The sequence below is a fragment of the Pseudonocardia acidicola genome (genome assembly GCF_012911935.1).
Taxonomy (GTDB): domain Bacteria; phylum Actinomycetota; class Actinomycetes; order Mycobacteriales; family Pseudonocardiaceae; genus Pseudonocardia; species Pseudonocardia acidicola.
On the sequence record NZ_JAAXLA010000040.1, the window covers coordinates 1 to 57671 of the forward strand.

General features: G+C 72.2%; 53 protein-coding genes (1 of these 53 running past the window's edge). 28 read left to right on the forward strand and 25 right to left on the reverse strand.

Going from position 1 to position 57671, the window contains the following annotated elements:
- Positions 1-152: 152 nt before the first annotated feature.
- The 4 genes from HF526_RS20385 to HF526_RS20400 are packed head-to-tail and all read left to right on the forward strand — an operon-like array spanning position 153 to position 3593.
- Entirely contained in the window at positions 153-1031 is an 879-nt protein-coding gene (locus tag HF526_RS20385; RefSeq protein WP_169383140.1) for an FAD binding domain-containing protein, read from the forward strand.
- A complete protein-coding gene (locus HF526_RS20390; RefSeq protein WP_169383141.1) occupies positions 1028-1537 on the forward strand; it encodes a (2Fe-2S)-binding protein in 510 nt (169 codons plus the stop codon). The genes HF526_RS20385 and HF526_RS20390 overlap by 4 nt, the downstream gene beginning before the upstream one ends.
- Before the next feature lie 3 nt (positions 1538-1540).
- The gene (locus HF526_RS20395; protein WP_169383142.1) at positions 1541-2503 is read left to right on the forward strand and encodes an alpha/beta fold hydrolase; all 963 of its coding nucleotides are present in this window, start codon (positions 1541-1543) and stop codon (positions 2501-2503) included.
- A 10-nt stretch (positions 2504-2513) separates the two neighbouring features.
- Positions 2514-3593, forward strand: coding sequence for an LLM class flavin-dependent oxidoreductase (locus HF526_RS20400; protein WP_169383143.1), 1080 nt, complete (start codon positions 2514-2516; stop codon positions 3591-3593).
- A 160-nt stretch (positions 3594-3753) separates the two neighbouring features.
- On the opposite strand, the gene HF526_RS20405 is transcribed toward HF526_RS20400, so the two are convergent.
- From HF526_RS20405 to HF526_RS20445, 9 genes are read right to left on the reverse strand one after another with little or no spacing between them, the layout of a single operon-like run.
- Positions 3754-5301, reverse strand: a complete 1548-nt coding sequence (locus tag HF526_RS20405; RefSeq protein WP_169383144.1) for a long-chain-fatty-acid--CoA ligase — start codon at positions 5299-5301, stop codon at positions 3754-3756.
- Between the two features lie 3 nt (positions 5302-5304).
- Entirely contained in the window at positions 5305-6327 is a 1023-nt protein-coding gene (locus HF526_RS20410) for an NAD(P)H-dependent flavin oxidoreductase (RefSeq protein ID WP_211177539.1), read from the reverse strand.
- 47 nt (positions 6328-6374) lie between these two features.
- Positions 6375-7226: an SDR family oxidoreductase gene (locus HF526_RS20415; RefSeq protein WP_211177540.1), complete on the reverse strand. Its 852-nt coding sequence runs from the start codon at positions 7224-7226 to the stop codon at positions 6375-6377.
- Positions 7223-7786: a 3-phenylpropionate/cinnamic acid dioxygenase subunit beta gene (locus HF526_RS20420; protein ID WP_211177541.1), complete on the reverse strand. Its 564-nt coding sequence runs from the start codon at positions 7784-7786 to the stop codon at positions 7223-7225. Before HF526_RS20420 ends, HF526_RS20415 begins: the two co-directional genes overlap by 4 nt.
- Positions 7783-9075, reverse strand: a complete 1293-nt coding sequence (locus HF526_RS20425) for an aromatic ring-hydroxylating oxygenase subunit alpha (protein ID WP_169383146.1) — start codon at positions 9073-9075, stop codon at positions 7783-7785. Before HF526_RS20425 ends, HF526_RS20420 begins: the two co-directional genes overlap by 4 nt.
- Positions 9072-9446, reverse strand: a complete 375-nt coding sequence (locus HF526_RS20430; RefSeq protein WP_169383147.1) for a bifunctional 3-phenylpropionate/cinnamic acid dioxygenase ferredoxin subunit — start codon at positions 9444-9446, stop codon at positions 9072-9074. Before HF526_RS20430 ends, HF526_RS20425 begins: the two co-directional genes overlap by 4 nt.
- 44 nt (positions 9447-9490) lie before the next feature.
- The gene (locus tag HF526_RS20435) at positions 9491-10318 is read right to left on the reverse strand and encodes a DODA-type extradiol aromatic ring-opening family dioxygenase (protein ID WP_169383148.1); all 828 of its coding nucleotides are present in this window, start codon (positions 10316-10318) and stop codon (positions 9491-9493) included.
- A gap of 2 nt (positions 10319-10320) precedes the next feature.
- On the reverse strand, positions 10321-10593 hold the full coding sequence (locus tag HF526_RS20440; protein WP_169383149.1) for an extradiol ring-cleavage dioxygenase: 273 nt from the start codon (positions 10591-10593) through the stop codon (positions 10321-10323).
- The gene (locus HF526_RS20445; protein WP_169383150.1) at positions 10590-11435 is read right to left on the reverse strand and encodes an alpha/beta fold hydrolase; all 846 of its coding nucleotides are present in this window, start codon (positions 11433-11435) and stop codon (positions 10590-10592) included. Before HF526_RS20445 ends, HF526_RS20440 begins: the two co-directional genes overlap by 4 nt.
- Before the next feature lie 124 nt (positions 11436-11559).
- Between HF526_RS20445 and HF526_RS20450 the strand changes: the two genes are divergently transcribed.
- Entirely contained in the window at positions 11560-12300 is a 741-nt protein-coding gene (locus tag HF526_RS20450) for a TetR/AcrR family transcriptional regulator (RefSeq protein WP_169383151.1), read from the forward strand.
- A gap of 111 nt (positions 12301-12411) precedes the next feature.
- Here the strand turns inward: HF526_RS20450 and HF526_RS20455 are convergent, their stop codons facing one another.
- From HF526_RS20455 to HF526_RS20480, 6 genes are all read right to left on the reverse strand, one after another.
- Entirely contained in the window at positions 12412-12804 is a 393-nt protein-coding gene (locus tag HF526_RS20455; protein ID WP_169383152.1) for a winged helix-turn-helix domain-containing protein, read from the reverse strand.
- Positions 12804-13580 carry a phosphate ABC transporter ATP-binding protein PstB gene (pstB, locus tag HF526_RS20460; RefSeq protein ID WP_169383153.1) on the reverse strand — a complete coding sequence of 259 codons (777 nt, stop codon included), beginning with the start codon at positions 13578-13580 and terminating at the stop codon, positions 12804-12806. Before pstB ends, HF526_RS20455 begins: the two co-directional genes overlap by 1 nt.
- Before the next feature lie 14 nt (positions 13581-13594).
- On the reverse strand, positions 13595-14647 hold the full coding sequence (gene pstA / locus HF526_RS20465; protein WP_338051623.1) for a phosphate ABC transporter permease PstA: 1053 nt from the start codon (positions 14645-14647) through the stop codon (positions 13595-13597).
- Positions 14644-15690, reverse strand: a complete 1047-nt coding sequence (gene pstC / locus HF526_RS20470) for a phosphate ABC transporter permease subunit PstC (protein WP_169383154.1) — start codon at positions 15688-15690, stop codon at positions 14644-14646. Before pstC ends, pstA begins: the two co-directional genes overlap by 4 nt.
- 37 nt (positions 15691-15727) lie before the next feature.
- Positions 15728-16828, reverse strand: a complete 1101-nt coding sequence (gene pstS / locus HF526_RS20475) for a phosphate ABC transporter substrate-binding protein PstS (RefSeq protein WP_169383155.1) — start codon at positions 16826-16828, stop codon at positions 15728-15730.
- Between the two features lie 96 nt (positions 16829-16924).
- Entirely contained in the window at positions 16925-17401 is a 477-nt protein-coding gene (locus HF526_RS20480; RefSeq protein ID WP_169383156.1) for a cytochrome P450 family protein, read from the reverse strand.
- A gap of 447 nt (positions 17402-17848) precedes the next feature.
- Here HF526_RS20480 and HF526_RS20485 point away from each other — a divergent pair, with 447 nt between their 5' ends.
- Entirely contained in the window at positions 17849-18112 is a 264-nt protein-coding gene (locus tag HF526_RS20485; protein ID WP_169383157.1) for a hypothetical protein, read from the forward strand.
- Between the two features lie 341 nt (positions 18113-18453).
- On the opposite strand, the gene HF526_RS20490 is transcribed toward HF526_RS20485, so the two are convergent.
- Positions 18454-19194, reverse strand: a complete 741-nt coding sequence (locus HF526_RS20490) for a TetR family transcriptional regulator (RefSeq protein WP_169383158.1) — start codon at positions 19192-19194, stop codon at positions 18454-18456.
- An 898-nt stretch (positions 19195-20092) separates the two neighbouring features.
- Between HF526_RS20490 and HF526_RS20495 the strand changes: the two genes are divergently transcribed.
- The 4 genes from HF526_RS20495 to HF526_RS20510 all read left to right on the forward strand — a co-directional run bounded on the left by HF526_RS20495 (position 20093) and on the right by HF526_RS20510 (position 24613).
- Positions 20093-20782, forward strand: a complete 690-nt coding sequence (locus HF526_RS20495; protein ID WP_169383159.1) for a PIG-L deacetylase family protein — start codon at positions 20093-20095, stop codon at positions 20780-20782.
- A gap of 68 nt (positions 20783-20850) precedes the next feature.
- On the forward strand, positions 20851-21756 hold the full coding sequence (locus HF526_RS20500; protein ID WP_338051624.1) for an NAD(P)-dependent oxidoreductase: 906 nt from the start codon (positions 20851-20853) through the stop codon (positions 21754-21756).
- Between the two features lie 48 nt (positions 21757-21804).
- Positions 21805-24147: a transglycosylase domain-containing protein gene (locus tag HF526_RS20505; RefSeq protein WP_338051625.1), complete on the forward strand. Its 2343-nt coding sequence runs from the start codon at positions 21805-21807 to the stop codon at positions 24145-24147.
- 130 nt (positions 24148-24277) lie between these two features.
- Positions 24278-24613, forward strand: coding sequence for a lipopolysaccharide assembly protein LapA domain-containing protein (locus HF526_RS20510; RefSeq protein WP_169383160.1), 336 nt, complete (start codon positions 24278-24280; stop codon positions 24611-24613).
- An 81-nt stretch (positions 24614-24694) separates the two neighbouring features.
- Here the strand turns inward: HF526_RS20510 and HF526_RS20515 are convergent, their stop codons facing one another.
- Entirely contained in the window at positions 24695-25879 is a 1185-nt protein-coding gene (locus tag HF526_RS20515) for an acetyl-CoA C-acetyltransferase (RefSeq protein ID WP_169383182.1), read from the reverse strand.
- Between the two features lie 166 nt (positions 25880-26045).
- Positions 26046-26903, reverse strand: coding sequence for an NAD(+)/NADH kinase (locus HF526_RS20520; RefSeq protein WP_211177545.1), 858 nt, complete (start codon positions 26901-26903; stop codon positions 26046-26048).
- Positions 26904-27140: 237 nt separating this feature from the next.
- Here HF526_RS20520 and mdo point away from each other — a divergent pair, with 237 nt between their 5' ends.
- Entirely contained in the window at positions 27141-28433 is a 1293-nt protein-coding gene (mdo, locus tag HF526_RS20525) for an NDMA-dependent methanol dehydrogenase (protein WP_169383184.1), read from the forward strand.
- Positions 28434-28512: 79 nt separating this feature from the next.
- Here the strand turns inward: mdo and HF526_RS20530 are convergent, their stop codons facing one another.
- The 6 genes from HF526_RS20530 to HF526_RS20555 form a co-directional block, all read right to left on the reverse strand.
- Complete coding sequence (locus HF526_RS20530) at positions 28513-29040, reverse strand: inorganic diphosphatase (protein WP_169383185.1); 528 nt, start codon at positions 29038-29040, stop codon at positions 28513-28515.
- A 207-nt stretch (positions 29041-29247) separates the two neighbouring features.
- Complete coding sequence (idi, locus tag HF526_RS20535; protein ID WP_169383161.1) at positions 29248-29835, reverse strand: isopentenyl-diphosphate Delta-isomerase; 588 nt, start codon at positions 29833-29835, stop codon at positions 29248-29250.
- Between the two features lie 39 nt (positions 29836-29874).
- Positions 29875-31104 (reverse strand): 3,4-dihydroxy-2-butanone-4-phosphate synthase, encoded by a 1230-nt coding sequence (ribB, locus tag HF526_RS20540; protein ID WP_338051626.1) that lies wholly within the window; start codon positions 31102-31104, stop codon positions 29875-29877.
- A 171-nt stretch (positions 31105-31275) separates the two neighbouring features.
- Positions 31276-31527 (reverse strand): non-oxidative hydroxyarylic acid decarboxylases subunit D, encoded by a 252-nt coding sequence (locus HF526_RS20545; protein WP_211177546.1) that lies wholly within the window; start codon positions 31525-31527, stop codon positions 31276-31278.
- The gene (locus HF526_RS20550) at positions 31524-32939 is read right to left on the reverse strand and encodes a non-oxidative hydroxyarylic acid decarboxylases subunit C (protein WP_169383162.1); all 1416 of its coding nucleotides are present in this window, start codon (positions 32937-32939) and stop codon (positions 31524-31526) included. The genes HF526_RS20545 and HF526_RS20550 overlap by 4 nt, the downstream gene beginning before the upstream one ends.
- A gap of 44 nt (positions 32940-32983) precedes the next feature.
- Positions 32984-33574, reverse strand: a complete 591-nt coding sequence (locus HF526_RS20555) for a UbiX family flavin prenyltransferase (RefSeq protein WP_338051627.1) — start codon at positions 33572-33574, stop codon at positions 32984-32986.
- 110 nt (positions 33575-33684) lie between these two features.
- Between HF526_RS20555 and HF526_RS36480 the strand changes: the two genes are divergently transcribed.
- Entirely contained in the window at positions 33685-34206 is a 522-nt protein-coding gene (locus HF526_RS36480) for a MarR family winged helix-turn-helix transcriptional regulator (RefSeq protein WP_211177547.1), read from the forward strand.
- On the forward strand, positions 34193-34465 hold the full coding sequence (locus tag HF526_RS20565) for a hypothetical protein (protein ID WP_169383164.1): 273 nt from the start codon (positions 34193-34195) through the stop codon (positions 34463-34465). The genes HF526_RS36480 and HF526_RS20565 overlap by 14 nt, the downstream gene beginning before the upstream one ends.
- 39 nt (positions 34466-34504) lie before the next feature.
- Here the strand turns inward: HF526_RS20565 and HF526_RS20570 are convergent, their stop codons facing one another.
- Positions 34505-36064: a purple acid phosphatase family protein gene (locus HF526_RS20570; protein ID WP_169383189.1), complete on the reverse strand. Its 1560-nt coding sequence runs from the start codon at positions 36062-36064 to the stop codon at positions 34505-34507.
- Between the two features lie 225 nt (positions 36065-36289).
- On the opposite strand from HF526_RS20570, the gene HF526_RS20575 reads away from it, so the two are divergent.
- The 15 genes from HF526_RS20575 to HF526_RS20645 all read left to right on the forward strand — a co-directional run.
- Positions 36290-36922 carry a LuxR C-terminal-related transcriptional regulator gene (locus HF526_RS20575; protein ID WP_169383165.1) on the forward strand — a complete coding sequence of 211 codons (633 nt, stop codon included), beginning with the start codon at positions 36290-36292 and terminating at the stop codon, positions 36920-36922.
- Between the two features lie 77 nt (positions 36923-36999).
- Entirely contained in the window at positions 37000-38823 is a 1824-nt protein-coding gene (locus HF526_RS20580) for a BTAD domain-containing putative transcriptional regulator (protein ID WP_169383166.1), read from the forward strand.
- 147 nt (positions 38824-38970) lie between these two features.
- Positions 38971-39180, forward strand: a complete 210-nt coding sequence (locus HF526_RS20585) for a hypothetical protein (RefSeq protein ID WP_169383167.1) — start codon at positions 38971-38973, stop codon at positions 39178-39180.
- Between the two features lie 154 nt (positions 39181-39334).
- Entirely contained in the window at positions 39335-43357 is a 4023-nt protein-coding gene (eccCa, locus tag HF526_RS20590) for a type VII secretion protein EccCa (protein WP_169383168.1), read from the forward strand.
- The gene (gene eccD, locus HF526_RS20595) at positions 43354-44823 is read left to right on the forward strand and encodes a type VII secretion integral membrane protein EccD (protein ID WP_169383169.1); all 1470 of its coding nucleotides are present in this window, start codon (positions 43354-43356) and stop codon (positions 44821-44823) included. The genes eccCa and eccD overlap by 4 nt, the downstream gene beginning before the upstream one ends.
- Before the next feature lie 5 nt (positions 44824-44828).
- Complete coding sequence (eccB, locus tag HF526_RS20600) at positions 44829-46172, forward strand: type VII secretion protein EccB (protein ID WP_169383170.1); 1344 nt, start codon at positions 44829-44831, stop codon at positions 46170-46172.
- 1 nt (position 46173) lies between these two features.
- Entirely contained in the window at positions 46174-48738 is a 2565-nt protein-coding gene (locus HF526_RS20605; protein ID WP_169383171.1) for a hypothetical protein, read from the forward strand.
- Complete coding sequence (locus HF526_RS20610; RefSeq protein WP_211177548.1) at positions 48735-51893, forward strand: right-handed parallel beta-helix repeat-containing protein; 3159 nt, start codon at positions 48735-48737, stop codon at positions 51891-51893. The genes HF526_RS20605 and HF526_RS20610 overlap by 4 nt, the downstream gene beginning before the upstream one ends.
- Positions 51894-52077: 184 nt before the next feature.
- On the forward strand, positions 52078-52422 hold the full coding sequence (locus HF526_RS20615; RefSeq protein WP_169383190.1) for a WXG100 family type VII secretion target: 345 nt from the start codon (positions 52078-52080) through the stop codon (positions 52420-52422).
- A gap of 32 nt (positions 52423-52454) precedes the next feature.
- Positions 52455-52745 carry a WXG100 family type VII secretion target gene (locus HF526_RS20620; RefSeq protein WP_169383172.1) on the forward strand — a complete coding sequence of 97 codons (291 nt, stop codon included), beginning with the start codon at positions 52455-52457 and terminating at the stop codon, positions 52743-52745.
- 24 nt (positions 52746-52769) lie between these two features.
- Complete coding sequence (locus HF526_RS20625) at positions 52770-53309, forward strand: hypothetical protein (protein WP_169383173.1); 540 nt, start codon at positions 52770-52772, stop codon at positions 53307-53309.
- Positions 53310-53372: 63 nt separating this feature from the next.
- On the forward strand, positions 53373-56357 hold the full coding sequence (locus HF526_RS20630) for a WXG100 family type VII secretion target (protein ID WP_169383174.1): 2985 nt from the start codon (positions 53373-53375) through the stop codon (positions 56355-56357).
- A 111-nt stretch (positions 56358-56468) separates the two neighbouring features.
- Positions 56469-56906, forward strand: a complete 438-nt coding sequence (locus HF526_RS20635) for a YbaB/EbfC family nucleoid-associated protein (RefSeq protein WP_169383175.1) — start codon at positions 56469-56471, stop codon at positions 56904-56906.
- A gap of 14 nt (positions 56907-56920) precedes the next feature.
- Positions 56921-57523, forward strand: coding sequence for a WXG100 family type VII secretion target (locus tag HF526_RS20640; RefSeq protein WP_169383176.1), 603 nt, complete (start codon positions 56921-56923; stop codon positions 57521-57523).
- Positions 57520-57671 carry part of the coding region annotated (locus HF526_RS20645; RefSeq protein ID WP_211177549.1) for a WXG100-like domain-containing protein on the forward strand (this coding region is incomplete at its 3' end). The annotated region continues 3397 nt past the right edge of the window, so 152 of the 3549 annotated nt are shown. The genes HF526_RS20640 and HF526_RS20645, both read left to right, overlap by 4 nt.

Sequence of the window (57671 nt, forward strand, 5' to 3'; positions counted from 1 at the left end):
GGGGAGGCGGGCGTGGGCGGCGCCATCGCCGCGGTCGCCGGTGCCGTCAACGACGCGCTGCGCCCCCACGGTGCGCGCGTCACCGCCATGCCGATCACCCCGGAGGCCGTCCTGGAGGCGCTGGCCGGCGGAGTCCGGGAAGGGACGCAGCAGTGATCCCGACGACGTTCGACTACGCCACCCCGGGCGGTCTCGACGAGCTCACCGCGCTGCTCGCCGACGACCCGGCGGGGTCGGTCGTGCTCAGCGGCGGAACCTGGGTCGTCCCGAGCCTGAACCGGGGTGAGCTCGCGCCGCGGCGCCTGGTGGACCTGCGCCGGGCCGGTCTCTCGTCGATCGAGCGGTCGGGTGAGGTGATCCGGGTCGGCTCGACCGTCACCTACGCCGACCTGCTGGCCTCCCCGCTGATCGACGCCGAGCTGCCGCTGCTGGGCCTGATGGCCCGGGAGGTGACCGGCGGCCCGCAGATCCACCACCAGGGGACGCTCGGCGGGTCGCTGTGTGCCGCGCGTCCCGGCTCGGACGCGGCGGCGGCCGTCGTCGCGCTGGGCGGCGTCGCGGTCGTCGCCGGGCTCGATGCGGTCCGCCGGGTCCCGCTGGGGGAGTTCCTCCGCGACGCGTTCATCACCTGCCTCGCGCCGGGGGAGGCGCTGATCGCCGTCGAGTTCCCGGTGCAGCCGCCGTACGGCAGCGGTTACTACAAGCTCAAGCGGGGTGGCAGCAGCTGGCCCATCGCCACCGCCGCGGCGCTGGTCCGGCTCGGGGCGGACGGCGTCTGCGAGCGGGCGGTGCTCACCCTCGGGGCGGTCGCGGCGGTACCGGTCCCGGTGTCGGTCGGGCAGATCCTGCACGGCAGGCGACCCGAGCCCGGCCTGCTCGCGGAGGCGGCCCGGCTCGCGGCCGGCCAGGTCCGCGAACCCTGGGACGACGAGCTCGCCTCCGGCCGCTACCGCGCCGCAGTCAGCGGCGTCGTCGCCCGGCGCGCGCTGCAGCGCGCCCTCTCCGACACCCTCCAGGAGACCGTCCGATGACACCGCCGCCGACCACGCCGCCTTTCCAGCTCTCGGTGGTGCTCAACGGCGAACCGCGCTCGATGGCCGTCGATCCCCGGATGCTGCTGGTCGAGGCCCTTCGCGAGGGCTTCGGCCTGGCCGGGCCCAAGATCGGTTGCGCGACCGGGGACTGCGGCGCCTGCACCGTCCGGCTCGACGGCCGGATCGTGAAGTCCTGTCTGGAACTGGTGCAGGCCGCCGCCGGCAGCGAGATCACGACCATCGAGGGGATGGCCGACGGCGACCGGCTCAGCGCCGTGCAGCAGGCGTTCTGCGACCGCTACGGCTTCCAGTGCGGGTTCTGCCTGTCCGGGATGCTCTTCGCCGCCGAGGACCTGCTGGGCGCGAACCCCTGCCCCTCCGACGAGGAGATCCGCGACGCCATCCGCGGCAACCTCTGCCGCTGCACCGGTTACCAGAACGTCGTCGAGGCGATCCGCGAGGCCGGCGCCGGCCGTCGCGCCGCCGCCAGCAGCGAGGACTGACCGATGTCCGCCACCGAACACGTCACGAACGGAGAACGAGCCGTGCCTGCCGAACCCAGCCCGGCCGCGGAGGTCGCCGTGGAAGCCCTGAGGGACACACCGGTCTGGGTGGCCCTGGGGGCCGTGCCGTACTCGATCGAGTACCTCGACGTCGGCCCGTGGCGGACCCGGGTCCTGCAGGCGGGCGGCGGTGAGCCGCTGGTCCTGCTGGCCGGGACCGGAGGCCACCTGGAGGCCTACGCGCACAACATCGCCGCGCTCGCCGAGCGCTACCGGGTGATCGCCTACGACTACCCGGGCCACGGTTACACCACCCACGCCACCGCCGCCCTCGAACTGCCCGTCTACGTCGAGCATCTGCTCGGGCTGCTCGACACGCTCGGCATAGAGCGGGCGCACCTGAGCGGGGAGTCCCTCGGCGGCTGGGTGGCGGTCAAGTTCGCCGCCGCGCACCCCGGGCGGACCGGCCGGCTCGTGCTCAACACCCCCGGCGGAACCATGGCCCGGCCCGAGGTCATGGAGCGGATCCGCGGCCTGTCCCAGGCAGCTGCCGACGACCCGTCGGAGGAACGGATCCGCGCCCGGCTGGAGTGGCTGATGGCCGACCCGAAGACGGTGACCGACGAGCTCGTGGCCATCCGTCGCACGATCTACGCCCGCCCCGGGTTCGCCGAGTCGATGCGCCACATCCTCTGCCTGCAGGACCCGGAGGTCCGGCGCCGCAACCTCATCACGGACGAGGAGCTGGCGGCCGTCCCGAACGGTGCGATGGTCGTGTGGACCTCCGACGACCCGTCCGGTCCGGCTGCCGCCGGGACGGAGATGGCCGAGAAGATCCCCGGCGGTCGCTTCGAGTACATCGCGGGTGCGGGCCACTGGCCCCAGTGGGAGCAACGCGAGACGTTCAACCGGCTGGCGCTGGAGTTTCTCGGGAAGGCGTCGCCGTCGTCGAGTCCCCGGACCTGAGGAGCCATCCGTGGAATTCATCGTGGGCAATCTCGCGCACATCGCCGAGCTGGGGCAGGTCAAGCTCGCCGAGGACGTCGGGTTCACGCACTACGGCGCGGGGCAGGGGCCGCTGCACTCCAGCGACCCGTTCCAGTTCCTGGCCCTCGCGGCTCGCGAGACCGGCAGCATCCGGCTGGGCCCGTACGTGATGGATCCGCTCACCCGCGTCGCCCCGTCGGTGGCCAACTCCCTGGCGACGCTGCACCTGGTGTCGGAGGGCCGGGGGTTCCTCGGGATCGGGACCGCGAACTCGGCCCTGCACGCCATGGGCCGCAGAAGCGCCAGACCCGAGGAGCTGGCCGACGCCGTCGAGGTGGTCTCGGCGCTGGTCAAGGGTGGACGTATCGACCACACCTGGCGGGGCGAGACCAAGGCCGCGCAGCTGCTCGGTCCACCTGACGCCGGCTTCTTCCGCACAGACCCGGAGTTCCCGATCTACATCGCCGCCGGCGGACCCAAGGGCGTCGCGAACGCCGCGAGGTACGCCGACGCGTTGCTCTACTGCGCGGGCCCCAACCCCGAGTTCATCACGCTCATCCGCCGTGAGCTGGAGAAGGAGGTGGCCGCGGCGGGCCGGGCGCCCGGCAGCGTGAAACTGATCGGGGTCACCTTCTTCTACCGGCTGCGCAACGGGGAGACCTGGGAGGACGCGCTGACCAAGGGCTTCGGCACGACCGCCCCGATGGGCTCGGCGATCAGCGACATGGGGTACCTGAAGAAGTTCCGGGAGGAGATCGGTGCCGACATCGTGGACCGGTCGCTCACCGCGGTGTCCGCGGTGATGGGGGCGCCGGAGAACGTCGGCGCGGAAAGCCACCTGGACCAGTGGGACACCTACGCGAAGGGCTTCGACCCACGGCACATGCCGTTCATGTCGCAGGAGTTGCTCGACTTCTGGACGCTGTACGGGTCGCCGGGCGATCTCCTGGAGAAGGCCCAGTTGATGCTCGAGAGCGGGCTGGACGGGCTGAGCGTGTTCCTCTACAACCCGGCCACGGCGCGGCGCGACATCGCCGACATCGGCTCGACCATCCTCGCGCACATCTGATTCCGATCAATGCGGGAGCCGGGCCGGTCCCACCCCGGACCGCGGTTCGACCGGTTCAGCTCTCGGCCGGCCTGTCATGAGCCAGGCCGGCCGAGGACGGACTCGCCGCGGCGCGGTGGGCGAGCCCACCGCTGACCACGGGCGGGGGAGCGGCCGGTCGTCAGGAGGCGTCGACCGCCACCCCGGCGAACCTGCTGCGCAACGCCGCCTTGTCGATCTTCCCGACCGGCGTCTTCGGGACCGTGTCGACGAACGCGACCTGCCGCGGCTTCTTGTAGTCGGCCAGCCGCTCGGCGCAGAAGCCGACGAGTTCGGCCTCGGTCGCCATCTTCTGCGCGTGCAGCGAGATCACCGCCAGGACGGTCTCGCCCCATGTCTGGTCCGGGACGCCGATGACCGCCGCCTCCGCGACGGCGGGATGGGAGTACAGGACGTCCTCCACCTCCCGCGGGTACACGTTGGCACCACCGGTGATGATCATGTCGTGCTTGCGGTCGACGATGTAGAGGTAGCCCTCGGCATCCCGGATTCCGATGTCGCCGGTGTGCAGCCAGCCACCCTTCAACGCCTGCGCGGTCGCTTCCGGAAGGCCCCAGTAGCCGGCCATCACGTTCGCCCCCCGCAGGAGCAGCTCCCCGCGTTCCCCGGCCGGGCACTCCTCCTCCACGGATCCGACGCGCACCTCCACGTGCGTGATCTCCCGTCCGCACGACGCCAGCCGGCGCTGGTCTCCGTCGAGTCGGTGGTCCTCCTTGCGCAGGACGGTGCTGATGGTGGCGCTCTCGCTGAGCCCGTACATCTGGACGAAGATCGGTCCGAAGCGCTCCAGCGCGACGCCGAGCACCGGTACCGGGATCGGCGCCGCGGCGTAGAAGATCGTCTGCAGGCTGCTGAGATCGTGTGCGTCGAGCAGGTCGGGGCGCTGCAGCAGCAGCGCGATCATCGTCGGGACCAGGAACGCGTCGGTGACCCGGTATCGCTCGATGAGATCCACGACGGTCTCGAGGTCGAACGGCACGGCGATGACGGTCATGCCGCGCATGAGCGCGGCCATGTGCGGGATGCACGCCGCGTGGTAGTAGGGAACGCAGGCCAGGTAGACGCCCTCGGCGTTGTGGAACCCCTCGACCAAGAAGTTCGTCGCGCTGTGGATGAGGTTGGCGTGCGTGAGCTGGACACCCTTCGGGCGCCCCGTGGTGCCGCTGGTGTAGATCAGCATCGCGGTTGAGTTCTCCGCCGTGTCCACCCGGGGTGGGTTCGGCGACGCGCCGGCCACCATGGCCTCGAAATCCACCGTGCCCGGTACGGCGCCGTCCACCGTGATCACCTGGCGCAGCTGCGGCAGACGCGCCCCGACCGCCGCGACGGTGCCGAGCAGGTCCGTCGAGGTGACCACGACCGACGCGCCGGAGTCGGCCAGGATGAATCCGACCTCGTCGTGCTTGAGCCGCTCGTTGACGTTGACGGTCACCGCACCGAGGAGACCGACGGCGAAGGGGAGTTCGGCGCAGACCGCGGAGTTGCCGAGCAGCATGGCGACCCGGTCCCCGCTGCGGACACCGAGCGACGCCAGTCCGTTCGCGATCCGCACCGATCGTTGCGCCACCTCCGCGAACGAGTACCGACGGTCCCGACGCGGGTCGATCAACGCGATGCGGTCGGGCAGGGCCCGTCCCTGCTTGGCGAGGACGTCACCGAGAACTCTCATCATTCACCCTTCTCCGGCCCCGACCTGGATCGCACTGCACTGTTGATCGCACTGCACTGTTGATCGCACTGCACTGTCGTAGGTGTTCGCGCCGGTGGCGGCCCGATCGGCGAGCCGTCGAAGGCTCGCGGCGCGGTCCGCGGCCAGCTCGTCGACGATCGCCTGCGCCGTGGTCACCGAACGGACGCTGCCGACGCCGTGACCGGCCGACCACAGGCTCTTCCACGGCTTGGCCCCCTGCAGATCTCCCGAGAAATCGGCCGGCCCCACGCCGTCGATGTCGTAACCGGCGCGTTCGAGGCTGGGCCGCAACCAGTTGGCGGTCACGCCGGTGACGGCCCTGCTCGTCACGACGTCCGCCATCTCCGCGGCGAGCAGCATGTCGCGGTATCCGTCGCCGGCGAGGCTTTCGGTCGCCGCGATGAAGCGCGTTCCGATGTAGGCACCGTCCGCGCCGAGGGCCTCGACGGCGGCCACACCACCGCCGTCACCGATGCCGCCGGCGACGAGCAGCGGGCCGTCGTGGAAGTCGCGGACCGCGGGGACGAAGGCCAGCGGGCTGAAGGTCCCGGTGTGGCCGCCACCGCCCGCGCAGACGAGGACGAGTCCGTCGACGCCTGCAGCCAATGCCCGCTTCGCCTGGGCGAGTGTGGCGACGTCGGCGAAGACCTCACCCCCGTAGCCGTGGACGGTGTCCACGACGCGGTTCGGGGCGCCGAGGGAGGTGATCACGAGGTCGGGCCGGTACCGGCGGAGGATGTCGACCTCGGCGTCCAGACGCCGGTAGGTCCGGTGGGCGAACAGGTTCACCGCCCAGGTACCGCTGCCCGCAGCGCCGGCGGCGGCATCCGCGGCCACGCCGTCCCTGATCGTCCGGCACCAGCTGTCGAAGTCGGTGAGCTCGCGGGCGTTGGGCGCCGGGAAGGCTCCGACGATCCCGGCGCGGTGGGCGGCCAGTACCAGCTCGGGGCCGGACACCAGGAACATCGGGGCGGCGACGACGGGTATCCGCAGTCGAGCCAGCACCGGTGCCGGCGTCGCCGCTGTACCGCAGCCATCGTGAGCCGTGGCGGTCATGCGCGCCCCGCCGCGGGGTCGCCGGAGATCCGCTGCCCGCGGTGGTGGCGCCCGGATCGACGCACGTCGAGGCCGCCGTCGCTGGGTAGTACCGCGCCCGTCACGAAGGGGGCCTCGGTGGCGCTGGCGAGCAGGACGTACAGCGCTGCGTGATCTGCGGGTTCTGCGACGAAGCCCAGCGGCACCGTCTCCGCGACCCGGTCCATCAGCCCGGGCCGGTCGTCGAGTCGTCCCCGGCCGACGCCGGACTCCGACAGCCCGCTCAACCCCGTGGCGGTCGCACCCGGAGCGATGGCGTTGACCCGCACCTCGGGAGCGAGCTCGTGGGCGAGCTGGCGCACCAGCCCGACCACGGCGTGCTTGGCCGCGACGTACAGCGCCCCGCCGCCGCCGGCGTAGCGGCTGCTGCTGGAGGCGGTGAAGATCATGCTCCCCCGGGTCGTGCGTAGCGTGTCCGCCACCGTCCGCGCTCCCAGCAGGTAACCGAGGACGTCGACGGCGAACAGCTCGTGGAACGCGGCGGGTAGCTGATCGACCGGGATGTCCTCGAGCCGCGTCCACATGTCGTGCACGCCGGCATTGGCCACATAGGCGTCGACCGGCCCGAAACTCTGCGAGGTCGCATCGAGGACCGCCTCGTGGGCGGCGGCGTCGCGCACATCACCGCCCACGACGACCAGCCGGTCGGACCACTCGGCCCGCAGGTCGTGCAGCGCGTCGGGTCGCCGGTCGAGCACACCCACGCGCGCACCCTCGGCCAGGAACCGCTCCACCACGGCGCGTCCGATGCCGCTCGCACCGCCCGAGACGAGGGCGACCTGTCCGCGCAACCGCTCCGACCCGCTCACAGGAACGTGTTGATGTTCTGCGAGAGCAGCACGGACTGGCCCATCACGACGGTTCGCCGGGCGATCCGCAGCCCGTCGTCGGTCCTGCGGAGGACATCGGTGCGGCGGGCGCTGAGCACGTCCTCCTCGTCGTGGTTGCGGTTGCGGTAGCTCACCAGCACCGAGCGGACGAGCAGTTCGCCGGCCGCAGCAGGCTCCTCCCCGTCTCGGAGAGGGTCGGCACCGGGCTCCGCTGCGACCGCGTCGACCTCGATGTTCGTGACGAGATGGACGTGGCGGGTCGCCGGGTCCTCCGCCCAGGCGGTGGGGGCCTGGAAGCGAGCGACCCGCCGCGACAGGTCGGTGAAGTTGTCGTCGAAGTAGGCCATGTGCGACCGGATGACACTGCCCAACGGGTCGCGGCGCATCCGGTTCTCCACCCCCGGTACCCAGTAGCGGACGTCGGGGGTGAACAGTGCCAGCCAGTCGTCGTAGCGTTCCTCGTCCAGCAGCCGGGCCTCCCGGTAGAGGAATCGACTCACCTCGAAATGCAGCGCCATCTCGTCGATGAGATCGCTCACGAGGACACCTCCGACCAGCTTCGCGCGTCCATGAGCTGTGCCCACCGCTGCAGGAAGGCGCGTTGGTTCGCGTCGTTGACCTGGCCCCGGTGGACGTTTCCGGGCAGTTCGGGATGGTCGATGCCGGTCCCGAGACCCAGGCCGTAGTAGAGGCGCTGGCGGCGGGTGACGACGCCGTCGTTCGCCCGGGTCGCGTACTGCCAGTTGTCGCCGTCGTCCATCTCGAACACCCCGGCCGGCGAGAAGGTCATCATCACGCCCTTGCGGTAGGCCTCCTTGATCTCCTCGGGAGCGTTGCGGTTCACCAGCACCCAGGTCTGCAGCTCCGTCCGCTGCGGCCCGCGCGGCTGCCACACCCGGAACGTGCTCTGCCCGGGCAGGAAGGAGAAGTTGGGGAACACGTTCACCGAGGACATCGAGCCCACCATGCGCGCCCGGATCGGCCCCAACCGGTCCGCCATCTGCGCTTCCCGTGAACGCAGCCAGCTGATGACCGTGCGGTCGCCGAACGTGGCGGCGTTCCCGACCAGATCGAGGTTGAACTCCCAGCAGTGGCCGTTGACGTTGGCCTGGTAGCTGTTCTCGTAGGAGATCTTGCCGACCCCGTGGCCCAGCATCGCCTGTGCCCCGGAGTCGTGCGTCCAGCCGGCGTGCAGGGCGTCGCCGGCGAAGTTCTCGGCGGCGACCTTCCAGTTGCAGGGAAGCATCGAGCGGATGCAGCCGGGCAGGAACTCGGTGCCGCCCTCGTCGTTGTCCAGCATCACGTCGAGGTAGTAGGTGAACTCCCCGAAGTAGTCGGCGAGCGAGGGAGCCTCCGGGTCGAACGTCGCGAAGACGAGGCCCTTGTATGTGCCGATCTTCGCGACCGGGGTCAGCCCCAGCTTGCCCCGGTCGAAGCCGGGCGTGCGCTCGAAGGCCTCGCCCTCGTGCATCCCCACGAGGCTGCCGTCCAGGCCGAAGGACCAGCCGTGGTAGTTGCACACGAACCCTCGCGCTGTGCCCGCCTCGGCGTGGCAGACGACGTTGCCCCGGTGCGGGCAGCTGTTGAGGTACGCCCCGATCGTGCCGTCACGGCCACGCACGACGATCACCCGGTCCTGGCCCATCCACGTCGTGATGAAGTCGCCGGGCCGGGGGAGCTGCGACTCGTGCGCCAGGAACAGCCAGGCCCGCGCGAAGATCCGCTCCAGTTCGAGGGCGTAGATGTCGGGGTCCCAGTAGATCGAACGGTCCACCCAGCCCTCGTCGGCGTCGATCAGGTGCCCGATCTCGGTCATCGCCCGGCTCATGCCGCACTGCCCGAGGACGGGTCGGCGGCGTTCGGGTCGGCGGGTTCTGCGTCGAGCAGGACGCTCACCATGCCGTCGGTGACCTCGACCCGGTAGGTCCTCAGGTCCTCGGTCGCGGGGAAGCAGAGGGCGGCACCGGTGCGCACGTCGAACCGGGCCCAGTGCACAGGGCAGCTGACCTCGGCGCCTTCGAGGTCGCCCTCGGCGAGGCTGGCGAGCGCGTGGGTGCACGTGTCCGCCGTCGCGTGAAACTCGCCGTCCACGTTGTACACCGTGATCGCCTCGGTGCCCGGCGCCTCGACGCGGCGCATCGCCCCCGGGGGTAGCTCGGCCACCGGGCACACACTCGTCCGCCGCTCGGCTCGCTGCATGACAGCCGTCCTCGCCTCTCGTCGTCCGTCGGAACATGACCTGGTCACGCGGCGTGCACCTCGACGAAGCCGAGGCCGGTGATCCACTGCGGCACGGGCTGGTATGCGATCAGCTCGCCACGGCGGTTCGGGACGGCGGACAGCGCCGCGGCGAAGTTCCTGATCTCCAGCGCCCCGTTGCCGCCGTCGCGCACCACGTCGTCGTCGCTCATCGCGCACAGGCCCTCGACGTCGCCTGTGGTGACGAGCTCGAGGATCATCTGGTCGAACTCGGTGTTGACCCGTCCCATGTCGGCCTCGCCGACGGAGTGGCTGATCCCGCCGCTGCCGATGACCGCGACGCGCTCGTCGCCCGGCCACGCCTCGACGGCGCTGCGCACCAGCCGGCCCAGGAGCGCGGCGCGCCGCATCGGGATCACCGGGTCGACGCCGCAGGCCAGGTAGAAGGGGATGACGGGGAGGTCACCCGCCGGGGCGACGACGAGTTGCTGGGGAATGGCGACGCTGTGGTCGACCGTGAGGACCTTGGCGCACGCGAGGTCGAAGTCCCCGGCCAGCACGTGACGCAGGACGTGGTCGGCCAGTTCGGGGTGGTGCGGGACGACCCGGCGGTCGAGGCCCGGCATCCGGTCGATCGGACCGTCGAGCTCGCCGATCCCGATGACCGCCTGCGGCAGGCAGCCGGGACCGAAGAGGATGTAGTGATCGGTGCCGAAGACGACGACGACGTCCGCGCGCAGCTCGGCGAGGCGCCGGGATGCCTCGGCATAGGCGTCGAACACGGCGCCGGACACCTCGGCCGGTACCGCGCCGGGTGCGGCGAAGATCAGCGGGTCGTGCGGGACGAGGAAACCTCCGACGATCTGTCCCATGACTACGCCTTCCCCTCGGTGTCCCGCGGCCCCGCGATACGCCGCAGATAGCTCGCCATGTCCTGGCGGGCGAGCTGCCAGTAGCCCATGAGCAGCATCGGATTGACCCCTCGTTCCCGGAGCGCGTGCAGGTCGAAGGCGCAGATCAGCTCGATCTCCTCGGTGGTGAGGCGGTAGGTCGCGAGAAGCGCCCGTGGGTCGTCCCGGAAGGCCTTCCTGGCCGTCCGGTCGACGCTGAGGTCGTAGAGGACCTTCTCGAGCATGGTCTGGCTCATCCGAGCCCCTCGGCGAACAAGCTGACCTGCTCTGCGAAGGCGACCGGCCGCTCCAGCTGGACCCAGTGCCCGCAGCGGCCGAACACGTGCAGGTCGGCCGCCGGGATGTGCCTGCTCGCGAACAGCCCCGCCTCGAGCGGCACGACCCGGTCCTGCTGACCGTGCAGGATCAGCGCGGGTGCGGTGACCTTGGCCAGGAACCCCGCACCGGCCCCGCGCACCGTGCCGCCGTCGGTGCCCGCCGGTTCCGGGACGAGCCGGCGGAACGCCTCCTGCGCGCCGGGCCGCGCCGAGAGCGCGTACCGCGCAGCGACCATCTCGTCGGTCACGATGTCCGGGTCGAAGGGGAACTCCTGCAGGATCGCCCGCATGTTGTCCGGGCTCGGTTCGTAGTACCAGCCCGAGCGCAGCCCCGCGGTCATCGGGAACTCCCCGGCCGGGGTGCCGAGCAGCACCAGGCCGGTGACCCGCTCCGGGGCGAACACCGCCGTCGCGATCGCGAGCGCACCGCCGAAGCTGTTGCCGACGAGGACCGCGCGGTCGACCTCCAGCGCGTCCAGAAACGCCAGCAGGTGGGCGACCCACAGCTTGATGTCGTACCGGCCGTCTTCCCTGAATTCGGTCAGCCCGTATCCGGCGATGTCCGGGGCGATTGTGCGGAAATTTCCGGCAAGCAGCGGTGTCACGCCGTTCCAGTTGCTGTACGCACTCACGCCTGGTCCGGACCCGTGGAGCAGGACGAGAGGCGCGCCGTCACCGTTGTCGTAGTAATTCGTCCGGTGTCCGGCGGCCTGCACCGTCAAGCCCGCCGGAACTTCCCGAGAATGCTCGGTGACTGTCATGACGCTCCGTTTTGATAGGGCTATCAATGGCCGACAGTCTGCGCTCGTGCGCACGCACGAGTCAAGAGGCCGCGCGACCACCGTCGGCTCGGGCGGGCGGGCGCGGCGCGGCTAGGCTGCTCCGATGGCACGTCGAGCTCCGGAGCCGCACGGCACAGTCAGCACCGGCGACAAGGGGGAGCCGGCTCGTGGGCCCGACGGCGACGGCGACTGGGATCGCCGCCGGCGGGAGATCCTCGAAGCCGCCGCGCAGGTGTTCTACCTGCGCGGCTTCGAGCGCGGGACGACGAAGGAGATCGCGGCGCTGGTCGGGCTGACCCAACCGGCCATCTACCACTACGTGGGCAGCAAGCACGATCTCCTGGTGGAGATCGCCCGCCAGGTGGACAGGGACTTCGCCGCCTCCACCGCTGCGGCGTTCCGGGCCAGCACCGACCCGGTCGAGCAGTTGCGCAGCGTGATATTCGCGTTCACCGCTGCGCTGGCCCGCAACCGGTACTCCTACGCCGTGTACTGGAAGGAGTACCGGACGTTCCCGCCCGACGTCGCCCGTGCGGTCGCGGCCGACACGCGGTCGTTCATCGAGCAGGTGACTCAGCTCGTCGAGCGCGTCCAGGCCGTCGGCGCGCTGCCCGCGGACCAGCCCACCGAGATCATCACGAACGGCCTGCTCGGCATGCTGTCCTGGATGTACTGGTGGTACCAGCCGGACGGGCCGCACACTCCCGACAGCATCGCGCGGGCCTTCATCGCACTGATCGGACTGCCCGACGGACCTCCGCCCCCTGCTCTGGATGCGTCGCTGCGATCCGCGCCGCCTCCGGAGTCGCCATCGGCAGCCGACCGGGACCGACCGGGCCCCTAGTCGACGGTGTCGCCGTTGTGCGACAGGAACGCTGCGGGACACCGTGGTCCACCTGTGGACGTGCGCGGACGACGGACGGATCACGCAGTTCCTGAGCTTCGGACGAGAGCCTCAGCTGTCGGGCGGGAAATCGAAGACGTAGCCCACTCCGCGGACCGTGCGGATGTGGGTCGGCGAGTCCGGGTTCTCCTCGATCCTGCAGCGCAGCCGCCTGATGTGAACCTCGAGATACTTGCGGTCGGCGGTCCTCGGGCCCCACGCGGCGTCGAGCAGTTCGCGGCGGCTGACCACGCGGCCCGCGTTGCCCATCAGCTGGCGCAACAGCAGGAACTCCTTGTGGGGCAGGTTCACGGGCGCACCCCGGACGAACAGCTGGTGCCCGTCGACCTGCAACTCCACGTCACCGATCGCGATGAAACGCAGATGTCCGAGCGTCTGCGGGTAGACCGCCAGGTAGCGGATCGTGGGCGGCTCGTGAACGAAGTGACGATCGGACGCGGACATCAGCCGAATCGCCCCGAAACATAGTCCTCGGTGGCCTGCTCGCGGGGTTGCGAGAAGATCCTCTCGGTGTCGTCGAGCTCGACGAGGCGGCCCGGCTGGCCCGGGCCGGGCAGGTTGAAGAAGCCGGTCCGGTCCGATATCCGGGCGGCCTGCTGCATGTTGTGGGTGACGATGACGATCGTGTACTCCCGCTTGATCTCGCTGATGAGGTCCTCGATCGCGAGGGTGGAGATCGGGTCGAGGGCCGAGCAGGGCTCGTCCATCAGGAGCACGTCGGGCTGCACGGCGATCGCGCGGGCGATGCACAGCCGCTGTTGCTGCCCGCCGGACAGACCGCCCCCCGGTTTGTCCAGCCGGTCCTTGACCTCCGGCCACAGGTTCGCGTCCCGCAACGCCTGCTCGCACATGTGCTCGAGCCGCGGCCTGTCCCGCACGCCCTGCAGTTTCAGGCCGGCGACCACGTTGTCACGCACCGACATGGTGGGGAACGGGTTGGGCCGCTGGAAGACCATGCCGACGGTGCGGCGCACCTGGACCGGGTCGACGTCGGGGGCGTAGATGTCCTCGTCGTCCAGTTCCACCCGGCCGACGACCCGTGCTCCGGGGATGACCTCGTGCATCCGGTTGAGGGTGCGCAGCACGGTCGACTTGCCGCAGCCCGAGGGGCCGATGAAGGCGGTCACCGCCCGGGCCGGTATCGACAGGCTGACCTCTTGCACGGCGTGGAACTTGCCGTAGTAGATGTCGACGTCCTTCATCCGGATCTGCCTGGCCATGACGAACCCACTTCTCAGCCGCGGACGCGCGCGAAGCGCGCGATGAATCGGGCGATGATGTTCAGCAGCAGCACGATGATGATCAGGACCAGGGCGGCGGCCCAGGCCCGGTTGATCGCCGTCTCGTCGGGCAACCCCGCCTCCTGGTACACGAACAGCGGCAGTGCGGCCTGCGGGCCGGAGAACGGGTTGGCGTTGAGCGCGGTGTTGCCGAAGACCGTGACCAGCAGCGGCGCCGTCTCCCCGGTCACGCGGGCCACCGCCAGCATCACCCCGGTGACGATGCCGGGGAGGGCGGTGGGGAGCACGATCCGCAGCACGGTCACCCACTTGCGGACGCCCAGGGCGTAGCTGCCCTCACGCAGGCCGGCCGGCACGATCTTCAGCATCTCCTCGGTGGCCCGCACGACGGTCGGGAGCATGAGGATCGCCAGCGCCAGCGCACCGGCGAAGCCGGAGAACGGCTGGCCCAGCGCCAGGATCCAGAACGCCAGGATGAACAGGCCGGCGACGATCGACGGCAGTCCGGTCATGACGTCGACGTAGAAGCTCACCAGTCGCCCGAGCCGGCCCGAGCTGTACTCCACCAGGTAGATGGCGACGACGATGCCGAACGGGACCGCCAGCAGCGTCGCCAGCCCGACCTGCTGGATCGTGCCGACGATGGCCTGGTAGATCCCCCCGTCGGGGTCCTGCTCGGCGACCCCGCGCATCGTGGTCGTCAGGAACGCCGGGCTGAGCGCCTGCAGGCCCTTGACGATCGTGAAACCGAGGACCGCCACCAGCGGGAGCACCGCGGCGACGGTGCAGACCACCAGCATGGTGGTGACGAAGCGGTCCTTCGCTTTCCGTGAACCTTCGACCACGGCGGACAGGGCGGTCTGCGCGACGATGTAGAGCACGGCGGCGAACACCAGGAAGTCGGCGCGCCCCTGCATCGGTGTGACGGCGAACAGGAGCGCGGTCACGGCCACCGCTGCGACCGCGATCGCCGGGAGCGCCCAGCCCGGCAGTCGCGGTCGGCGCAGCATCGGAGGAGCGGCAGGGGTGCCGGGGGTGCTGCTCACAGCGCCCCCCCGCGGCCGTTGCGGCGGACGATCGCTCGCGCGGCGAAGTTGACGACGAGGGTGATGACGAACAGCACGAGACCCGAGGCGATCAGGGCACCCCGGCCGATGGCTCCGGCCTCTCCGTAGCGGTTGGCGATGTTGGCGGCGATCGTGTTGCCTCCGGGTTCGAGGATGTGGATGCTGATCTCGTAGTTGGCGGAGAGGACCAGCGCGACGGCGATCGTCTCGCCGATCGCGCGCCCGAATCCCAGCACCGTCGCGCTGATGACGCCCGAGCGTCCGTAGGGCAGCACGGCGGTGCGGACCATCTCCCATCTGGTGGCGCCGATCGCCCACGCCGCTTCCTTGTGGTCCGCGGGCGTCTGCGCGAAGACCTCCCGAGAGATCGCGGCGACGATCGGGAGGACCATCACCGCGAGCACGATGGACGCGGCGAAGACCGACTTCCCGTAGGTGCCGTTCGAGGCGAACAGCGGGATGAACCCGAGATAGCGGTTCAGGAAGGTCGCGAGCGGGATCAGGGCCGGGACGAGGTAGATCAGCCCCCAGAGACCGAAGATCACGCTCGGCACGGCGGCGAGCAGGTCCACGACGTAGCCGAGCGGGCGGGCCAGCCACCGCGGGGCGTACTGGCTGGTCATCAGCGCGACACCGATCGCCACGGGCACGCTGATGAGCAGGGCGAGCAGGGACGTGAGCACGCTCCCGAAGGCCACGGCGGCGATGCCGAAGGACACCGGTGTGCCGTCGGGGTCCCAGTTGAGCGTGGTGAAGAAGTTCGTTGTGTTCGCGGCGAGAGCGGGGATGGCCTCGATGACGAGGAAGACCGCGATCGCCGCCATGATGACGAGCAGCAGCGCGCCGGATCCTCGCGCGAGGATCGCGAACACCGCGTCGCCATGTGCCCGTTCGCGTGTCCGCAGGGGCCTATCGGGCTGGGCGCCGTCCGGCGGCGTGCCGTGCCGGGACCGGCGCCGTCCGGCGGAGCCGCGCCGGACCCATGCGTTCAGCGACGTCACGCGCTGGTTCGGTTCGTCCATCCCACCGCCTCACACCCGGGCTCCCGCACCGAACGCCTCATCGCAGGGAGCCGACCGCCTGCTGGACCTTCTGCTGCAGGTCGGCCGGCAGCGACACGTACCCCAGCGCCGGCAACTGCTGCTGGCCAGGAGCGCTGGCGGCGTATCCCAGGAAGTCCTTGAGCAGCGGCAACTTGTCCGCGGTATTGCCGGCCGAACAGACGATCTCGTACGTGACGAGAACGTTCGGATAAGCGTTGGGGTCGGTGTTCGTGTAGTCGAACTGCAGGCGCACATCGTTTCCCGACCCCACCACCTTCGCCTTGGAGATGAAGTTCGTGGTGTTTTCCGGTGTGGCCTCGACGAACTGGCCGGCGGCGTTGCCCACCTTCGCGTAGGGGATCTGGTTCTGCGTCGCGAACGACAGTTCCATGTAACCGATCCCGCCCGGCGTCGACTTCACGCCCTGGGCGATTCCCTGAGTGCCCTTCGCGCCCTGGCCGGCCGGGGCCGGCCAGTTCTTGTCCACTCCGTAGGTCCAGTCGGCCCTGGCCTCGTTCGCGAGATAGCTGGAGTAGTTATAGCTCGTTCCGGACCCGTCCGATCGGTGGAACGTCTGGATCGCGAGCGACGGGAATCGAACACCCGGGTTCTCCTGCGCGATCGCCGGATCATTCCAGTTCGTGATCTTCCCGCTGAAAATCTTGGCCTGGGTGCCGGCCGACAGGTTCAGGTTGTTCACCCCGGGCACGTTGTAGCCCACCACGATCGGGCCGGCCACCATCGGGAGGTTGATCGCAGGCCCGGTTTTGCAGCGTGCGTTGGCGCTGTCCTGTTCCTGGCCCTGAGCCAGCGGGAAGTCGGAGCCCGCCCAGTCGACGGTGCCCTGGGTGAACTGCTGGACGCCCTGCCCGGAGCCGCCGCCGCCATAGTTGATGTTCGCATTGGAGCAGGCGGCGAGATACTGCTTGATCCATTGCGCCATCGCGTTCTGCTGGGCGGTCGACCCGGATCCTGTCAGGGCTCCCGAAGCGCAGGTAATCCCTGCCGCGGAAGCGGAATTGGCCGACGATCCGGAATTGTCCGAACCGCATCCGGAGAGTGCGAGCGCCGAGACGGTCAGCGTTGCAGTGATCGTGACCTTCGTAGAAATTCGCACGGGACCTCCGAGATGTCGGAATCCGGGCTCGAGAACTCCGGCGCGGCCGGGTCGAATGCTCAAGGTACGGGCGGCCGGGTTTACAGCGACAGCTCCTCAGGTGAACGAACGATGAACAAGCTTGAGGTGTGGTGCAGTTTCGGTGCTCCGAATGGCGCAGGCGCGGCCTGCTGTCACATCTCTGCCGGGAAAAGAGCAACGATCCGGGCTCAGCCGCGCCGCACATTCGTCGAAGTCGACGAGGAGATGTCGCGGGCCGCGCAGGATCGGGTTCGGCTCGGAGGGTCGGAGGTTCGGAGGGTCGGCGGTGAGGTGGGGATTCACCACGCGCCGCGCGAACTCGGTCGGCGCGACGCGGGTTTCCAGCCGGGCCGAGGGCGTGCCGAAGCAGTAGCGGATCCCGCAACCGAAGCCGGGGTGCCGGGTGTTCCTGCGGTCGGGATCGAACCGGTCCGGATCGCGGACGCAGTCCGGGTCGCGCTTCCCGGCGGCGTAGACCACGGTGACGGGGTAGCCAGCCTGGTTGGTCATACCGCCGATGTCGATGACGAGTTGCGTCGCCCGGACCGTCATCTCGGCCTGCGGTGGCAACTCGGCGGGCCAAGCCACCGACCTGTCCGACCGCGGACACCCGGTGGTCATCTGCGTCCGAGGCGGCGCGCTCTCCGCCGACATGTCCAGCTCGATCCCAGCGGGTTCGTCCGAACCGGGACGACTCTGGAACCCGGCGCCCGGCGACAGCCGGAATGGCGCCGGGTCGGGGGCGTCGGGGACGGCCTCTGGGGGAGGGCCCGGAGGCGCGCATGGAACAGGCGTTCGAATCTGTCGGTCCCTCGTCCTACCGTGCGAGCCGTGCCCATGTCGATCACCCGCTCGCACCCGGGTGAGCCTGCTACCACCCCGCAGAGACGCCGCCGCGCTCGTACCGGTGGCCGTGTCCGGGCCACGGCGGCGGATCGGGACCGCGGGTGGCTGCGGCGCGGGCCGATCGGATGCCATCTCACGATAGGAGCCGGACCGATGCCGCTCCCGAACCCGAACCCGAACCCGCCAACGCTCACCCGCCGGCACCTCGCGATGCTGCAGGCCGTCGCAGTAGGCCGCGGCGAGGCGCTGTGCGGCTGCGAACCCGATCTGCTCATCGACGGCCGCTACTGCGACCACCTGGCGTCGCACGAGCTCTTCCGCGCCGGGCTCATCATCACCGTCGAGCCGGGAGTGTTCGGGCAGCGCGTCGCCGCTGTCCTCACCGACAGCGGGCGCAAGGTTCTCGGGGCCGTCTGAGGTATCGGCTGCTCACGGCCCAGGACCTGCTCGTCGTGCTCGCGGAGAACACGACACATGCGGCGCTGACCGGTGAGAACCAACTGCAGGGCACAACTGCGGGGACGGGCTGCCCCGTGCGCCGGACTGCACTCGGACGGCATGGACGCTCGACGCGATCTGTGGCGGTGCCGGGCGCGACGAGTCGCTGAACATGATCTCCGTCAACCGCGAGTACGCGAGCAGCAGGTGGACCTGGGCCGCCGACACGCCAAGGCTGCGCTGGCCGCCGGGTGGCAGACCTGATCTCGCGAGTCGCCGGCAGCCCCGGCCCACGTTCTCGGCGCAGGTCGGTGTGGCGCTCACGTGGGGGTGCCGCGGGGGCGGGGTCGGTGCTGCCAGTCGTTGCCTCGCCAGCGCTCGAGCCAGGGATCGGTGGCGATCATGGGAAGGAGGGTCTGCCACATCGCAGTGACCCGCGCCCACAACTCGTCGTCGGTGGCGGTGAGGTCGCAGATCACGTGATGTCCGGTGATCGTGGCGACGATCGATCGGGCCAGGTGTGTGCGCCGGGTGGCGTCGAGGCCGGGCCGCAACAGTCCGGCCTGCGCGGCGGCGCCGAGTTGGGTGACGACGGCGGACTCTGCGTAGCCGTACTGGCGATCGGCGATGTCGGCAGTCTGCAGGGAGCGCAGCGTCGGATCGTGCAGCAGCCGGGTGGAGCCGCGCACGATGGGGTGGCCGAGCAGGCGGGCGATGGCCTCGTCGCATTCGGCGAGAAGGGTTTCGAGCGGGTCCAGGCCGCGCTCGGCGACGTCGGCGACCACCTCGGTCCAGACGGCGTTCACCTCCGTGATCACCGCCTCGGCAAGAGCGTGCTTGCCGGCGAAATGGAAATACAGCGCGCCCTTGGTGACCCCGGCGGCAGCGACGATCTCGCTCAGCGACGCACCGTGGTAGCCGGCGGCGTAGAACTGGTCGGCTGCGGCGAGCAGCAGGGCCCGCCGGGTCGCGCGGGCCCGGTCCGGTGCTCGCGCAACCGGGGCAGTGGAGTCGTCAGTGGAGTCGTCAGTGGAGTCGTCGCCGACCGCGTCCGCGTCCACCCGTACCCCCAATCCGACCCGACCGTCCTATACGGACGGTACCGGCGAGACGGCGTCGCTGACCGGGTGAAATCCCGGCCGGCCGCGCTGCGTCGCACGATATGTTCGGATGGGGGCTTTACTGGCCCTTTTGGTAATTATCCGCCGTTCGGACGTAACGCATCGCCGGATTCCGCGGCATGTGGGCGAGTATGTGTGGCCCACATCTCATACCGTGCGGTATGTTGTGACGGCATTCCCGCTCAGATCCTGGCGGTCATCGATCCACAGATATGCCGGCCTGCACCGTCGCAGCGGCCAGAGTGGAGGACTCGCGGTATGTGCACCGGTATCGGACGGCCCCACTCCCCACCGTCACCTCCACCACCGAGGCCGGGTCAGGGCCGCTGACCCACCGCGGCCGCGGTTCCCGGGCGCGGCGCCCCCTCGGCGACGGACCGCCGATCCGGCGCGCGAGGGCGCCCGGCTCCGTGCCGCTCCCAGCGCGGTGACACCGGTACCCCCGAGCGCGCGGCGCCTCCCGGTGCGTGCGGCGGGTCGATGCCGCCGACCCCTGCCTGGCCCGCGCCCACGGTGCGGGCCCGGCAGCAAGTCCCCAGATCCCGGACCTGGACGATGGCCGAGGCTGACTGACGATGACCGCACCCCCCGACCGGACCACACCTCACGACCCCAGCCGTCCCGGGTCGGTCTCCGACCGGGTCGGAAGTGTCCTCGATTCCCTCGCCGAGGGCTACGGCGCCCGACAGGCCGGGATGATGCGGCCGGCCGATCGGGCTGAGCCGTGCGCGCGACTGCTCCGGCCTGCGGTGGCTGTGCCGGTGGTGGGGAAGAGATGAGTACCGACGGCGACCCTCCGGCGGCAGCGCCCGCATGTGATCCGGGGCAGGTCGCGAGGTTGAGCGACGCCGAATGCCCGGCCCTGGCCGGGTTGGCACGGTTGCGGCTGCGCCGCTGGCGCACCGTCATCGTGGTCGCCGCCCACCTCGACGAGGAGTTGTGCGCTGCCGGGGGGCTGTTGGCCAGCCTCGCCGGGCATGCCGATCTGCGAGTGCTGGCGGTCACCGACGGCGACGGCGGCACCCCGCGTCGCCTCGACCGGGCCGCGGCCCAGCGGCTGCGCCGGCGGCGCGCGAAGCTCGCCGCGGCCTATCAACACCTCGGGCTGGGGTCGGCGACCCGCTACCGGCTGAGCCTGACCAGCGGCGCCGTCGCTGCCGCCGAACACGACGTCGTCGCGGCGATCAGTGAACTGCTCGGCTTCGCCGACCCGGCCGGGTTGTTGTGTCTGGCCCCGTGGTCCGGCGACGGGCACCCCGACCACGACGCGGTCGGGCGCGCCGCGACGCTGGCCTGTCAGGCCTACCGCACCCGTCTCGCCTCCTATCTGGTGACGCCGTGGGAGCAGCCGGGCTTTCCCGATCTCCCCGTGAACCGGGTGTGCCGGTTTCTGCTACCGGAGGTGCTGCGCACCCGCAAGAACCAGGCCCTCGCCCACCTGATCAGCCCGCACCACCGCAGCACACCGGGACGGACGGGCTCCGCGCCCGGTCCGCAGGGTCATGCCTGCGAGGTGTTCGTCACATGACCCCACGCACGCCCCGTCCGGTTCGGTGGGCGCCGCCGCGGGTACGCCCGGGCGCTGATGGCGTCGCCGTGGCGCCGCGCACGGAGAGGGGAACCGACGTGGCTGACAAGCCGACGGTGGCACTGCTCGGCACGGGGATCATGGGATCGGCGATGGGGCGCAACCTGCTCAAAGCCGGGTTTCCACTGCGTGTCTGGAATCGCACCCAGGAGAAGGCGCAGCCGCTGGCCGAGCAGGGTGCGGTGCTGGGAACGACTCCGGCGGACGCGGTCGAGAGCGCCCAGGTGATCATCACCATGCTGCGCGACGGTGACGCCGTGCTGCACGCGATGAACGAGGCGGCGCCCAAGCTGGGCCGCGGCCAGATCTGGGCCCAGATGTCCACGACCGGGCCACAGGCTGTTCCCGCAGAGGCGGCGTTCGCCGACGAGTACGGGCTGACGCTGGTCGACGCGCCGGTCCTGGGGACCAAGCAGCCTGCCGAACAGGGCCAGTTGGTCATTCTCGCGGCCGGTCCCCAGTCGGTGCGCCCGGTGGTGCAGTCGGTGTTCGACGTGCTCGGCAAGAAGATCCTCTGGGTCGACGACAACGCTGCACGCGCGGTGGCCAGCAAGCTCAAGCTCGTCGCCAACAACTGGGTCATCGGCCTCACCAACGCCGTCGCCGAGACCATGGCGCTGGCCAAGGGAGCGGAGGTCGACGCCCGGGCCTTCCTGGACGCCGTCGAGGGCGGCCCGCTCGACGTGCCCTACCTGCGGATCAAGGCGAAGGCGATCCTGGAGAACAACTTCGAACCCTCGTTCGCCCTGGAGAACGCCACGAAGGACGCGGCCCTGATCGTCGCGCTGGCCCACGAGTGCCATGTGAGCCTCCCGGTGGCCGAGGCCATGCTGGCGCGAATGCGCAAGGCGATCGAAATGGGGCATGGCGACGAAGACATCGCTGCCACCTATTTCGCCAGTTTCGACAGGTGAGCGGACTTTTCGCCATCGACTGTCGTCAGAACGCCCTACTGTCGGACCGTGCGGCTTCCCGACGGCGTCCACAGGATGATCGGGCTGTGCCTGGTGGGCGGGCTCGTGCTGGCCGGATTCCTCGCACCGGTCACCGTCGGGCTGGGGTGGTTGTCGAACAAGGTGAGCGGATCCACTGACCCTGTTTCCGCGCAGTTGGTCGGCAAGCGGGTCTCCACCGGGTTGCCGCTGGTCACCACGGTGCTCGATCGCAATGGTGCGCTGATGGCGGTGCTGTCCGACCAGTACCGGCTGCCGGTTTCCTACGAGCAGATCGCGCCGACCATGACGGCGGCCATCGTGTCGGTGGAGGACCGGCGCTTCTTCGAGGACTCGGGTGTCGATGTGAGAGCCGCTCTGCGGGCGGTGTTGCACAACAGCGTGGGGGGCAGCCTGCAGGGCGCCTCGACGATCACCCAGCAATACGTGAAGAACTTCCTGATCAACGTGGTGGACCGGAACGATCCGATGGCCCAGCAGGCTGACCGGGCCGACACGCTTGCACGCAAACTGCGGGAAGCCGAGATCGCGGTCCAGATCAACCACATCATGCCGAAAACCGACATTCTCGCGGGCTACCTCAACGTCGTGGAGTTCTCCGGGAACATCTACGGCATCGGCGCCGCGGCGCGCGCCTTCTTCGAGACCACGCCGGACCGCCTCACCGTGCCGCAAGCGGCGCTGCTGGCCGGGATGGTCAACAATCCCACTCGGTACAACCCCTACACGCACCCCCAGCAGGCCATGGGCCGCCGGAACACGGTCATCGACTCGATGGTGCAGAACCAGTCGCTGTCCGCCGCGGACGCCGCCGTGGCGAAGGCCGCCCCGCTGGGAGTCGTGCCGGGCGGGCCGACGATCCCGGGCACCGGCTGCATGTCCGCCGCCCCCGACGCCGGGTTCTTCTGCGACTACGCGGTCCGCTACCTCGAACAGGCCGGCTTCACCGCCGACCAGGTCGACGCCGGCGGCTACACCATCCAGACCACGATGGACCCGACCATCAGCGGCACGATCAAGAACGCGGTCGACAAAAATGTGGCGCCCACCCAGGACGGGGTCGCCAACACCTTCGCGTTGATCCAACCGGGCACGGTCTCCCATCAGGTGCTGGCCATGGTCGCGAACCGCAGCTTCGGCACCGACGCCGACCGCGGACAGACCGCCAGGAACATCGTCGCCGACGCGAGCAACGTCTTCGGCGCCGGCTCCTCGTTCAAGATCTTCACCACCGCCGCGGCACTGGAGACCGGCAAGGTCGGCTTCAACTCCACGCTGCCCGACCCGTCCAGCGAGTGCTTTCCGCCGCTGAAGGTGGACCGGGACACCCGCTGCTACCCGGTGCAGAACGTGCAGGACGGACCCCCGTACCCCGATCCGATCAGCCTTCAGGCCGCGCTCGCCACCTCTCCGAACGTCGCCTTCGTGGACCTGGAGGCGAAGGTCGGAATGCCCGCTGTGCTGCAGATGGCCGAACGGCTCGGACTGCGCCGGACGCTCGCCACGAGCGACGCCGGTGGCACCCCGATCAGCGATCCGGCCGATCCGCTGTCGAAGAACCCGCAATACAACCAGCCGCAGTCGCAGTACTTCCAGAATCTGCTGTCGTTCACCCTCGGCAACAGCCCGGTCAGTCCGCTCGAGATGGCCAACGTCGCCGCCACGCTCAAGAGCGGCGGCACATGGTGTCCGCCCGACCCGATCCTCTCGGTCACCGACCGCAACGGCCGCCCGGTCCAGATCGCCCGGCCGCCGTGTCAACAGGTCGTCGCACCCGCTCTGGCCAACACCCTGCTGGCCGGGTTGAGCCAGGACACGGTCAGCGGCACCTCCGCGACGGCGGCCAGGGCCGTGGGCTGGACCCGGCCGGACATCGGCAAGACCGGCACCACCGAGGAGAGCAAGTCGGTGGCGTTCATCGGCGCCGCGAACAACTACGCCGCCTCGTCGATGCTCTTCGCCGACGGCTCCAACCCCCAGGAACTCTGCCCGGGACCGCCGGTACACCTGGGGAACTGCGGTAACGGCGCGTTCGGCGGCACGGTCGCCGCACCACCGTACTTCCAGGCCATGAGCCAGATTCTCGCCGGACAACCCGACCAGCCGATCCCGGGCCCGGATCCGGCCTACGCCGAAGCCGGGGCCCGTGCCCCGATCGTGCCCTACGTGGTCGGTCAGGACAGCGCTGCCGCGCAGCAGACGGTGCAGCAGGCCGGATACCCGGTGGCGCTGCAGCAGATCGACTCGACGACCGCGGCGGGCCGCGTCGTCGGCCAGACACCGCAAGGCAACGCCGACCCGCACACCCCGATCACCGTGTTCGTCAGTTCCGGCACGACACCCACCGGCTGACGAGCCGGCCGGGCATATCGGGATGTCCCACTGTCGCCCTGTGCGGGGAGTAGGGTCGTCGAGATCCGGAAGGGGCGGCATCCCTTCGCCGAGATGTCCGCCAAGCCGGTTCAGCGAAGGAAGCGATGTCATGACCGCTCGCCGGTCCCGACACGATGCAGCCGCCGAGCCACCTCCGACCACCCGCAACACAACCGGCCGAGTCGGGACGAGGACCCGCATCCGCGCCTGGGCGGGCTGGACCGGCGCCGGTGTGGCCGTCGTCGTGGCCGCTGCACTGATCATCTTCGTGGTGCAGAACCTGGGTTCGGTACCGATCGCCTTCGTCAGTCTGCACGGGCAGTTCCCGCTGGCGGCTGCGCTGCTGGTCGCCGCCGTCGGTGGCGCGGTCCTCACCGCCGCACTCGGCGGCAGGCGCACCATGCGGCGACGCCACACGGCCCGGCGCGACCACTCCCGCGCTTAGAGCCCGCTGACCGCACCGGGTACCGGGGGACCGCCGCCGGGCACGGCTGCCGGCAGGTCGTCCCGCTGATCTACCGACTGCTCACGCCGGGACCCGGAGGATGAGGGCTTCGCCCTGGCCGCCGCCGCCGCAGAGTCCGGCGGCGCCGGTTCCGCCGCCGCGGCGTCGCAGTTCGAGGGCGAGGTGCAGGGTGATGCGGGCGCCGGAGGCGCCTACGGGGTGGCCCATGGCGATGGCGCCGCCGTTGACGTTGACGTTGTCGGGGGTGATGTCGAGGTCGCGCATGGATTGGATGGCGACGGAGGCGAAGGCTTCGTTGATCTCGAACAGGTCGATGTCGGTGGGGGTGAGGTGTTCGCGGTGCAGGGCTTTGGTGATGGCGTTGGCGGGTTGGGACAGCAGGGAGGGGTCGGGGCCGGCGACGACGCCGTGGGCGCCGATCTCGGCCAGTACCGGCGTGCCGAGTTCCTCGGCCCTGGTGCGGCTCATCACGACGACGGCGGCGGCGCCGTCGGAGATCTGTGAGGCCGAGCCGGCGGTGACCGTGCCGTCGGGGGTGAAGGCGGGCCGCAGCTTGCCCAGGCTCGCTGCGGTGGTGCCGGGTCGTACCCCTTCGTCCTCGGTGACCGGCATCGGGTCGCCGCGGCGCTGGGGTACCGGGACGGGCACGATCTCGTCGTCGAACAGGCCGTTTTTGCGTGCGTCGGTGGCGCGTTGGTGGGACATGGCCGAGTACTGGTCCTGTTCGGTGCGGTCGATGTGGCGGGCGGTGGTGTAGCGGTCGGTGGCCTCGCCCATGCTGAGTTGGTCGAAGGTGCAGAACAGGGCGTCGTGCGCGGTGGCGTCGATGAGTTCGGAGTTGCCGTAGCGGTAGCCGGTGCGGGCGCCGGGTAGTAGGTAGGGGCCGGCGGTCATGGATTCCATGCCGCCGGCCACGATGGTGTCGAACTCGCCGTAGCCGATGAGTTGGTCGGCGGTGGCGATGGCGTTGAGCCCGGACAGGCAGACTTTGTTGATGGTCACGGCGGGCACGGTCATGGGGATGCCGGCTTTGGCGGCGGCTTGGCGGGCGGTGATCTGGCCGGTGCCGGCTTGGATGACGTGGCCCATGATGACGTAGTCGACCTGGTGGCCGGGGATTGCGGCCCTGTCCAGTGCTGCGGCGATGGCGATGCCGCCCAGGTCGACTGCGGAGAGGTCCTTGAGCGAGCCGGCGAGTTTGCCGATCGGTGTGCGTGCGGCGCCGACGATGACTGATCCTGGCATGGGATCACTTCCCTGACGTGGAGTTACTTCTCGCCGCCTCGAGTCACGAGCGGCGACGGGCACGAGGGCCGGACAGATCCAGGCGGGCCGAGGGGGGCCAGTGTGGCACGGATCGACAGCGAAATGAACGCGTCGGCCGGCGCTACCGGCATGGGCGGGACCTGGGTCAGTCGACCTCGGCCGACCCCGTGAGCCGCAGTCGGCGCTGGGCCCGCTGGTAGAAGGTGGTGAGCCCCAGCCGGACCACGTGCGCGGCGGCCGGCAACAGGGTGAGGTCGACGACGTCGCCGGGGAGCACGTGCCCGACGACGCGGCCGTCCGCCTCCACGGCGAGCTCGCCGCTGGTGGGCAGGATCTCGAGGGCGAGCTTCTCCCCACCCGAGAGGAACAACGCCCGGTTGAACGCCGAGTGCGGGGCCACCGGGACCACGAGCAGGCCCTCCGCGCTGGGCGAGACGATCGGGCCGCCGGCCGAGAAGCTGTAGGCCGTCGAGCCGGTCGGGGTGGCCACGACGACGGCGTCGGCGGCGTAGCGCACGAAGGGATGGCCCTCGACCCGTACCTCCACCGCTGCGGTCCCTCCCCGGCCGGGGATCCGGGGTAGGGCGATGTCGTTGAAGGCCGTGGTGTCCTCGGCGGCGAACGCCGCACGTACCCCGGAACGCCCCTCGACGGTGAAGCGGCCTTCGTCGATGGCGGTCAGCGCCCCGGCCAGTTCCGGGACGTCGATCTCGGCCAGGAAACCCAGCCGCCCGAGGTTCACCCCGAGCACCGGCGCGTGCTGGCCGCGCACCATCCGCATCGAGCGCAGCATCGTGCCGTCCCCGCCGAGGCTGACGACGACGTCGGAGCGCCTGGCCAGGTGACGCTCCTCGACCGCGGCGGCGGGAGCGCCGATGCGTCCGATCTCGTCCTCCAGCCCGAGGACGGCGACCTCTCGGGCCCGGGCCCACTCGGCGATCGTCCGCACCGCCGTGGCGCAGTCCCGGCCCGGGTGCAGCACCAGGCCCACGGTGTTGATCATTCCCAGGTCGGGTCCTCCCGCGCGCGGCCCGGCCGGCCGCCGACGTGGCGGCGACCGACGCGTGCACAGACACCGAAGCGCTCCGTACGGGGTCGGGGCAAGGCCCCGGTCGGGGAAAGGCGCCGCCGCGCCCGGCCCGTGGCGGCGCAGCGGCGGGCCCATCGCCCCTGTGCCCGGGGCCACACCGCTTCTAGCGTGGACCGCTACCACTTCCGCTTCTGCCGAGAGAGGGCTGCCATGCAGGTCGACGAGCTGCTCAAGCCGTTCCCCATCAAGGAGTTCCACCCGTTCCCCCGCGCCATGCTCGGCCCCGGCGCGCACGAGATGATCGGTCCGGAGGCCCTGAAGATGGGCTTCAAGAAGACCCTGGTGATGACCTCGGGCCTGCGCGGCACCGACATCGTGCACAAGATCGTCGAGTCGATGAAGTACCACGGGCTCGAGGTCGTCGTGTACGACAAGGTGGAGTCCAACCCCAAGGACTACAACGTCATGGACGCCGTGGCGCTGTACCAGCAGAACAACTGCGACAGCTTCGTCTCCATCGGCGGTGGGTCCAGCCACGACGCCTGTAAGGGCGCGCGCGTCTCGGTCGCGCACGACGGCCGCAACGTCAACGAGTTCGAGGGCTTCAACAAGTCGGAGAACCCGCAGAACCCGCCGCACATCGCGGTCTCCACCACCGCCGGCACCGGCTCGGAGACCTCGTGGGCCTACGTCATCACCGACACCACCACCGACCCGGACAACCCGCACAAGTACGTGGCCTTCGACGACGCCTCGGTGACCTCGCTGGCCGTCGACGATCCGGTCCTGTACTACGACTGCCCGGTGGACTACACCGCGCAGTGCGGGTTCGACGTGCTCGCGCACGCCTCCGAGCCGTACGTCTCGCGCTTGAACTTCCCCCCGTCGCTGGGCAACGCGCTCTACGCGATCAAGCTGACCAACGAGAACCTCCGTCCTGCGGTGTGGAACGGCCAGGACCTGCCCGGCCGCGAGGGCATGATGTACGCGCAGTACATCGCCGCCCAGGCGTTCAACTCCGGCGGCCTGGGGATCATCCACTCCATCTCGCACGCGGTGTCGGCGTTCTACGACACCCACCACGGGCTGAACAACGCGATCGCGCTGCCGCGGGTGTGGGCGTTCAACATGCCGGTGGTCTACGAGCGCTTCGCCGACATCGCCCAGGTGATGGGCATCGACACCCACGGCATGACCACGGTGCAGGCCGCCGAGGCCGCGCTCGCTGCCGCGATCCGGCTGCTGCGCGACGTGGGCATCCCGGAGCGCTTCGTCGACGTCACCCAGGACAGCTACTCGAAGAACCGCCTCGGGCAGGGCCCGACCAAGTACTACGAGCAGCACAAGAGGATCGTCGGCGACGCCGCCGACGTGGACCGGATCACCAACCACGTCCTCGGCGACGCGTGCACCCCGGGCAACCCGAAGGAGTGCACCTTCGAGACGGTGCGCCCGGTCGTCGAGCACTGCATGAACGGCGACCTGGACGACCTGCTGGGCTGATCCGCCCCCCGGCGACCGGCGAGCGGTGCCGAGCCACCGCCCGCAGGATCGCTGCGCGCCGTCACGAAGAGCCGCGAGGTCATGAACCGGACGACGCCGAGGACGATGCTTGCGCCGCCTGCTCGGCGACACGCAGCCGTTGCCGGGACGCGCCGATCTCCGCCTCCGCCGCGGCGCGGCCTGCCCACGAGGCCCCCTCGACGCTCTTGCCCGGCTCGAGCTCCTTGTAGATCTCGAAGAAGTGCTGGATCTCGCGCCGGTGGAACTCGGGCAGGTGATGGATGTCGCGCAGGTGCTCCAGCCGGGGGTCGTGCGCGGGCACGCAGATCAGCTTGTCGTCCCCGCCCTTCTCGTCGGTCATCCGGAACATGCCGATCGTGCGGCACAGCACGAGCACACCGGGGAACAGCGGCTCGCCCCGGGTGATCAGCAGCGCGTCGAGTGGGTCGCCGTCCTCGCCGAGGGTGTCCTCGACGAAGCCGTAGTCGCCCGGGTACTGGGTCGAGGTGAACAGCGTCCGGTCGAGCCGGATCCGGCCGCTGTCGTGATCGACCTCGTACTTGTTGCGGCTGCCGCGGGGGATCTCGATCAGGATGTCGAACTCCATGCTCACGGAGCCGTTCGGCGGTCGTCGCGGAAATCCATCCCCATCCTCCTTGTCGCGGTTCACCGGTCGCTCAGGGCGATTGCCGGTGCCGTGCCGCCAGGGTCGTCGCGGCGGGTGTGGGCCCATCGTGCGCCGAACCGGGGCGGGTGGCGAGCGGTCGACGCATCGACGGGGGCATGGTCGACCCTGTGGGCCTCGGAGAAGGGCCTACCGGATCTCCACCGCACGAGCGGCCGGCGGGAGCGCGTCGACGTCTCCGGGCGACCACTGACGGGGGTCCGGTCCGAGCGAGATGAGTTCGGTGACCTGCTCGATGCACCAGGGGGACACGTCGCGCCGGCCGTTGCGCACCTGATCGGCCAGGTCGCTCCAATCGACCCAGTCGAAACCGTCCACCTCGGACGAGTCGGGTCGCGGCTCCGACTCGGTGTAGGCCCGGAACACCGGACACATCTCGTTCTCCGCGATCCCGTTCGGCATCACGGCGCGATAGCGGAAGCGCGGCAGGATCAGGGTGATCTCGGTCGGCTGGATCCGCAGTTCCTGGCGAAGGCGCCGACGCACGCTGTCGGTGAGGCTCTCGCCGGGGCCGGGGTGGCCGCAACAGCTGTTCGTCCACACCCCGGGCCACGTCTTCTTGCCGCGGGCGCGCTGCGTGATCAGCAGTCTGCCCCGGGAGTCGAAGACGTAACAGGAGAACGCCAGGTGCAACGGCGTGTCCCGATGGTGCACGGCTGCCTTGTCCAGCACCCCGAGGGCGTGACCCGATTCGGTCAGCAGAACGACCTGCTCCATGGTGATCCCTGTTGATCCTTGTCGTCGGGGCCCTGGCCGCTACGCATCTGCGACGAGTGCCGGCAGGTCGATCTGGTGTCCGAGCCGGTCGCGCTTGGTGCGCAGGTATCTGATGTTGTCAGTGGTCAGCTCGGGCGGCAGGGCGACACGGCCCAGCAACTGCAGCCCGGCGTCGGTCAGCTCGTCGCGTTTGTGCGGATTGTTGGTGATCAGGCGCACCCGGTGCACCCCGAGCCGGGCGAGGATCGCGGCTGCCGCCCGGTACTCCCGATCGTCGACGGGGAGCCCGAGGTCGAGGTTCGCGTCCACGGTGTCGCGGCCGGCTTCCTGCAGTGCGTAGGCCTGGAGCTTGCGGCCGAGCCCGATTCCCCGCCCCTCGTGCCCGCGCAGGTACACCAGGACACCTGCCCCGTCACTCGCGATCAGCTCGAGCGCGCGGCGCAGCTGCGTTCCGCAGTCGCATCGCAGCGAGCCCATCACGTCGCCGGTCAGGCACTCGCTGTGCACCCGGACCAGCACGCCCTCGGGCCGCGCGTCGGCCGCGGCCAGGTCGCCCATGGTCAGGGCGAGGTGTTCGAGGCCGTCGAGCCGGGAACGGAAGGACCAGGCGTGGAAGGTGCCGGCCGAGGTGGGAAGGTGGGCGTCGCCGGTCGGCTCGACCAGTGGCTCCGTGCGACGCCGGTGCTGCACCAGTTCGGCGATGTCCAGATGGGGCAGCCCGTGCCGGCGGGCGAAAGCGCTCGGTTGCTCGCCGGACAGCGGGACCCCGCCGGTGCCGACGAGTTCGGTGATCACTCCGACACCGCTGCACCCGGCCAGCCGCAGCAGGTCGGTGGCGGCCTCGGTGTGCCCGGCCCGGGTCAGCACCCCGCCGTCGCGGGCGCGCAGCGGGAACACGTGACCCGGCCTGCGCAGATCGGCCGGCAGGGTCGCCGGATCGGCCAGGGCGCGGACGGTGGCGGCGCGGTCGTGGGCGGAGATGCCGGTGCCGACGGACGCGTGGTCCACGGTGACGGTGAAGGCGGTCCCGTGGCTGTCGGTGTTGTTCTCCACCATGAGGCCGAGGCCGAGTGCGTCCGCGCGACCGGCGGCCATCGGCGTGCACACGATGCCGCTGCCGTGCCGCATGAAGAACGCCATCGAGCCGGGGGTCATGTGCTCGGCTGCCATGATCAGGTCGCCCTCGTTCTCGCGGTCCGCGGCATCGGCCACCACGACCATGCCGCCATCGGCGAGCGCGCAGAGAGCACGTTGAATCGAGTTGCTCACGTCAGTACTCCATTGGCAACCGGTGAACGGACGGCGCGGGAGCCGAGCCGGTTCCGCTCGGCGCCCCCGCTGCTCTTCGCCCGGTTCAGGTAGGACCCTGCCACCCGCGATGCCGTCGTGTGCCGTGGTTCCCTGCAGGGTGGCAGAGCTGGTTGACCACCCGGTGGTTCGTCAGGCCCGGCGTTGCGGGACCGTCGGTACGACCGGCATGTCCGGGATGGTGGCAGGGTCGACCTTGAAGACGGCCGGGTAGGTGGTGGGGTCCGTGGCGTACGACGGTTCGGTGGATCGCCAGCTGTAGAGACAGGTGGTGCAGGAGAACATCGTCCAGACTCCGGGCACCGGAGACGTGGTCAGCACCCGGATCTCGTGTGCGTCGCAGCGCGGGCAGGTGCCGGGCAGTGCGGTGTCGGAAGTTGTCACGTGAGCAGCCCCTTGATGATGTTTTCCCAGGTGCGGGTGCCGTCGGGTTCGTCGACGGTCTGCGAGTAGTGGCCGCGCTGTTCCGGCGCGATCGGTGTGGTCGCGTCGAACACCACCTTGTGCGTGATGCCGGCCGGGTCCGAACTGGGGTCGAGCGGCAGCACCGAGGCGTTGGGGATGGTGACGATGTCGTGCTGCGGGTGGAACTTCACCGACATCGCCCACATCACCTGGGCCAGGTTGAACGGGTCGACGGTCTCGTCGACGACGATCACGACCTTGCAGTAGCCCAGGCCGTGCGGGGTGGTCATCGCACGAAGACCCACGGCCTTGCCGAACCCGCCGTAGCGCTGCTTGACCGAGATGACCGCCAGCAGGCCCTGGGTGTACATGGCGTTGACCGCGACGACCTCGGGGAAATCACGCTTGAGCTGCTGGTAGAGCGGCACGCTGGTGTTCAGGGCCAGGGTGTAGTCCATCTCGGTCCACGGCATCCCCAGGTAGAGGTGCTCGAAGATCGGGTTGGGCCGGTGGGACACCTTGTGGATCTTGATGATGGGCTGCCGGCGGCCACCGGAGTAGTGCCCGGTGAACTCCCCGAACGGGCCCTCGATCTCGCGGACCCCGGCGATGATCTCGCCTTCGAGAACCGCTTCCGATCCCCACGGGACGTCCATTCCGGTCAGCGGCGCCTTGGCGATGCGGTACGGGCTGCCCTGGATGGCGCCGGCCATCTCGTACTCGGACTGGTCGTAGGCCAGCGGCATGCCGGCCACCGTGGTGATCACCGGCTCGTTGCTGACGGCGATCGCGACGGGGAGGTTCTCTCCGCGCTCCTCGGCCATGCGCAGGTGCAGCCCGATGTCGTGGGTCGGCAGCGGCTGGATGCCGAGGGTGTCGACGTCCTTGACCTGGATGCGGTAGATGCCGACGTTCTGCTTGCCGAAGTTCTCGGGGTCGTCGGGATCGCGGCTGACCACGACGGCCTTGTCGATGTAGCAGCCCACGTCGTAGCGGTTGAGCCGGAACAGCGGGAACAGATCGAACAGGTTGATGCCCTCGTCGAGGGTGATCTCCTGCCACGGTGCGTCATCGCGGCGCTCGACCGGGACCGGGAAGTCGTCCCAGCGGCGGGCGAACTCGAAGAACTGGTCCTTGACCGGGGTGTCCTTGTCCATCCCCAGCATCAACGCGTGGTTCGGCCAGGACCCCACCACGTTCAGCGCGGCCCGGGCGTTCTCGTAACCGGAGATGTTGTCGAAGAGCAGCGCCGGACCCCGGTCGGTCACGTTGGCCACCGCCCGCGCCGCCGCACCCAGATCCGGTTCCGGGTTCACGGGGTCGGAGAACCGCGCCAATTGGCCGTTGCGTTCCAGCGCCGACAGGAAGTCACGCAGATCTGAATATGCCATGCCTCAATTCCTCACTTCGTTATTCCCCCGCCGGGACTCCCCGCTCATACCGCGGCGACGTCCTGGTGGGCGTGCGGACCCATGCCGTGCCACCGCTGCGCGGTGGGCAGGGCGAGACCGAACTGGTCCAGGGTTCGCCCGACGATGTGTTCGACGACGTCGTGGACCGTGGCGGGCTGGTTGTAGAAGGCAGGCATCGGCGGCAGGATGCACGCGCCCATGCGGGTCAGTTCCAGCATGTTCTCCAGGTGGATCGCCGACAGCGGGGTTTCCCGCGCCACCAGCACCAGGCGCCGTCGCTCCTTCAGCGTCACGTCCGCCGCGCGCCCGATCAGGCCGTCGCCGTAACCGGTGCGGATACCGGCGAGGGTCTTCATGCTGCACGGCGCCACCACCATGCCGTCGACGGGGAAGGAGCCGCTGGAGATCGCGGCGCCCTGGTCGTCCGGCCGGTAGACCGCCGAGGCCAGTGCGCCGACCTCACGCATCGTGTAGGGGGTCTCGTGCGCGACGGTCGCCCGCGCCCACCGGCTGACCACCAGGTGGGTCTGCACATCCAGCTCGCGCAGCGCCTCCAGCAGGCGGATCCCGATCACCGCTCCCGTGGCGCCGGTCATCGCGACGACGAGTTTCACTACGCCTCTCCACTCCCGGTTGGATGCGGACAGTTAGTCCGTGTACGTCCTACTTCGGTCACGCTATACTCCGTGTGCGTCCTAATTCAACCCGTGGGAGTGCATCGAGAGTGCCGTCACAACGATCGACATCGCCGCACGGCGATCGGGCGACGCTGCCCGCCGCGGTCCGCGGGCCGGGGCCGCTGGCCCGGCGCCTCTACCAGTTGCACGCCCGGCTCTGGCAGGACGTGGTGGGGGAGGACCTGACCGGACCCCAGTTCAACGTGCTGAGCGTGCTCGACGCCGAGGGGCCGATGGATCAGCGCACGCTGGGCGGCCACGCCTCCCTGGACAAGTCGACGATCGCGCCCATCGTGGAGCGGCTGCGCCAGCGCCGGCTGGTCGACGTGGCATGGAACCCGCAGGACAAACGACGCAAGCTGCTCCAGATCACGCCGGAGGGGCGCGAGCTGGTCACCCGGCTGACGCCGCTGGCCGACGAGGTGGGCGACCGGATGCTCGCCCCGCTCGAGGCCCACGAGCGCGACCTCGTCCTGACGTTGCTGCAGCGGATCGTCGAGCAGCGGAGCCCGGCCCAGGACCCGAACCGCATCCCCGATACCGGAAGGACCGAGCATGGCCGACCCTGACACTCTCATGTGGGAGGTGCGCGCGGCGCCGGACCGGCTGCCCGACCTGCTGCACTGGATCCGGACCGAGGCGCTCGATGCGCTTCGCCGGACCGATGGCTGGCAGGGCGCGGACGTCTACACGGCGAGCGACGAGCGGGCCGTGGTCATCGTCCGCTTCGACGCGCCCGGCGCACGCCTGCCGGAACCACCCGCCGATCTCGTCCGCCGGCCGGCGCACCAATGGCCGTTCCGGCACCTCCTGGCCGCCAGGCCGTGACCTGGGCCGGCCCGGCGGGCCGGTCTGCTGCGCGGGCCGTCAGTGCTTGCGGGGCCGGGTGAGGGTGAACCGGTCGACGGGTGTGAGGTCACCGTAGGGGCCGGCGACGGCGTAGTAGGTGACGTGGATGGCGGTCGTCCCGCCGGGCCGGCCGGGGTCCACGTCGAAGGCGGCGAAGCCGTACGCGTGGTCGGGATCGCGCACGGCCGACCACGGGGCGTCCTCCGTGACGTAGATCGGCGAGCGCTTGCCGGTCGACGAGTCCACCGGGCCCACGCCGGTGATCACCCGGCAGCGGGCGGGGTTGAAGAACAGCTGGTTGGACGGCACCGAAGTGCCGCCGCCACCGATCACCATGTGCACGGTGCCCTTGGTGGTGTCGATGGTGTCGGTACCGGTCGCCACCGGGATCGGGGTGAGCGTGTCGTTGGGTTGCTGTCCGCGGACGGGGTGCGAGCGTTCGTAGTGGTGTTCGTGACCGCAGACGACGAGGTCGACCCCGTAACGGTCGAACAGCGGCACCCAGGACTCCCGGACGCCGCGGTCGGCGCCGTTGAACTTGTCCACCGTGGACACGACGACCTGATGCATGCAGACGACGATCCAGTCGATGTCGGGGTTGGCGCGGGACGCGGCCAGTTCGCGTTCCAGCCAGCGCTGCTGGGCGCCGCCGGAGTACCCGCGGACGTAGGAGTTGCCGCCGTCCTGGTAGCACACGTCGTCGTTGTTCAGGCTGATGATCCGCACCGCGCCGGCGGTGAAGGAGTACCAGAGCCCGCGTAGGGGTTCCTCCGCGCCGGCGTCGGGCACGGTGAAGTAGGTCTGGTAGGCGCCGTAGCCGACGGGGCCGTTGCCGAGTTCGTTCTCGTGGTTGCCCGCGGCGGGCATCCAGGGCCGGTACCGGGCCGAGCGGCTGGTGTTCTCGAACCAGTCCGACCAGGTCCGGATCCGGTCGGTGGCCAGGTTGGCGTAGCACAGGTCCCCGTTGACCAGGTGGAACAGCGGGGCGATGCGCTCCACACCGGCGGTGACGTCGCCGCCGGCCGGAGAGCCGAGGTTGTCGTTGACCCAGGTGGTGCCGCTCAACCTGCCCAGGGTCGGGGTGCCCTGGTCGCCGAAGCTGGTGAAGGTGAACGCCGCCCGCCCGCGAGGGGCGGTGCGCACCGTGCCGAGTTCGGGGGCGGCGCCGTCGTGCGTGGCGGCGTAGACGTAGTCGGTGTCCGGGCGCAGGTTGGTCAGCCGGGCGTGGTGGACCTGCACCTCGGTGCCGGACTTGGCGTCCCGGTAGGTCGTGGTCTCGGCGGCTTCGGTGTGCCCGAACCCGCCGCCCGGGCTGCCCAGCAGCACCGTCGGTCCGGACACCGAGACCGTGGTGTGCCAGGAGACCACGACCTCCCGGGAGGCGTCCGCGCCGAACTGCAGGTGTAGCCCGGCCACCCGCGGCGCCCCGGAACGGTCGGGCCGCTGCCACAGCATGGGCGAGGCCGGTGCGGCGGAGGCGCGAGGTGTCCCGATCAGCACCGCGCCACCCAGACTTGCCGCCCCCGTCAGCAGACCGCGCCGACCGATCACCGCAGAGGCGGACACCCCGCCGAACATGGCACTCACAGCGACGCACGATCCACGTTCGTGGTGGCCGGCAGGCCCCGAGCAGATGAAGACGTCCTGTCACCGGGATGTATTGGCCACGGTGAGCGCCCCGGTGGGGGCTGGTCCTGGACGGCGGGTTGCCGCGGTCTTGGAGCACCGGTGCTCCGTCGCCAAGAGATCGACAAGTCCGGGAGCGCAACATGTTCCGAGCACGAACGATCGTGGAGGAGAACCGTGAGGCCCCTGCGAGTGTCGGTGCTCGCCGATGACCCCCTGAGCGGTGACGGTGCCGCAGCCGTCCTGCGCGGCCGCGCCGACGTGGAGCTGCTCCCCGCCGTCCGGCGTCCCGAGGCCGACGTGCTGCTGCTCGTCACCCCGCGGGCCGACGAGAAGACCGTGGACCTGATGGGCGCCAGCGCGGCGGACAGCCGCAGTGCGCGGATGCGCATCGTCCTCGTCGCCGACGCGATGCCGGAGCAGTTGCTGTTCCGTGCCATCGACTACGGCCTGGTCAGCGTGCTGCGGCGGCGCGACGCGTCCCCGGAGCGCGTGCTGGGCGCCGTGCTCGGCGTCGGCGCCGGCCAGGCGGAGATGCCCGGTGGCGTGCTGCACCGGCTCGTGGAGCAGGTGCGGTCCGTCCAGCGTGACGTGCTGGCGCCGAACGGACTGACCCTCGGTGGCCTGCAGGACCGCGAGGTCGAGGTGCTCCGGCTGCTCGCCGACGGGATGGACACCGTCGAGATCGCCGACCGGCTCAACTACTCCGAGCGCACGATCAAGAACGTCATCCACGGCATGATGACGCGGCTCAACCTGCGCAACCGGTCGCACGCCGTCGCCTTCGGCATCCGCTGCGGAGCGCTGTGACGCACGCCCGGGCGCGTTCCACTGACATTCATCTGCGTCCCGCCACGGAATTCGCCGCCGGCTGCTAGACCACAGGAGTGGATCATCAGCACGACGCGGCCCTGCCGTTGCGGTTCGCGCTCGCCGGCCCGGTACAGGCCTGGTACCGCGACGAACCGATCCGGCTGGGACCGCCGCAGCGCCGGGCGGTTCTTGCCGCGCTGCTCCTCGACGCCGGGCGCGTGATCACCCCGGACGCCCTCGTCGACGGGATCTGGGGAGCCGACCCGCCCGCCCGGCCGCAGGCCGCGGTGCAGGTGCACATCTCCGTACTGCGCCGTGTCCTCGAACCGGGTCGCGCGGCCCGGCAGGAGAGCCGCGTACTGCGCTCGGTGGGCCGGGGCTACCTGCTCGACGTCGTGGGGATCGAGGTCGACCTGTTCCTCTTCCGCCACCGGGTCGCCGCGGCCCGTGCCGCCCGCGCGCAGGGGTGGGACGAGCGCGCCGCGACGCTGCTGCGTACCGCCCTCGAGCACTGGGACGGCGTCGCCCTCACCGGGCTGCCCGGTCCGACGGCGGAGCTGCACCGGGTGGCGCTGCTGGAGGAGCGGCTGACCGCGTTCGAGGAACTGGTCGAGATCGAACTCGAGCGCGATTCGGATGCGGTTCCCACCGTCGAGCTGATGCGGCTGCTGCAGGACCACCCGCACCGGGAGCGGCTGTATTCGCTGCGCATGCGCGTCCTGCAGCAGCAGGGCAGGCGCGGCGAGGCACTGGCCGTCTACACCGAGCTGCGGTCCCGGCTCGTCACCGATCTCGGAATCGAGCCGGGACCGGAGCTGCGCCGGCGGCAGCGGCAGATCCTCGCGGAGGAGGCCACCCCGGCGGCCGGCCTGCCGGTGGTTCCGGCCGCCGACCCCGCGCCGAACTGGCCGTCATACCCGGGCCCGGCGCCGTGGCTCGTCGGGCGCGACGAGGTGGTGGAGCAGGTGGCCGCGGCGCTCACTCCGGGCGCCTCGCGACCGGTCCTGGTGCACGGTGTCGTCGGCGTCGGGACCACCGCGGTCGCGCTCGCCGCCGTCGACCGGGTGGCGCAGCGGTTCCCGGGTGGGGTCCGGGTGCTGTCGGAGCGGAGCGGGCCGCCCGGCCCGCCGCCGGCCTGCGCGCTGCTGGTCGTCGACGGCGTGCACGACGAGTCGGTCCTCGCCGCACGGCTGGGCGTCGCGCCCGACCGCGTCGTGGACGCACTGCGCGGACCGGTGCGGCGCGGGACGACCGTGCTGATCGTGGGGTCCAACCGGCTGCGACGGTTGACCGACCTGCTCCGGGCCGAGGTCCGGCCGCTGACCGAGGACGAGTCGTGGGCCCTGCTGGCCGCCGGGCTCGGGGACGAGCGCCTCGAACGCGAGCCCACCGTCGTCCGCGAGCTGGTCCGCCGGGTGGGCGGGCTGGCCGCGATGCTGGTCAGGCACGCGCAGCACCTGGGACCCCGGCCCGACTGGTTGCTCACCGACTACTACCAGGACCTGCTGGAGCAGGAGGCCGCCGACCCCGACTGGCTGATCGACCTCGCCCTGGAGCCGGTGGTGGGGCACGCGTTCGCCCCGCTGGATGCGACGGCCAGGACCGTGCTCTGCGTCGCGGCGCTGCTGGGGGAGCGGGAGTTCTCCCGGGCCGAGGTCGTCGCGACCGGTGCGGTGAGCAGCCGGCAGGCCATCCGCTGCCTGGAGGAGTTGGTGGACCGCAACGTGGTCGACTCCCCACGGCCCGGCCGCTACCGGTTCCATCCGCTGCTGCGTGAGTACGGCGTGGCCCTGGCGAGCCGGTCCGGGGTGCGGCCGTGGCCCGTCCGCGCATTCCCCGGCGGCCCGAACGTCATGGGCTGCCCGACGGCGGAGTGCGAAGGCCGGGAGGCGGGCTGATCCGGCCTGTCCGGGAGGGCAGTCCGGGCGGGCGGCGCGGGCAACGACGCTCCCGGCTGCTGGCCCCCGGCGGCGCGGCCACTGCATCGTCGCCGGAACCGCACCGACGACCACAACCGCGAGAACGGACCACTGGGGGCAGTCGTGATGTCAACCGATCGCGCCGCGGAAGTCCTGGCCAGCAGCACCGCGGCCATGCTGACCGGCGTTCGCGCCGACCTGCTCGAAACTGCCCCGGACGAGGGGCCCGGTGCGCAGGCGGCGCGGGAGAACCTGCTCAGCCGGATCGACGGGCTGCTCACGGCCCTGCACGGGGTCCCGTGCCTGGCCGATCGCCCGGCGCCGACGGAGGCGTAAAGCCCCGAGTGAGCTGCGCCATGCCCCTTCGGGTACGGCAGGCGGTCCGGGCGGGCAGCACCACGCGCGGCCCGTCGCCCGCCGGTGTGTCGCGCTCCTACGGTGCGCCGGAGGGGCCCGTCGGCTCCCCGGCTGCAATGGCAAGGAAGGCAGTATGAGCACCGTCGTCGTCAAACGGGGTCCCCGGACGTCGGGCCCCGACATGCCGGCGGGACACCTGGAACTGGCGGAGCCACCGGTGCTCGGTGAGCCGGCGGGGCTGGACTTCACCTCGGCGCTGTCCTACCTGCCGATGGTCCTCGGCACGGGCGCGATGGTGCTGGTGTTCTCCCTGGGTAACGGATCGCCCTCGCTCTACCTGATCACCGGGATGATGGCGCTGTCGATGATGTCGATGAGCGCCGTGCAGATCGTCCGCCCCGGCATGGAGCGCCGCCGCAGGATGCGCGCCGAGCGCCGCGACTACCTGCGCTACCTCGACCAGCTCCGCGGGCAGGTGCGCGGGGCCGCGGAGGAGCAGCGGGCCGCGGTCCGATGGGACCACCCGGAACCGGACGCGCTGTGGTGGTTCGCCCAGGGGCCTCGCCTCTGGGAGCGGCGCGCCGGACACGACGACTTCGCCCGCGTCCGCATCGGCTGCGGCGACCAGCGGGCCGCGTTGGAGCTCGCGCCACCGCAGACCCGCCCGGTGGAGGACCTGGAACCGCTGTGCGCGATCGCGCTGCGCCGGTTCACCCGGGCCTTCTCGACGGTGCCCGGACTCCCGGTGGCGGTGAACCTGCGCCGGTTCACCATCGTCGAGTTCGCCGGCGAGGCGCCCGCCGCGGCGGCGCTGCTCCGCGCCATGATCGCGCAGCTGGCGGTTCTGCACTCCCCGGACGAGCTGCGGCTGGCGCTGCTCGTCGGTCCGGAGCAGCGCGCGGCGTGGGACTGGTGCAAGTGGCTGCCGCACCTCGCGCACGGCGACGCCGTCGACGATGCCGGCCCGGTACGGATGGTGGCGGGCGACCACGACGAGCTGCTCGACCTGCTCGGTCCGGACCTGCTGGACCGCCCCGACCACGATCCCGACGCGTCGTCCGCACCCAACGAGCCCTTCACGGTGATCCTCGCGCACGGCGTGGAGGTGCCGGAGCGGTCCCGGCTGCGCGGCGCCGGCCTGCGCAACGCGGTGCTGCTCGACCTGACCGGGGCGCTGCGCGGCGGGGAGACGGTCCTGCGGCTCACCGTGACCGGGGACGAGATCGAGTTCCCGTCCGGGGACGCCGTCGGCCACGCGGTCGTGGACGGGCTGGGCACGGGTCCCGCCGAGCGGCTCGCCCGCGTCCTCGCGCCGTTGCGGACCAGCGGCACGGTCGAGCTGTCGAGCAAGCCGCTGGAGACCGACCTCGAGCTCACCGAGCTGCTCGGCATCCGTGACCCGCGCACGTTCGACGTCGCGGCCACGTGGCGGCCGCGGACCGCGCAGCGCGCCCGGCTGCAGGTGCCGATCGGCGTCACCGGGGACGGTGAGGTCATCGAGCTCGACCTCAAGGAGGCCGCCCAGGGCGGCATGGGCCCGCACGGCGTGCTCATCGGCGCCACCGGCTCGGGCAAGAGCGAGCTGCTGCGCACCTTGGTGATCGGCCTGGCCGCGACGCACTCGTCCGAGGTCCTCAACATGGTCCTCGTCGACTTCAAGGGCGGCGCGACCTTCCTCGGCACCGAACGGCTGCCGCACACCTCGGCGGTGATCACCAACCTGGTGGACGAGCTGCCGCTGGTGGACCGGATGCAGGACTCGATCAACGGCGAGCTGATCCGGCGCCAGGAGCTGTTGCGCGCGGCCGGGTACTCCTCGCTGTACGACTACGAGAAGGCCCGGGCCGGCGGCGCGGCGCTGCCGCCGCTGCCGACGCTGCTGGTGGTGGTCGACGAGTTCTCCGAGCTGCTGGCGGCCAAGCCGGAGTTCATGGACCTGTTCGTCCAGATCGGACGGCTGGGGCGCAGCCTCGGGGTGCACCTGCTGCTGGCCTCCCAGCGGCTCGACGAGGGCCGCATCCACCGGGTCGAGGGCCACCTGTCCTACCGCATCGCCCTGCGCACCTTCTCGTCGATGGAGTCGCGCAGCGTGATCGGTGTGTCGAGCGCCTACGAGCTCCCGTCCGTCCCCGGCAACGGCTACCTCAAGATCGACACGGATAATCTGGTGCGGTTCAAGGCCGCCTACGTCTCCGGCCCGTGCCCCGAGGTCCGCGGCGGTGCCGGCTCGGCGGTTCCCGCGGCCACCGAGGTCGCCGCGTTCGGGCTCGCACCCGGCCGCATCCGCCGTGACGTCGCCGAGGAGCCGGTCGCCGCCGGCCGGCCGGCGGGGGAGTCCGCGGGTGACGGCGAGGAGAGCCTGCTCGACGTGCTCATCGGCCGGCTCGCCGGCGCCGGGCCGGCCGCGCGCCAGGTCTGGCTGCCGCCGCTGGCCGAGTCGCCCAGCCTGGACCACCTGCTGCCCGGGCTGGTCCCGGACCCGCGGCGCGGGATGACCGCTTCCGGTCATCCCGCCGTTCGCAGCCTGCGGGTCCCGATCGGCCTGGTGGACCGGCCGTTCGAGCAGTCCCGCGAGCTGCTGGTGGCCGACCTGTCCGGGGCGGACGGCCACGTCGGCGTCGTCGGGGCCCCGCAGGCGGGCAAGTCCACGCTGTTGCGCACGCTGATCCTGTCGCTGGCGCTGACCCACACCCCGGAGGAAGTGCAGTTCTACTGCCTCGACCTGGCCGGCGGCGGCCTGATGTCCGTGGCCGGGCTGCCGCACGTCGGATCGGTCGCCACCCGTCTCGAGCGCGACCGCGTGTTGCGCACCATCGAGGAGCTGGCACAGCTGCTGGAGTGGCGGGAGCAGACGTTCGCCACGCACGGCGTCGACTCGGTGGCCGCCTACCGCGCGCGGGCGCCCCGCGCGGACCTGCCCGCGGACCCGTTCGGCGACGTGTTCCTGGTGATCGACGGCTGGCAGACGCTGCGCAAGGACTTCGAGGACCTCGAGCCGCGGGTCACCGAGCTGGCCGCGCGCGGGCTGGGCTTCGGCGTGCACGTGGTGGTGGCCGCGACCCGGTGGTCGGAGATCCGGCCGTCCACCCGCGACCTGCTCGGCACCAAGCTGGAGCTGCGCCTGGGCGACCCGGTGGAGTCCGAGCTGGGCGCCCGGACCGCGGCGCTGGTCCCGCACCAGCCGGGCCGCGGGCTCACCGCGACCAAGTACCACTTCCTGGCCGGCCTGCCCCGGGTCGACGGGTCCTCGGCCACCGAGGACCTGATGACCGCCACGAAGCTCGCGGCCGAGGAGGTGGCGACCTACTGGACCGGCCGCCGCGCCCCGGAGGTGCGGATGCTGCCGGCGCAGCTGCCCGTCGGCGCCGTGCCGGAGCCCACCGTCGGTGCGGGCGGCGACCTGGCGGTCTGCCTGGGCCTGGACGAGAAGCGGCTGGCACCCGTCTGGCACGACTTCGCGGCCACCCCGCACCTGCTCGTGCTCGGCGACGCCGAGACCGGGAAGACGAACCTGCTGCGCGCGCTGGCCCAGGCGATCGTCGCGCGCTACACCCCGGCGCAGGCCCGGATCCTGATGGCCGACGGCCGCCGTGAACTGCACTCCGCGGTGCCCGAGCAGTACCGGATCGGCTACGCGGTCGGCGGCGACACGCTGTCCGACCTGGCCGCCAACGCCGCGGTGTCGATGACCAAGCGGCTGCCCGGCTCCGACGTCCCGCCCGAGCAGCTGGCGCGGCGCGACTGGTGGCACGGCCCGCGGTTGTTCCTGCTCGTCGACGACTACGACCTGATGGCCTCCGGCGTCGGGATGGGCGGGCCGCTGGAGCCGCTGATCCCGCTGCTCGCGCACGGCACGACCATCGGGATGCACCTGGTGGTCGCGCGCAGCACCTCCGGGGCGATGCGGGCGATGATGGACCCGCTGCTGCGCCGGATGTGGGAGCTCGGCGCTCCCGGTGTCCTCTTCTCCTACCCCAAGGAGGAGGGCAAGTTCCTCGGCGAGGCCGCGCCCCGCACGCTGCCCGCCGGGCGGGCGCAGCTCGTCACCCGGCGCTCCGTGCGGCTCGTGCAGACCGTCGACGCGACCGCGGAGCCCGCCCCGGCCGACCCGAACCCGGTCGCCTCGAATTCGTCCGTGACAGGAGTCCAGTCGTGACGACCGCCGCCCCGAACCGGAACGGTGCCGCCCCGGACGGCGCCGCCCGCAACGGCGCCTCGAACGGCACCGTGCCGGCCCCGTCCGCCGCCGGTGCCGACCTGTGCCGGCTGACCGTGGTGGGCCCGGCCGGCCGTGCGGACCTCGCTGTCCCCGTCTCCACGACCCCCGGATCGCTGCTGCCGCTGCTGGTCCGGCGGCTGGCCGAGGCGAACACCCCCGGCCCGGAGGCGCCCGGGGGCTGGGTGCTGCAGCGGCTCGGCGACACCGAGTTCGACCAGGACGTCCCGTTCGAGGCCCTCGACCTGCTGGACGGCGAGCTGCTCCACCTGCGACCGGCCGACGACCCGATCCCGGAGCTGCGCTACGACGACCTGCCGGTCGGGGTCGCCGCGTCGGTCGAATCGACGACGCACCGCTGGACGCCGGCCGCCACCCGGCGGCTGCTGCTGGGCCTGGGCGGCGCGGCGCTGCCGGCTGCTGTCGCCGTCGCCGTCGCCGGTCTCCCGGGGTGGGCGGTGGCCCCGACCGGTGCCGTCGTCGCGGTCGCGCTGATACTCGGCGCCGTTCTGCTCGTCCGGCGGGCCGGACAGCGCGGCCCGGGGCTGGTCGCCGGGTTCGGCGGGACCGCCGTCGCGGCGGGGGCGGGGCTGTGCGTTCCCGGTGGTCCGGCCGGGGCGTGGCATCCCGGCGCGACCGGGACGGTGCTGGCCGCGCTGGGTGCCGGGGTGGCCGCGACCGTGCTGCTGGCCGGGTGGCGGGCCGCGACCGTGGCGCTGGGCTCGGTGATCGCGGTGGCGGTGAGCGTGCTGGCCACGGCCGGGCTCGCCGTCTGGTCCGGGTGCGACGGTGCCCGCGCACTGGCCGTGGTCACCGTCGTGGTGTTCCTCGCCGGGGCGGTCGGACCGCGGATCGCGGTGCGGCTCGCCCGGCTCCGCGTGCCGCAGCTGCCGCGCACCGCGGCCGAACTGCAGGAGGACATCGATCCGGAGTCCGGGTCGGTGGTCGCGGCGCGCACCGCCCGCGCCGACGCGCTGCTGTCGGTGCTGTGCGTGTGTTCCGCGGTGCTCGCGGTCGCCACGGCGGTCGCGCTGCAGGCCGGTCCGGGCTGGGCGGACCGGGTGCTGCCGCTCGTCCTGGCGGCCGCGGCCGTGCTGCGCGGGCGGATCCTGCAGACCGTCGTCCAGCGCGGGGCGCTGGTCTGGGCGGCGGCGCTGGCCACCGCGGTCATGGCCACCGGCCTGGCCCGCGACGCCGGGGTCGACGGGACGGCCGTGCTGCTGGCCGTCGTCCTGCTGGCCGCGGCCGGGGCGCTCGTGGCCGCCTGGCGGCTCCCCGGACGGCGGCTGCTGCCGGTCTGGGGGCAGGCCGCGGACATCGCCGAGCTGTGGACGGCGCTGGCGCTCGTGCCGGTGCTGCTGCAGGTGCTCGGCGTCTACGCCTTCTTCCGGGCCCTGAACGGCTGAGCGTCGTGCAGAGTCGCAAGGACCACGTCCAGGCCTACCAGTTCTCCACCGCCCGGCTGTCCTCCGCGCTGGTCGCCGGGGACGCCCTCGCCGCGGAGAGCCCGCTGCGGCGCTCGGGAATGGGCTCGGCGATCGGTGCGATGCTCGCGGTCCTGGGCTGCGCCGGTGCCTTCGTCTACGGCCTCATCAGCCCGGGCGGCAACACGACCTGGCAGGCGCCGCGCACCATCGTGGTGGAGAAGGAGACGGGCAACCGCTACCTCTACATCGACGGCGTACTGCGCCCGACGCTGAACACCGCCTCGGCAATGCTCTACTTCGGTGGCGGCGGCGGCGCGCCGGTGTTCCGCTCGGTGTCGCAGGCCTCCCTCGCCGGGGTGCCGCACGGGCCTGCCGTCGGCATCCCCGGGGCGCCGGACTCGGTACCGCAGACGATGCTTCCGGCCGAGTGGTCGCTGTGCGCGGTCCCCGGCCGGACCGACCCGCGGATGAGCGTGGGGCTGGGGCCGGCCCCGTCGAGCACCCCGTTGCCGGGCGACCAGCGGCTGGTCGTGGCAGGGGCGGACGGGACCACCCATGTGGTGTGGCGCGGCACCGAGTACCCCGTCGCGTCGCCGGCCGTGCTCGCCGCGCTCGGCCTCGGCGACGTCGCCCCCGTCGTCGTCCCGGACCCGTGGCTCGCCGCGCTCGCCCACGGCCCCCGGCTGGCCCCGCCGGACGTCCCGGGTGCCGGCTCGCCGGGCCCGGCCATCGGCGGCGCCGCGGCGAGGGTGGGCCAGGTCTTCGACGTGACCGTGGCCGGCACGCGGCAGAGCTACCTGCTCCGCACCGACGGGCTGGCCGCGCTGAGTCCGACCGCGGCGGCGCTGCTGGCCGCGCGGCCGGGGACGGCGCCGTCCCGGGAGATCATGCCGGCAGACGCCGCCGCGGTGCCGGCATCAGCGGACCGGTCGCTGTTGACCGATCTGCCGGACCTGGCCGGCGCGGGAACGTTCCGGCCGGGCACCGACGCGGTGTGCGTGCACCAGGTCTCGCGCGACGGCGACATCGCGCCGGGCACCGTCGCCACCGAGCCGCTCCCCGCCGGCCCGCGGGAGGACGGGGCCCGCGTGGTCCCCGGCACCGGAATGCTCGCCGCTGCGCTGCCCAAGCCGGGCCCGGGTGGGCAGCCGCGGCTGTATCTGATCACCGACCAGGGCGAACGGTTTCCGGTGTCGGCGGCGGGTGCGCGGGCGCTGGTGCCGGGAGCGGCGCCCGCCTGGCTGCCCGCCGCCGTGCTCGCGGCCCTGCCGACCGGCCCGGCGCTCCCCACCGGTCCCGCGATCCTGACCGCGCAGGGAGGGCAGTGAGATGACGAGCGCTGTACCGCGCCCCGGACGATCCCACGCGGGCGTGCTGCGCAGCCGCCCGGCCGACGACGCGCGGCTGGTCTGCACCGAGGTGGGCCGGGCCCTGCTGCTGCACCGGCCCGGACCGGTCGACCCGTACGCGCAGCGGCTGGCGGGTGGGGTGGCGGCCGACCCGGAGCACACCGTGGTCGTGCTCGACCTCGCCCCGGGCGCCTCCCCGGCGGCCTGGAGCGCGACGGCCCGGCTGCTCGGGCCCCGCCCCGGGGGATTCCGCCTCGTCTTCACCGGGAACGGCCCGGCGGGCGCCACGACCCGGGCCGCCCAGTGGCTGGCGGACCGGTTGGGCCGCACCGTGATCACCCACGACGGCGCGGTCGTCCCGGTCGGCGATGCCGGGTTGTTCGTGCCCGCGGCGACCGGCTCCGGATGGGTGCGGTTCCGCCCCGGTGCGGCCCCGCAGCCTGAGTCGCACCGCTTCCCACGTCCGGCGTGGGACCCGCTGCCGGTGAACACGACGGCGCCGGCCGGTTCCTCGGTCGTCGAGCCCCTGCCCGGCGGGGTGTGGGTCCGGCGGGTGCATCCGGACCCCGGGCACGCCCGCCACCGCAACGCCCTGGTGACCGCGCTGGTGGTGCAGCACGAGGTGCTCACCGTGGTGCTCGGCTGCCCGGGTGCCCCGCCGCTGTCCCTGGCCGACATGGCCACCGTCTGGGGCGACCTCCCACCGGCGACCCGGGCCGCGGCCCGGTTCGTCGAGTTCGGACCCGTCGCCTGCGCGCCCGGCACGTCGACCGGGCAGGCGCTCGCCGACCTGCTCGGCGAACCGGTCACCTTCTACACCGGACTGCCGTCGTTGTCGGCGCCCGACATCGTCGGGGCGGACGGGCCGCTACCGCGTGCCGTCCTGCCGGACGGCCGCCCGGGCTGGCACCCGTACGCGGGACAGCTCCGCTTCTCCCCGGGTGCGGCCGGTGCGCCGCCCCGTCTCGTCGCGCACCGGCGTCCCGTGCCGGACGTGCCGGAGATCGCGCCGGGCCGCTACGCGGTCGCCCCCGACACGGTGCTGGAGGTCGTGACGGCCGGGCTGTGGGTGCGTCCGCCGGAGGACCCGGCGGACGCCGACGCCGTGCGCTCGGCCCCGCTCCGCGCGGACCGCCTGTCCGTGGTCTACGAGGCCGGGAGCCCCGAGGTCGCCCGGCGGATGCACCGGGTGGCGGTCGACACCGTCGGCAAGCTGGAGCCGTCCGCCCGGCGCCACAGCCGGATCCTGGCGGTGGGGCAGGAGCGGGCGACGGTTCCTGCCGCGCCGAGCCCCGGTCCCGCCGCGGCGCCGGGCGCCGACAGCACGGCCGCGCCGAGCGCGGGCACCGCGGCGTCGGGCACCGACGCCGCCGCGCCGGTCATCGGTGCCGCCACCGCGAGCGGGCGGGCGCCCCGGCCGTCCCCGCGGCCCGCCCCGGGCCCCGCCGCCCGCCCGGACGGCTTGCGGCTGGAGACGGCCGAACCCGATCTCGCGGCGAGCGGCCCGGCCACCGCTCCGCCGACTGTGGCGGCGGTGGCCGCAGCGAGCGGGCCCGTCCCGCCCGGCGGCCCCGCCGTGGCGAGCGCGCCGCCGCGTCCGGCACCGGTGTATCCGATAGTCACGCCTGCCTCCCCGGCCCGCCGCGCCGGCGAGGAGGCCGCAGCCCCCGTGCCCGCGGTGGAGCCGGCCGCGACGCCGGTTGCTCCGGACCCGGCCCCGGGCCTGCAGCCCATCCCGAACCCGATCCAGGCGCTGCAGCCCACCCCGGGCCCGGCCGCCTGCGTGTGCCCGCCGGCCGAGGGCATCGCGCGCGAACGGGCGTGGCTGCGCCGCAGCTTCGCCGCCGAGTACGACGCGGACGCCGGCGCCGTCTCGGCCCTGCTGTCGCGGGTCCCCGGGCTGCGGGCGGGTGCCGATGCCGCCGACGTGCTGGTCGACCTGGTCGCCCTGCGGCTCTACCTGCGCCGTGATGACGAGGCGCTGGCCGATGTGATCCGGGCGGCCCGGCCCGGCCCGCACGTGCCGCTGGGCCGGTGCGCGGCCGCGGGGCTCTCGCGGCTGCCCTCCTACCGGGGCGCGACGCAGGTCGTCGTGCCCGGCGCGGCAGGCCTCGCCGACCTGTACCGCCGCCACCCCGTGGTCACCGAGTGGGCGTTCCTCGCCGCCCGGCGGGGCGGCCGGCCGTCCCGGCCCGGCGACCTCGAGGTACGCATCTGGTCGAGCAGCGCCCGGCGAACACCCCTGCTCGATGACCGGGTCCCGGACCGGGTGGTCTTCGCGCCGGGGACCGCCTTCCGGGTGCTGGCGGTCCGCGACGGCGCCGCGCCCGTCGTGCTGCTGCGTGAGCTGCCGGCGGGGGAGGACACCGGCGCACCGGACCGGTCCCCGTTCGACGACATCGCGGAGGCGGGGCTCGACCGGGCGGCCGAGCAGTGGCCCGCACCCGGCAGCGCCCCGGCCGACGCCGTGCCCGGACCGGCCGGGGCACCGGGCGTGCTGGTGCCGGCTGCAGCGCCGATCGAGCGTAGCGAGGGAGAGCGATGAGCCGGGAGATGCTGCGTGTCCGGGCGGACGGCGCCGAGACCGGCACCCATCGGTCGATCGCGGCCGCGCTGGCCGCGGCCCCGGACGGTGCCGTGGTCACCGTCGCGCCGGGCCGCTACACCGAACAGCTCGTGATCACCCGGCTGGTGACCGTGGTCGCAGCGGAGGGGCCGGGCAGCGTGCAGGTGCACAGCGACGCCGGCAGCACGGTGAGCGTCGCCGCGGGTGCCGTGACGCTGTCCGATCTGGACATCTCCGGCGCGGACCCCGATCTGCCCACTGTGGACGTGTACGGCGGCGAGGCCGCGCTCGACGGCTGCCGGGTCGACGGCGCCGGCTGGACCGCGCTGCTGGCCCGCGGATCCGGTGCGCTCGCGGCCCGCAACTGCCGGATCCACAACGGCAGCGGCGCCGGTGTGGTGGTCACCTCCGAGGCCGCGGGCTCACTGGAGGGCTGCGCGTTCCCCCGGATCGCCTCGACCGCCGTCGTCGCCGGCGAGCTCGGCCGGCTGACGGTCCGCGGCTGCGAGATCGACGATCCGCAGGGCAACGGCCTGTGCCTCAACGGCCGCAGCGTCGGCACGGTCGAGGAGACCACGGTCCGGGGCAGCCGCAAGCCGGCGATCGTGGTCGAGCAGGAGGCACAGGCCCGGTTCCGGGCGGTGGAGGTCACCGCCAGCGCGACGCTCGACGTCTACCTCACCGGGTCCGGGCCGGTGACGTTCGAAGGCTGCGGCTTCACCGGCGCCGGGGCGCAGTCCGTGCACGTGACCGGCGCGGGTGCTCCCGAGCTGCGGGACTGCGCGATGTCCGCGGCCCGCCAGGCCGTCCAGGTGACGGGCACCGCGCGGCCGACGCTCGTCGACTGCCGGGTCAGCGGCAGCCCCGTCGGCGTGCTCGCCGACGGATCGTCGCGCCCGGAGTTGCACCGGTTGCGGGTGCGCGGGGCCGGCGAGGCGGCCGTGCGGGTGACCGACGAGGCCCAGGCGCGGTGTGACGGCGTCGACGTGGCGGACTCGGCCGGGTTCGCCGTGGCGGGGGCCCGGGCCCGGCTGGTGCTCGCGCACGCGGTGTGTGCGGTACCGGACGGCCCGGCCCTCGCCGCCGGCGACGAGGCCGGCGCCACGCTCGACGACGTGGTGGTGCGCGACGGCGCCGGCGTGCTGGTGGAGAGCGGGGCCCGGGTCTCGGGGACCGCCGTGGTGCTGCAGGCCTGTGGTGCCGAGGTGAGGGCCGGGGCGGAGCTCACGCTGACCGGCAGCGAGATCGTCGATGCGCCGGGGCCCGGCGTGCGGGTCCACGCCGGCGGGGTCCTCCGCGCCGCGAGTACCCGGGTGCACCGCAGCGGCGGCCCGGCCGTCGCCGTACAGGACGGCGCCGAGGTGCAGCTGGACGGCTGCGAACTGTTCGACAACGCCGACGACCCGCCCGCCCGCTCCGGCGGCCGCCAGGCAGACGAGACCCGGCCCGCACCGGAGGAGACGCCCGACGGGCCGCCGGTCGGGCACGACACGGGGCCGCTGGCGGAGCTGGACGCGCTGGTGGGCCTGGTGAGCGTCAAACAGGACGTCAAGGGCCTCATCGACCTCAACCGGATGGCGCGCCGGCGCGAGCAGATGGGCCTGCCGATGCCGTCGCTGAGCCGGCACCTGGTCTTCGCGGGGCCCCCGGGCACCGGTAAGACCACCGTCGCCCGGCTCTACGGGGCGGTGCTGGCCGAGCTGGGCATCCTGCGGCAGGGACACATGGTCGAGGTGTCCCGGGCCGACCTGGTCGCGCAGATCATCGGCGGCACCGCGATCAAGACCACCGAGGTGTTCACCCGGGCGCTCGGCGGGGTCCTGTTCATCGACGAGGCCTACACCCTGACCAGCCAGTCCGGCGGTACCGGCCCGGACTTCGGGCAGGAGGCGGTGGACACCCTCATGAAGCTGATGGAGGACCACCGCGACGACATCGTCGTCATCGTCGCCGGCTACTCCGCGCAGATGGACCAGTTCCTCGCGTCCAACCCGGGCGTCGCGTCGCGGTTCACCAAGACCGTGGAGTTCCCCAACTACAGCGTGGCCGAGCTGGTCACGATCGTGCGGGGCATGGCGGCCAAGCACTACTACGAGCTCGACGACGAGGTGCTGGCCGCGCTCACCCGCTTCTTCACACACACCCCGAAGGGCGCCACGTTCGGCAACGGCCGGGTCGCCCGCAAGGTGTTCGAGACGATGATCGCCTCCCAGGCGACGCGGCTGGCGTCCTCCGCGTCCGGGGGCGACGCCGAGCTGAGCCGCCTCCTCCCGGCCGACGTGCCCCGCGCCGAGGGTGATGACGGCCGGGACGAGGCCCGCGACGACGGAGCGGGCGCCGGCGGCGTCCCGCCCGCGCCCGCCGCGCGCCAGCTGGCCGCGCTCGTCGGGCAGGACCCGGTGCGGCAGGCCCTGCTCGCGAGGCTGTCCGGGCTGCTCGCCCTGCACCGCCGCGGTCAGTCGGTGGCCGGGCTGGCGAACCTGGTGTTCGACGGTCCCGCGGGGAGCGGTCGGCGCGCGGTCGCGGCGCTGTTCGCGCGGGCGCTGGCGGAGCTGGGGCTGCTGCCGTCCGGGGTGCTGGTGCCGCTGGCGCTCGCTCAGGTGCCGGCCCGGTGGGCGGAGCAGGCGGTGGCCGCGGTCGCCGCGGCGGTGGCCGACGCCGAGGGTGGGGTCCTGCTCGTCGACCTCGACGGCCGGTACGGCGACCGGCCGGAGCCCGAGCGTGCCCGCGTCACAGCGGCCGTGCGGGCAGCGCTACGCGCCCGACCGGACACGGTGGTGGTCGTGTGCGGTCCGGCGTCGTCGATCGGCGAGCTGCTCGGCGGCCGCGACGGCCTGGCCGGGGGGTTCGCCGAACACCTGCGGTTCACCGAGTACCTGCCGGCCGAGCTGGCCGAGCTCACGGTGCGCAGGCTGGCGCGCCACGGTCTGGCCGCGGAGGACGGCGTGCGTCCCGTACTGGCGGAGGCCCTCGCCGGCGAGGCCCTGCCGGTCCGGGCGGCGCACCGGCTCGCCGACCGCATCGCCGCCGCCGCGGGTGCTCCGGGTGTCGCCGCCGAGGACGTCCGGCGCGTCGTGCAGATCGGCCGGCCCCCGGCGCCGGAGGCCCGCGACGGCGGACTGGTGCCGGCATGACGGAAAGCCCGCGGCGGCGCCGTCTGCCGGACGGGCAGAAATCCGGGTCGGGTCGGGCAACCCTTCCCGCGATCCGGCTCCGTGCCGACACCCGGCCGCTGATCATGAGGGTGTCGGCCCGATCGGGTCGCCCCGGTACGCCGGTGGGCGTGCCGTCCGAGTTCTCGAGACACGAGGAGTACCGATGGCGAGCAGCATCTCCGCCGTCGACCTGGCCGGTCTGAATCGGACCGCGGCGAGCCAGGCCGAGGCGGTCCAGGCAGGCCGGGCCCAGATCCAGGCCCTGATCAGCCAGGGGCACACGCTGGCTGCAGGCTGGCAGGGCCAGGCCGCGACGGCGTTCAATTCCGCCCTGGACGAGCTCGGCGCGCAGGGACAGCGCTTGATGTCGGCGCTCGACGCGATGGAGCAGCTCATGCGGAGCACCGAGGCCGACTTCGCCGCCACCCACGGCCAGACCCATCAGCAGGCCGTGGCGCTGGGGCACACCGTCGCGAGCGCCGCCCCGACCGGGCTGCCCGGCCTGTAGACCCCGACCCGAGGAACCAGGAGATTCGACAGATGGTCAGCTACTCCGTCCAGTTCCCGACGATGCAGGACGCGCAGAGCCAGCTGCAGCGCATCGCCACCCAGATCCTCGAGATCGGTGACAACCTCCGCAACCAGGTCACCGCGGGGACCGCCGAGCTCCAGGGTGACACGAAGAATGCCTTCGACGCCGTGCAGCAGCAGTACATGAACGCCCACAACGCCATCCAGCAGACGGTGCAGAACTCGGGGGTCTCCCTGGGGCAGATCCACGAGCAGTACACCGGGACCGAGAGCCGCGGCGTCAGCCGCTGGGCGCGCTGACCCGGTCCACGGGGAGGAGCGGACATGACCTACGGCACCCTGGACGGCACCATCGCGCCACCGCCGGAGCCGCCGAAACCGGCCATCACTGACTGGAAGGACGACGGATCCCACGGGGCGGACCACGGCCCGGCGACCGCGACCGCGCCGTCGCCGCCCCCGGTTCCCGGGGGGCACGGCAGTGGCGGATCGGGGGCGACCTCTGTGGACACACCGTCGCTCAAGCTGTTCGCGAGCAACATCGACCAGCTGATCCAGCCGCTCAAGGACGCCAAGACGACACTGGCGGGCATGAAGGTCCAGGCCGGTGGGTTCGCCCAGGCCTACGACATTCACGACCATCTGGTGGGGCCGAACGGACTGCAGAGCAGCTACCGCACCGTGCTGGACCGGGTGATCGAGACGCTCACCGACGTCAAGAACGGTGTCAACAAGATGGCAGCCGACTACGAGACCACCGAGGAGGCCAACACGATGTCGGCCGACGCGGTGACCAAGGCCATGCCCGATCTCGCGGGCGACATCACCTCCATCACCACGGCCGGCGGAAAGCTCGGCACCTGATCGTCCGGGTCCCGGAGGCGGCACGTCCCGCCTCCGGGACCTCGCACGAACCGGGGAGGAAACATGGCGACGGACTCCCAGCAGCCGGGTTTCACGGACCAGAACGGCGGCGTCGGGATCGACTCCGGTACCCGGACCAAGGACGGGGACTGGAGCAACTGGTCCTGGAAGCAGATCATGGCCGCCATCACCGGTGTCGGCGGCACCGCGGACTACCAGGACACGTCCGTCTCCGACCCACAGTCCCTGTACGACGCCGGGAACCGGCTGCTGCTCGTCCAGGAGACCCTGCAGGCGGTCGCGAAGAGCGTCGCCGACCAGGCTGACGCGCTCGCCGGCGGAGACGGCGCGCCCTGGACCGGTCCCGCCGCCACCGCCTTCCACGACAGCATGGTTCAGGTCTCGCAGAGCATCAAGGCGACCGCCGACGTCCTCAGCGGTGGCGACTCAGGCATGGAAGCGGTCCCACCCCAGGTCATCGCCAACGGCAACCAGCTGCAGACGGCGATCAACAAGATCATCGCGATCGACAACTGGTACGCGCAGCAGGCCATCGCCCGGGGTGCGCCGGTGCAGAACGGTCTGGTCATGGTCCACACGGACCAGGCGGTCGTGGACGCCATGACCCGGGACATGAGGGCGGTGCTCGCGAGCCTCGCCCAGAACTACTCGATGACGGTGAACTCCATCGTGCAGCCGACGTTCGCCCCGCCCGGAATGGGCGGAGATGGCTCCGGCGGCGCGAGCCTGCCGCCTCCCCCCGACGTGACCTACCCTCCCTATCCCGCTCCGCCTGTCGATCCCTATGCGTCGCAACCGCCACCCTCGGCCCTCCCCGACCAACAACACCTCCCCGACCAACAGCAGATGCCCGCCGGCGTGATGCCGACGTCGGCGCCGCTGCAGGGATTCCCGGCCGGGCTGGACACGGGAGCGGGGCCCGGTGGTGGCGCCGGGACGGGCGGTCTGTCCGGGTTCCCGGGCGGGCTGGGTACCGGTGGTGGTGCCGGGGGAGGCGGTCTCTCCGGCTTCCCGGGAGGCACGGACGTCGGGGGCGGAGGAACCGGGTCCGGCGGTGGGATGCCGGGCCTGACGAGCTTCCCCGGTGGTACCGGTGTCGGCTCCGGCGACGGCACCGGGGCAGGGCTCGGCCCGGTGGCCGGCATCCCGCTGCTGCCCGGCGCCGCTGGTGGGTCCGGTACCGGCAGCGGTTCTTCACGGCAGGGCGCCTCGCTGCCGAACGTCACGCCCTTCGGCGACACCAGCGTCGGCGACGGCACGGGTGCGCCCGGAAGCGGTTCCGCTCCCGGCGTGGCGCAGTTCCCCGGCAGCACGGGCGTCGGTGACGGTGCAGGTGGCGCGGCTGGTCTGCCGGGTTCGGCGAACGGCGTGGATGCGCCCGCGGGCCTGGGCCAGGGCGGGGCCGTCCCAGGTGTGGCTTCCTTCCCCGGCGGTACCGGTGTCGGCGGTGGAACGGGCGGTCTGCCCGGTTCGGCGGCTGTGGATGCGCCCGCGGGCCTGGGGCAGGATCACGGCGGTGCTGTTCCGGGGCTGGCCGCATTCCCGGGCGGCACCGGTGTCGGAGGTGGTTCCGGTGGCGGGGGACTCCCCGCGGGCTCGGGCGGAGCCATGCCGGGCGTGGCGGGCTTTCCCGGTGGTACCGGTGTCGGCGGGCTCCCCGCGGGCCTGGACCAGGGGCTGGGCGGAGCGGCGCCGGGGGTGGCGGGCTTTCCCGGTGGTACCGGCGTCGGCGGCGGGGCTGCCGGCGCGGGCGGGATGCCGATGATGCCACCGATGGGGGGCATGGGCGGCACCGGCACACCGTCCGGCGCGGGGGAACGGTCCGACGCGAGTGGGCTGCTCCGCGCCACGCCGTTCCCCGGCGCGGCCGACGACCTGGCCGGAACCGGCGTGATCGACGGAACCTCCGGTGCCGCTCCCGGCCCCGGCGGTGCGGCGCTTACCGGTCTCGAGGGGCTCGGCCGGCTGCCCGGTTTCGCAGAGCTCGACGGCGCTCCGGCGGCCGCCCCGGCAGGCCGTCCGTCGGCCGCGGGTGGTGTGCCCGAGGTGGCTGGATTCCCGGGCGCGCTGGACACCGTGGGTTCCGGTGGTATGCCGCCGGTGGCGGGGCTGCCGGGTGTGGGTGATACGGCTGGGGCCGGTGGTGTGCCGGCAGTGGCCGGGCTCCCGGGTATGGGTGACACGACCGGCCCCGGTGCCGTACCGACCGTGGCCGACGTGTCCACCGGGTCGCCGGTGGCCGGACCGTCTGCGGCCTGGGAGGCCGCCGGGACACCGCAGACCGCGACGGCCGGGGCCGGTATGCCCATGGTGCCCCCGATGGGGGCCGGGGCACCCGCGGCAGGCGCCGAGCGCGACGAACGCTCGGACGCATCGGGGTTGCTCGCGGCGAGCCGGACACCGTGGATCGACGATCCCGCCGGCGCTGAACCGGCTGTAGGAGCCAACCCCGACGGGGCCGAACTCACCGGTATGGCCGGTACCGCCGTCGCTGCAGCCGCCGCGCTCGCCTCGACCGCGCCGTTGCGGGCCGGCGGCTCCGGACGGGAACGCCGTCGCGAGCAGCCGACGGCCGGATCGACTCCGGCACCGGCCGCAGCGACCGGTGCCGACCGCTCCGACGTGGACGACGCGGCCGCGTGGGAGATCCCCGCCGGCGCAGGCCTGGGCCTGCTCTCGGCCGTCGTCGCAGCGGCGTCGAATCGCGGACCCCGGTCGCCGGCCGAGATCCCGGGCGACGAAACCACTCCGGCTGCCCCCGCTGCAGCGGCCGAACCGGCGGGCGAAGCCGGCTTCACCACCTGGCGGCCGCTGCGCCCCGGGGAGGGTCGCCCGGCTCCCGAGCCGGCGGTCGAACTGCGGAGCTCCTTCGCCGAGCCCGAACCGCAGGCCGAGAACGAGACCCCGGAGAAGGCCGGCGAGGAGGAAGAGGAGCAAGCGCGCGAACGCACGGCCGCCGACCTGCTCCGACGCGCCTCGGCGTCGTGGGACGGGCCGGCCAGCACGGTGCCCGGGGTGCTGGGGTGAGGACGAAACGGGCAGCATCGGAGGTCCGGTCGGCCACTGCCGGTCCCGTTCACTGTCCTCACGCGCGAACGCCCGGTTCACTCGGGCCGGCCGGATCGAAGGGGTGAGCAGGTGACGTCGCCGTACGACAAGGACATCGAGCGGCTGCTCGGCGAGTACCGCGACCAGGTGGCGGAGCTGTCCCGCACCGCACAGCGGATGCGGGAGCTCACCGCCTCCGCCACGGCGCCCCGCCGCACCGTCACCGCGACCGTCGGCGGGCAGGGCGAGCTGATCGGACTGGAGTTCCCGACCACCAGCTACCGGCAGCTGCCTCCCGCGGAGCTCGCCGCGATCATCGTCGCCACAGTGGCCGAGGCGCGCCGGCAGATGTCCGTGCAGGTGCGCGAGCTGGTCGCACCGGGGATGCCGGACGGGTTCGACGCGGCGGCGGTGTTCGGCGGGTCGGCGGACTTCGCCGACCTGCTGCCCGCCGACCCGCGGCTCCCGGAGGCCGTCCGCCGGTACGTCGAACGCGGGCGTACCGACGCCCACCGCGGCGGCGAGTGAGCCGGGAGACCTTGATGAGCGACAGCGTGCGTGTCGACAGCGATGGTGTGGCGGCCCCGGTCGGTGGCCTGCGGGACCTGGGGGACCGGCTCAACGCGATCGGGCACAGCCTCCAGCGGCGGCTCGACGCGCTCGGCCCCTGCTGGGGCGACGACTCCACGGGCCGCGGGTTCGAGCAGCAGTACATCCAGCCGCGCAATCAGATGCTCGTCGGCGTGCCGTCGCTGGGCGAGGTGCTCGGCACCGTCGCCGACCGGCTGGAGACGATGAGCCGGGACTACGCGCACACCGAGGAGCAGGCCGTGAAGCTTGCCCGGAGGATCGCGGGCGAGCCCGCGACGCAGTCGGGGCCGGGCAGGTACTACGGGGTCCCGTCGGAGCCTGCCGCGCCGCGGCTGGCGGAGCAGCGGCGTGTGATGCCGGCCGAGGAGGTCGAGCGGGAGCGTGCCGTTGTGGGGGAGCCTGCCACGCTGCGGCTGGCGGAGCAGCGGCGTGTGATGCCGGCCGAGGGGGTCGAGCGGGAGCGTGCCACGGAGCCGGGGTCGGGCACGTACGACGGGTCGGTGCGTGCGAGGCACATGGTTGGTGAGGAGCCCTCCCCGCCGACGACACCGTGAGCCTCCAGATCCCACCCGAGCTGGACTGGCTGGTCAAGCTCACGGCCGGCCAGGACTGGCCGAAGGGCGACGAGGACAAGCTGCGTGAGCTGTCCGCGGTGTGGCACGACACCGCCAGCGAGCTGTCCGGGCTGCTCGACGAGGTCGA

Bases quoted from the DNA above. Each gene is read 5' to 3' on its own strand.
- pstB (WP_169383153.1), bottom strand. From the start codon at position 13,580: ATGGCCAGGCAGATCCGGATGAAGGACGTCGACATCTACTACGGCAAG.
- HF526_RS20615 (WP_169383190.1), top strand. From the start codon at position 52,078: ATGGCGAGCAGCATCTCCGCCGTCGACCTGGCCGGTCTGAATCGGACC.
- HF526_RS20605 (WP_169383171.1), top strand. From the start codon at position 46,174: ATGACGAGCGCTGTACCGCGCCCCGGACGATCCCACGCGGGCGTGCTG.
- HF526_RS20425 (WP_169383146.1), bottom strand. From the start codon at position 9,075: ATGAGCCGGGCGATGACCGAGATCGGGCACCTGATCGACGCCGACGAG.
- HF526_RS20445 (WP_169383150.1), bottom strand. From the start codon at position 11,435: ATGACAGTCACCGAGCATTCTCGGGAAGTTCCGGCGGGCTTGACGGTG.
- HF526_RS20405 (WP_169383144.1), bottom strand. From the start codon at position 5,301: ATGAGAGTTCTCGGTGACGTCCTCGCCAAGCAGGGACGGGCCCTGCCC.
- HF526_RS20390 (WP_169383141.1), top strand. From the start codon at position 1,028: ATGACACCGCCGCCGACCACGCCGCCTTTCCAGCTCTCGGTGGTGCTC.
- idi (WP_169383161.1), bottom strand. From the start codon at position 29,835: ATGGAGCAGGTCGTTCTGCTGACCGAATCGGGTCACGCCCTCGGGGTG.
- HF526_RS20515 (WP_169383182.1), bottom strand. From the start codon at position 25,879: ATGCCAGGATCAGTCATCGTCGGCGCCGCACGCACACCGATCGGCAAA.
- HF526_RS20450 (WP_169383151.1), top strand. From the start codon at position 11,560: ATGGCACGTCGAGCTCCGGAGCCGCACGGCACAGTCAGCACCGGCGAC.
- HF526_RS20520 (WP_211177545.1), bottom strand. From the start codon at position 26,903: ATGATCAACACCGTGGGCCTGGTGCTGCACCCGGGCCGGGACTGCGCC.
- eccCa (WP_169383168.1), top strand. From the start codon at position 39,335: ATGAGCACCGTCGTCGTCAAACGGGGTCCCCGGACGTCGGGCCCCGAC.
- HF526_RS20570 (WP_169383189.1), bottom strand. From the start codon at position 36,064: ATGTTCGGCGGGGTGTCCGCCTCTGCGGTGATCGGTCGGCGCGGTCTG.
- HF526_RS20630 (WP_169383174.1), top strand. From the start codon at position 53,373: ATGGCGACGGACTCCCAGCAGCCGGGTTTCACGGACCAGAACGGCGGC.
- HF526_RS20640 (WP_169383176.1), top strand. From the start codon at position 56,921: ATGAGCGACAGCGTGCGTGTCGACAGCGATGGTGTGGCGGCCCCGGTC.
- HF526_RS20550 (WP_169383162.1), bottom strand. From the start codon at position 32,939: ATGGCATATTCAGATCTGCGTGACTTCCTGTCGGCGCTGGAACGCAAC.
- HF526_RS20510 (WP_169383160.1), top strand. From the start codon at position 24,278: ATGACCGCTCGCCGGTCCCGACACGATGCAGCCGCCGAGCCACCTCCG.
- HF526_RS20620 (WP_169383172.1), top strand. From the start codon at position 52,455: ATGGTCAGCTACTCCGTCCAGTTCCCGACGATGCAGGACGCGCAGAGC.
- HF526_RS20585 (WP_169383167.1), top strand. From the start codon at position 38,971: ATGTCAACCGATCGCGCCGCGGAAGTCCTGGCCAGCAGCACCGCGGCC.
- HF526_RS20430 (WP_169383147.1), bottom strand. From the start codon at position 9,446: ATGCAGCGAGCCGAGCGGCGGACGAGTGTGTGCCCGGTGGCCGAGCTA.
- HF526_RS20440 (WP_169383149.1), bottom strand. From the start codon at position 10,593: ATGAGCCAGACCATGCTCGAGAAGGTCCTCTACGACCTCAGCGTCGAC.
- HF526_RS20395 (WP_169383142.1), top strand. From the start codon at position 1,541: ATGTCCGCCACCGAACACGTCACGAACGGAGAACGAGCCGTGCCTGCC.
- HF526_RS20455 (WP_169383152.1), bottom strand. From the start codon at position 12,804: ATGTCCGCGTCCGATCGTCACTTCGTTCACGAGCCGCCCACGATCCGC.
- HF526_RS20485 (WP_169383157.1), top strand. From the start codon at position 17,849: ATGCCGCTCCCGAACCCGAACCCGAACCCGCCAACGCTCACCCGCCGG.
- HF526_RS20610 (WP_211177548.1), top strand. From the start codon at position 48,735: ATGAGCCGGGAGATGCTGCGTGTCCGGGCGGACGGCGCCGAGACCGGC.
- mdo (WP_169383184.1), top strand. From the start codon at position 27,141: ATGCAGGTCGACGAGCTGCTCAAGCCGTTCCCCATCAAGGAGTTCCAC.
- HF526_RS20480 (WP_169383156.1), bottom strand. From the start codon at position 17,401: ATGACGGTCCGGGCGACGCAACTCGTCATCGACATCGGCGGTATGACC.
- HF526_RS20435 (WP_169383148.1), bottom strand. From the start codon at position 10,318: ATGGGACAGATCGTCGGAGGTTTCCTCGTCCCGCACGACCCGCTGATC.
- HF526_RS20530 (WP_169383185.1), bottom strand. From the start codon at position 29,040: ATGGAGTTCGACATCCTGATCGAGATCCCCCGCGGCAGCCGCAACAAG.
- pstC (WP_169383154.1), bottom strand. From the start codon at position 15,690: ATGGACGAACCGAACCAGCGCGTGACGTCGCTGAACGCATGGGTCCGG.
- HF526_RS20565 (WP_169383164.1), top strand. From the start codon at position 34,193: ATGGCCGACCCTGACACTCTCATGTGGGAGGTGCGCGCGGCGCCGGAC.
- HF526_RS20625 (WP_169383173.1), top strand. From the start codon at position 52,770: ATGACCTACGGCACCCTGGACGGCACCATCGCGCCACCGCCGGAGCCG.